This is a genomic window from Marinoscillum sp. 108, assembly GCF_902506655.1.
Lineage (GTDB): Bacteria > Bacteroidota > Bacteroidia > Cytophagales > Cyclobacteriaceae > Marinoscillum > Marinoscillum luteum.
The window spans coordinates 1,499,458-1,557,128 of sequence record NZ_LR734808.1 but is presented as its reverse complement, the minus strand read 5'-3'; the positions used below and the strand labels follow the sequence as shown (position 1 = coordinate 1,557,128).

At 45.0% G+C, this 57,671-nt stretch carries 46 protein-coding genes and 1 tRNA gene (2 of these 47 only partly in view); 21 read left to right on the top strand and 26 right to left on the bottom strand.

The window, feature by feature from the left end; translation table 11 throughout:
* Positions 1–523: the 3' portion of a UDP-N-acetylmuramate dehydrogenase gene (gene murB, locus GV030_RS06475; protein ID WP_159580951.1), read on the top strand. Its footprint begins 494 nt before the window's first position; only the last 523 of its 1,017 coding nucleotides appear in the window; its start codon lies beyond the left edge, outside the window; the stop codon is at positions 521–523.
* 20 nt (positions 524–543) lie between these two features.
* Here the strand turns inward: murB and GV030_RS06470 are convergent, their stop codons facing one another.
* From GV030_RS06470 to GV030_RS06440, 7 genes are all read right to left on the bottom strand, one after another.
* Positions 544–987, bottom strand: a complete 444-nt coding sequence (locus GV030_RS06470) for a response regulator (protein WP_159580949.1) — start codon at positions 985–987, stop codon at positions 544–546.
* Entirely contained in the window at positions 974–2,566 is a 1,593-nt protein-coding gene (locus GV030_RS06465) for an ATP-binding protein (RefSeq protein WP_159580947.1), read from the bottom strand. The genes GV030_RS06470 and GV030_RS06465 overlap by 14 nt, the downstream gene beginning before the upstream one ends.
* A 177-nt stretch (positions 2,567–2,743) precedes the next feature.
* Complete coding sequence (locus GV030_RS06460; protein WP_159580945.1) at positions 2,744–3,541, bottom strand: NIPSNAP family protein; 798 nt, start codon at positions 3,539–3,541, stop codon at positions 2,744–2,746.
* 18 nt (positions 3,542–3,559) lie between these two features.
* Positions 3,560–3,805 carry a hypothetical protein gene (locus GV030_RS06455; RefSeq protein WP_159580943.1) on the bottom strand — a complete coding sequence of 82 codons (246 nt, stop codon included), beginning with the start codon at positions 3,803–3,805 and terminating at the stop codon, positions 3,560–3,562.
* Positions 3,806–3,898: 93 nt separating this feature from the next.
* Positions 3,899–4,774: a sugar phosphate isomerase/epimerase gene (locus GV030_RS06450; protein WP_159580941.1), complete on the bottom strand. Its 876-nt coding sequence runs from the start codon at positions 4,772–4,774 to the stop codon at positions 3,899–3,901.
* A gap of 18 nt (positions 4,775–4,792) precedes the next feature.
* A complete protein-coding gene (locus GV030_RS06445; RefSeq protein ID WP_159580939.1) occupies positions 4,793–6,490 on the bottom strand; it encodes a GMC oxidoreductase in 1,698 nt (565 codons plus the stop codon).
* A 7-nt stretch (positions 6,491–6,497) separates the two neighbouring features.
* The gene (locus GV030_RS06440) at positions 6,498–7,031 is read right to left on the bottom strand and encodes a gluconate 2-dehydrogenase subunit 3 family protein (protein ID WP_159580937.1); all 534 of its coding nucleotides are present in this window, start codon (positions 7,029–7,031) and stop codon (positions 6,498–6,500) included.
* A 171-nt stretch (positions 7,032–7,202) separates the two neighbouring features.
* Here GV030_RS06440 and GV030_RS06435 point away from each other — a divergent pair, with 171 nt between their 5' ends.
* Positions 7,203–7,577 (top strand): transmembrane 220 family protein, encoded by a 375-nt coding sequence (locus tag GV030_RS06435; protein ID WP_159580935.1) that lies wholly within the window; start codon positions 7,203–7,205, stop codon positions 7,575–7,577.
* Between the two features lie 63 nt (positions 7,578–7,640).
* On the opposite strand, the gene GV030_RS06430 is transcribed toward GV030_RS06435, so the two are convergent.
* The 5 genes from GV030_RS06430 to GV030_RS06410 form a co-directional block, all read right to left on the bottom strand.
* Positions 7,641–8,750 carry a Gfo/Idh/MocA family protein gene (locus tag GV030_RS06430; RefSeq protein WP_370519056.1) on the bottom strand — a complete coding sequence of 370 codons (1,110 nt, stop codon included), beginning with the start codon at positions 8,748–8,750 and terminating at the stop codon, positions 7,641–7,643.
* A gap of 89 nt (positions 8,751–8,839) precedes the next feature.
* Positions 8,840–9,736, bottom strand: coding sequence for a DUF2279 domain-containing protein (locus tag GV030_RS06425; RefSeq protein ID WP_159580933.1), 897 nt, complete (start codon positions 9,734–9,736; stop codon positions 8,840–8,842).
* A gap of 212 nt (positions 9,737–9,948) precedes the next feature.
* A complete protein-coding gene (locus GV030_RS06420; RefSeq protein ID WP_159580931.1) occupies positions 9,949–10,833 on the bottom strand; it encodes an AraC family transcriptional regulator in 885 nt (294 codons plus the stop codon).
* A gap of 10 nt (positions 10,834–10,843) precedes the next feature.
* Positions 10,844–11,263, bottom strand: a complete 420-nt coding sequence (locus tag GV030_RS06415) for a nuclear transport factor 2 family protein (RefSeq protein WP_159580929.1) — start codon at positions 11,261–11,263, stop codon at positions 10,844–10,846.
* Positions 11,264–11,335: 72 nt separating this feature from the next.
* Positions 11,336–11,881, bottom strand: coding sequence for a carboxymuconolactone decarboxylase family protein (locus tag GV030_RS06410; protein ID WP_159580927.1), 546 nt, complete (start codon positions 11,879–11,881; stop codon positions 11,336–11,338).
* A 232-nt stretch (positions 11,882–12,113) separates the two neighbouring features.
* Between GV030_RS06410 and GV030_RS06405 the strand changes: the two genes are divergently transcribed.
* From GV030_RS06405 to GV030_RS06395, 3 genes are all read left to right on the top strand, one after another.
* A complete protein-coding gene (locus GV030_RS06405) occupies positions 12,114–12,500 on the top strand; it encodes a nuclear transport factor 2 family protein (protein ID WP_159580925.1) in 387 nt (128 codons plus the stop codon).
* A gap of 67 nt (positions 12,501–12,567) precedes the next feature.
* Positions 12,568–14,055 carry an alpha/beta hydrolase gene (locus GV030_RS06400; RefSeq protein WP_159580923.1) on the top strand — a complete coding sequence of 496 codons (1,488 nt, stop codon included), beginning with the start codon at positions 12,568–12,570 and terminating at the stop codon, positions 14,053–14,055.
* Positions 14,056–14,152: 97 nt separating this feature from the next.
* Positions 14,153–14,629, top strand: coding sequence for a DUF3291 domain-containing protein (locus GV030_RS06395; protein WP_159580921.1), 477 nt, complete (start codon positions 14,153–14,155; stop codon positions 14,627–14,629).
* 96 nt (positions 14,630–14,725) lie between these two features.
* Here the strand turns inward: GV030_RS06395 and GV030_RS06390 are convergent, their stop codons facing one another.
* The 3 genes from GV030_RS06390 to GV030_RS06380 all read right to left on the bottom strand — a co-directional run bounded on the left by GV030_RS06390 (position 14,726) and on the right by GV030_RS06380 (position 16,915).
* The gene (locus GV030_RS06390; protein ID WP_159580919.1) at positions 14,726–15,151 is read right to left on the bottom strand and encodes a two-component system response regulator; all 426 of its coding nucleotides are present in this window, start codon (positions 15,149–15,151) and stop codon (positions 14,726–14,728) included.
* Complete coding sequence (locus GV030_RS06385; protein WP_159580917.1) at positions 15,151–16,623, bottom strand: ATP-binding protein; 1,473 nt, start codon at positions 16,621–16,623, stop codon at positions 15,151–15,153. Before GV030_RS06385 ends, GV030_RS06390 begins: the two co-directional genes overlap by 1 nt.
* Positions 16,624–16,842: 219 nt before the next feature.
* Positions 16,843–16,915, bottom strand: a tRNA-Met gene (locus tag GV030_RS06380).
* A gap of 119 nt (positions 16,916–17,034) precedes the next feature.
* Between GV030_RS06380 and GV030_RS21585 the strand changes: the two genes are divergently transcribed.
* Entirely contained in the window at positions 17,035–17,163 is a 129-nt protein-coding gene (locus GV030_RS21585; protein ID WP_255465170.1) for a hypothetical protein, read from the top strand.
* 2 nt (positions 17,164–17,165) lie between these two features.
* Here GV030_RS21585 and GV030_RS06375 read toward each other — a convergent pair whose 3' ends face one another.
* From GV030_RS06375 to GV030_RS06360, 4 genes are read right to left on the bottom strand one after another with little or no spacing between them, the layout of a single operon-like run.
* Positions 17,166–17,699, bottom strand: a complete 534-nt coding sequence (locus GV030_RS06375; RefSeq protein WP_159580915.1) for a hypothetical protein — start codon at positions 17,697–17,699, stop codon at positions 17,166–17,168.
* Between the two features lie 2 nt (positions 17,700–17,701).
* Positions 17,702–19,000, bottom strand: a complete 1,299-nt coding sequence (locus GV030_RS06370) for a TolC family protein (protein WP_159580913.1) — start codon at positions 18,998–19,000, stop codon at positions 17,702–17,704.
* Positions 18,997–22,056, bottom strand: a complete 3,060-nt coding sequence (locus GV030_RS06365) for an efflux RND transporter permease subunit (protein ID WP_159580911.1) — start codon at positions 22,054–22,056, stop codon at positions 18,997–18,999. The genes GV030_RS06370 and GV030_RS06365 overlap by 4 nt, the downstream gene beginning before the upstream one ends.
* Positions 22,057–22,058: 2 nt before the next feature.
* Complete coding sequence (locus tag GV030_RS06360) at positions 22,059–23,123, bottom strand: efflux RND transporter periplasmic adaptor subunit (RefSeq protein WP_159580909.1); 1,065 nt, start codon at positions 23,121–23,123, stop codon at positions 22,059–22,061.
* A gap of 383 nt (positions 23,124–23,506) precedes the next feature.
* On the opposite strand from GV030_RS06360, the gene GV030_RS06355 reads away from it, so the two are divergent.
* The 12 genes from GV030_RS06355 (at position 23,507) to GV030_RS06300 (ending at position 43,304) form a co-directional block, all read left to right on the top strand.
* Positions 23,507–24,229 carry a GntR family transcriptional regulator gene (locus GV030_RS06355; protein ID WP_159580907.1) on the top strand — a complete coding sequence of 241 codons (723 nt, stop codon included), beginning with the start codon at positions 23,507–23,509 and terminating at the stop codon, positions 24,227–24,229.
* On the top strand, positions 24,229–25,146 hold the full coding sequence (locus tag GV030_RS06350; RefSeq protein ID WP_370519055.1) for an ROK family protein: 918 nt from the start codon (positions 24,229–24,231) through the stop codon (positions 25,144–25,146). Before GV030_RS06355 ends, GV030_RS06350 begins: the two co-directional genes overlap by 1 nt.
* On the top strand, positions 25,146–26,288 hold the full coding sequence (locus GV030_RS06345) for a sugar MFS transporter (RefSeq protein WP_159580903.1): 1,143 nt from the start codon (positions 25,146–25,148) through the stop codon (positions 26,286–26,288). The genes GV030_RS06350 and GV030_RS06345 overlap by 1 nt, the downstream gene beginning before the upstream one ends.
* A 5-nt stretch (positions 26,289–26,293) precedes the next feature.
* Positions 26,294–28,642: a GH92 family glycosyl hydrolase gene (locus GV030_RS06340; RefSeq protein WP_159580901.1), complete on the top strand. Its 2,349-nt coding sequence runs from the start codon at positions 26,294–26,296 to the stop codon at positions 28,640–28,642.
* A gap of 159 nt (positions 28,643–28,801) precedes the next feature.
* The gene (locus GV030_RS06335; RefSeq protein WP_159580899.1) at positions 28,802–30,925 is read left to right on the top strand and encodes a LamG-like jellyroll fold domain-containing protein; all 2,124 of its coding nucleotides are present in this window, start codon (positions 28,802–28,804) and stop codon (positions 30,923–30,925) included.
* 12 nt (positions 30,926–30,937) lie between these two features.
* Positions 30,938–33,973 (top strand): TonB-dependent receptor, encoded by a 3,036-nt coding sequence (locus GV030_RS06330; RefSeq protein ID WP_221413291.1) that lies wholly within the window; start codon positions 30,938–30,940, stop codon positions 33,971–33,973.
* Positions 33,974–33,985: 12 nt separating this feature from the next.
* Positions 33,986–35,557 (top strand): RagB/SusD family nutrient uptake outer membrane protein, encoded by a 1,572-nt coding sequence (locus GV030_RS06325; protein WP_159580897.1) that lies wholly within the window; start codon positions 33,986–33,988, stop codon positions 35,555–35,557.
* A complete protein-coding gene (locus tag GV030_RS06320; protein ID WP_159580895.1) occupies positions 35,557–36,786 on the top strand; it encodes a SusE domain-containing protein in 1,230 nt (409 codons plus the stop codon). The genes GV030_RS06325 and GV030_RS06320 overlap by 1 nt, the downstream gene beginning before the upstream one ends.
* Before the next feature lie 15 nt (positions 36,787–36,801).
* A complete protein-coding gene (locus GV030_RS06315; protein WP_159580893.1) occupies positions 36,802–37,986 on the top strand; it encodes a glycoside hydrolase family 76 protein in 1,185 nt (394 codons plus the stop codon).
* Positions 37,987–38,010: 24 nt separating this feature from the next.
* On the top strand, positions 38,011–39,783 hold the full coding sequence (locus GV030_RS06310) for a class I mannose-6-phosphate isomerase (protein ID WP_159580891.1): 1,773 nt from the start codon (positions 38,011–38,013) through the stop codon (positions 39,781–39,783).
* A gap of 112 nt (positions 39,784–39,895) precedes the next feature.
* Positions 39,896–41,119, top strand: a complete 1,224-nt coding sequence (locus tag GV030_RS06305; protein ID WP_159580889.1) for a glycoside hydrolase family 76 protein — start codon at positions 39,896–39,898, stop codon at positions 41,117–41,119.
* Positions 41,120–41,525: 406 nt separating this feature from the next.
* Positions 41,526–43,304 (top strand): hypothetical protein, encoded by a 1,779-nt coding sequence (locus tag GV030_RS06300; RefSeq protein WP_159580887.1) that lies wholly within the window; start codon positions 41,526–41,528, stop codon positions 43,302–43,304.
* Between the two features lie 91 nt (positions 43,305–43,395).
* Here the strand turns inward: GV030_RS06300 and GV030_RS06295 are convergent, their stop codons facing one another.
* Positions 43,396–43,842: a hypothetical protein gene (locus GV030_RS06295; RefSeq protein ID WP_159580885.1), complete on the bottom strand. Its 447-nt coding sequence runs from the start codon at positions 43,840–43,842 to the stop codon at positions 43,396–43,398.
* A 5-nt stretch (positions 43,843–43,847) separates the two neighbouring features.
* Positions 43,848–45,134, bottom strand: coding sequence for an APC family permease (locus tag GV030_RS06290; RefSeq protein ID WP_159580883.1), 1,287 nt, complete (start codon positions 45,132–45,134; stop codon positions 43,848–43,850).
* Positions 45,135–45,276: 142 nt separating this feature from the next.
* Between GV030_RS06290 and GV030_RS06285 the strand changes: the two genes are divergently transcribed.
* Entirely contained in the window at positions 45,277–47,229 is a 1,953-nt protein-coding gene (locus GV030_RS06285; protein WP_159580881.1) for a tetratricopeptide repeat protein, read from the top strand.
* 27 nt (positions 47,230–47,256) lie between these two features.
* Here GV030_RS06285 and GV030_RS06280 read toward each other — a convergent pair whose 3' ends face one another.
* The 5 genes from GV030_RS06280 to fbaA form a co-directional block, all read right to left on the bottom strand.
* Positions 47,257–49,083 carry an alpha-amylase family glycosyl hydrolase gene (locus GV030_RS06280; protein WP_159580879.1) on the bottom strand — a complete coding sequence of 609 codons (1,827 nt, stop codon included), beginning with the start codon at positions 49,081–49,083 and terminating at the stop codon, positions 47,257–47,259.
* Positions 49,084–49,231: 148 nt separating this feature from the next.
* Positions 49,232–50,119 (bottom strand): 3-hydroxybutyryl-CoA dehydrogenase, encoded by an 888-nt coding sequence (locus GV030_RS06275; protein WP_159580877.1) that lies wholly within the window; start codon positions 50,117–50,119, stop codon positions 49,232–49,234.
* Between the two features lie 8 nt (positions 50,120–50,127).
* Positions 50,128–51,729, bottom strand: a complete 1,602-nt coding sequence (locus tag GV030_RS06270) for an alpha-amylase family glycosyl hydrolase (RefSeq protein WP_159580875.1) — start codon at positions 51,727–51,729, stop codon at positions 50,128–50,130.
* Between the two features lies 1 nt (position 51,730).
* Positions 51,731–53,554, bottom strand: coding sequence for an alpha-amylase family protein (locus GV030_RS06265; protein WP_159580873.1), 1,824 nt, complete (start codon positions 53,552–53,554; stop codon positions 51,731–51,733).
* Between the two features lie 126 nt (positions 53,555–53,680).
* On the bottom strand, positions 53,681–54,745 hold the full coding sequence (gene fbaA / locus GV030_RS06260) for a class II fructose-bisphosphate aldolase (protein WP_159580871.1): 1,065 nt from the start codon (positions 54,743–54,745) through the stop codon (positions 53,681–53,683).
* Positions 54,746–55,058: 313 nt separating this feature from the next.
* Between fbaA and GV030_RS06255 the strand changes: the two genes are divergently transcribed.
* Together GV030_RS06255 and GV030_RS06250 are read left to right on the top strand one after the other, a co-directional pair.
* Positions 55,059–56,390 carry an MFS transporter gene (locus tag GV030_RS06255; protein WP_255465165.1) on the top strand — a complete coding sequence of 444 codons (1,332 nt, stop codon included), beginning with the start codon at positions 55,059–55,061 and terminating at the stop codon, positions 56,388–56,390.
* A protein-coding gene (locus GV030_RS06250) for a 4-alpha-glucanotransferase (RefSeq protein WP_159580869.1) crosses the window boundary here: on the top strand, positions 56,387–57,671 show its 5' portion. 1,439 nt of this gene lie beyond the right edge of the window; 1,285 of the gene's 2,724 nt are visible here — the first part of the coding sequence; the start codon lies at positions 56,387–56,389; its stop codon lies beyond the right edge, outside the window. Before GV030_RS06255 ends, GV030_RS06250 begins: the two co-directional genes overlap by 4 nt.

Below are 57,671 nucleotides of genomic sequence, written 5' to 3'. Positions count from 1 at the left end.
TTCTGTATTTAAAGGTCCGAGAAAGGATAAATACATCATCACCCGGGTTTATCTAAGGCTTTCCAAAAAACCCAAGTTCAACATTACCTATGGCAACCTGAAGGAGACCTTGGAGCAGATGGGCGTGGAAGAACTCACCCTTAAGAATGTGAGTCAGGCGGTGATCAACATTCGCCAATCCAAACTGCCTGATCCGCTGGAGATTGGGAATGCGGGGAGCTTTTTCAAAAATCCGGTAGTGGAGAAGGTGTATTTTGACTCGCTGAAGGCCGCTTTTGAGGAAATTCCGGGCTACGAAGTAGACGAGGGGTCAGTGAAGCTTCCGGCGGCCTGGCTCATCGATCAGTGTGGATGGAAGGGTACACGCATCGGAGATATTGGCGTGCATGACAAACAGGCGCTGGTGCTGGTCAATCATGGGAACGGCAAAGGAAAAGACATTCTCAAACTCTCCATGGAAATACAGAAGTCCGTTTTTTCTACCTTTGGGGTGGAGCTGGAGCGAGAAGTCAATGTGGTCTAGTACCGCACTCCTTTTGGGGTTTAATGAGAAGATGGCTGGTTGAGTAGCATCCAATACATACCAAGCTCAGATACGGCTTTCATAAATGATTCAAAGCCTACGGGCTTTACCACATAGCTATTGGCGCCCAGGTCATAGCATTTGTCTATATCCGGATCTTCCTTGGAGGAGGTGAGCATGATCACCGGAATCTTCCGTGTGCGCTCGTCACCTTTTATCTGTTTGAGTACTTCTATACCACCTACTTTTGGCATATTGATGTCCAGTAAAATAAGCTTTGGAACATTTTTGACTTCTCTTTCGGAATATGCGCCATTGGCAAAGAGATAGTCTAATGCTTCGGCACCATTTTCCAGGTGCACCAGTTTATTGGCCATATTGTGCTTCTTCAATGCCCTGATCGTCAGTTCTGCATCACTTACACTGTCTTCTACGAGTAAAATTTCAATTTCATGTACGTTCATATTGATTGTGATTTAATGGAAGTGAAAAATAGAAAGTAGCTCCCTGATCCACCTGACCTTTGGCCCAGATTTCCCCATTATGCCGGGTAATGATTCGGTGAACGATGGCCAGGCCCACACCGGTTCCTTCAAATTCGTGTGGCATGTGTAATCGCTGAAATACACCGAAGAGCTTGTCGGCATACTTCATATCAAATCCTGCACCATTGTCTTTAATCTTAAATATCAGGCTTTTATCCTTGGTTTTGGTGGAAATATTTATCTGTGGGGTTTCTCGCTTTGAGGAATATTTTACCGCGTTGGCAACCAGGTTGTAGACCACCTGATGTAATAACGTGTAGTCTCCATAGACTGAATGTAATTTTTTCACGACAACTTTTGCCTGATGTGGCGTGGATTTTTGAACCTGGGAAAGTACGTTCACTACGAGTTTGTTGAGATCAACTTCCGTCTTTTGAATTTCCTTTCTTCCTAATCGGGAGAAGGCCAGCAGGTCGTCTATCAGCCTGCCCATCTGAACGGAGCTGGTGGTAATCATGCCGATGATCCGTTTACCTTCGTCATCCAGGATGTTTTCATAATCCTCCTTGAGCATTTGGGCGTAACCATTGACTGCACGGAGCGGTGCGCGCATGTCATGAGCCACCGAGTAGGAGAATGCCTCCAATTGCTGATTGACCTTTTGGGTTTCTTCTTCGGCCTCCTTTCTTAGTGCATCCTCGCGATTGAGCATTCTGGTGCTTAACCAGATGAGTACCAGAAAGACTATGATAATACTCAGGATCAATAAAGCAGAGCCTAGTTCGATGGAGATGGACATTTTCCACGCACTGTATAGTCGCAGAAACCCCAGTAGAGCGGGGATGCAGATGGCCGCCGGAATGAGAATTCGCGCCGTTTTAGCGCCCGAATAGTCACTGGTAAACTCCGCCATGAGTCCCTTATGTGGTTTGGCAAACAATATCCCGAGGGACAGCAATAGAAAGCTGACTGCCGTGTTGATGGCCATGGGAAGATGCTTCAGGAAACCGTAAAACACTTTTACCTGGTAGAGGTATCCCAATATGGAGAGGATGCCGACCATGCCGATACTCATGGCAATGAATTGGGCAGGCACATGATTACCTCGTGTGGTATAGTTGAGGATGAAGAGCGCAATGGAGGCGAGCAGAAATGCCAGAGCTGTATTCGGGGCCATTCGGTTGCTGATGTTTCCGACGAGATCATTCTCCAGTCTCTCATAAAAAAGTAGTGTGTCCACATGGCTGTCTACTTCCAGAAGAACGCCCACTATCTTCACTGTGGCAATAATCAACACCAAACCAGTGAGCATAAGGCCATACTTATACTGCTCTGAATGGTTCCTGGCCGAATTAGAGGTCAACAGCCAGAGGGCAAGGCCGGAGAGGATAAAGCAAATCGCTGTGGCCGGGTTCATCGCCACCAGTCCGGGAATAGGCCGTTTGATAAATTCAATATCAAGAATCCAGCTTACTAAAACCAAAAAACCGATCAGAATAACGGGTGAGGCAAAAGCCCTGCTGCTATTCCAGATGGTAGTCGAAAGTATCCTTCTCATCTATCAGGTATGAAATATAGCGTTAGGTTAAGCGTCATATTCACTCTAAATCTAGCCATAAAGAAGGTATTGGGAAAGGTATAGGATATATAATGTATCGTTATGTGATAAAATAAATATGGGGACAAAAAAATAGGGCCAATTGCCCTATTTAATGATTGTTGAGAATGTTACATGTCAGTAATCCGAGTACTCTGTAGGGTATAGAAAGTAAATATCAGAATGAGACACGGTATTGGCATACCTGGGCATCACCTTAAGGGCTTGCCACTCCGGACTCTCACCGAATGCTTTCCAGTGAGCATCACGACTTTGCTGATCGGTAAAGGTGGTCATGTACATCAGGTTGGGCATTTTATCGCCTGAGATGACTTCACCATAGAACACTGCGTTGAATTCTAATTTATTAAAGAGACGGACTTCTCCGCCGGCGTTAAACATATCCACTTTACTCCAGTAATACTTTTCTGTGGCTGATTCATAGCTCCGAAGTTCATATACACGGTCTGCACGTGCTCCTGATAGTTTCGGCGTTTGCATCATAGGCATCTCCGTGAAGGCCCTCAAAAGCACAGATGCTATCCGCTCATACGGTGGGTTATCATGTGGCGCATTGAGGTAGTCAGCACCCGCCGCCTGATAGATACTGTCCTCAACCAGTTGATCTGTGATGGTCAATAGCTGATCCATAGAGGTGAGTGGCAGGAGCACGACGATTTTTTGGCTAGAGTCTGCTTCGCTTGGTCTCGGTTTGAATACGCCAATGTTAGCGACTCCCAATCTTTTCATTGCCGGCAGGTATGTCTCACGGAGGTATTGATCCGTCATGCTCACCTGCTGGTCAGTAGCCATTGTGTAAGTTTTTAGCTCATAATATTGACGTTCAGGAGCGGGTTCGGAGTTCGCTGCTTTTTTGCTCTGACAGCCCAGGGCCATCAGGCAAATCAGAAGAAAGAACGAGTTTGTAGGTTTCATAGGCTATTTGAATTGTGGTTAATGAAGAGGATTTCTCAGGTATCGGACCAATGAAAAACAGGATACCACTGTCCATGCACCTTCCAAGATAATGAAAGGAAGATAATCTAAAAGGATAGAAGCAAGGCAAGCGAGTGCTGCTCCGGTCAGGTTGAGCAGGATAAATGCCAAATCCTTCGTAGTGAGCTTTCCCAAGGTATTGAGCAGGTAGGCAAGCAGGATGAGAAAGACGCCAACGGACCCTAGCCAATCAGTGGTGTTCATAGAGTAATATCTGTTAATTCCAAAGGGTAAATTAAATCAAAAAGGAGCTGCCGATCGGGTGCTCCTTTTTAATTTAATTGGACGTGATGTTCTTTATATTTTCAAGCTCCTCAGGTATTCTATGCTTTTGGGGATTTGAGTAATGATCCGGTCGCTTTCGTCTTCTATGAAGTAATGTTTGATTCCAGCACGTTTGGCCGCTTTGAGTATAGCAGGGATGTCTAGTTCTCCATCACCTACGGTAACGTCATTGTCTGTATCGGTGAGGCCGGTCAGGTCTTTCTGAACTCCTTTTCTGAGGTCTTTCACATGCATGAGTTTCCACCGGCTACCGTATTTGTCCAGCAGGGCAGCAGGGTCACCACCACCAAACTGAATCCAAAAAATATCCATTTCAAATGAGACATATTCCGGATTGGTGTTTTGGATGATATAGTCGAGCAAAGTGCCGTCTTCATAAGGCTGAAACTCGTAGCCATGGGCATGGTAGCAAAAAGTGATGCCACTATCGGCCAGGATCTTACCAAAGGTATTGAAGTCCTCCACGGTTTTCCTGGCATTTTCGAGTGTGAAGTTTCCTTTCTCATGTGGCAGCCAGGCGCACATGACATATTCGGCCCCCAGGATTTTGGCTCTTTCTATCACTGACAAAGGGTCTTCTACTAGCGTGTTGTAGCCTGTACCCATGGAGGGAATGGTGAGCCCTTTTGATTCGCATAGTTTTTTATATTCGTAAGGATCCATGTCGCCACCCCCACCTTCTATGGAGGTAAAGCCTATGCTCACGATGGTGTCCAGGGTTTCGGGGATTCCATTGGGAAAGCTTCTGCGAAAAGTAAAAGGCGCGATGCCTAAAGGTTCGGTAAAGAGCGGCTCATCGGCGATGGTTTCTTTGGCTTGTTCCTTTTTTGCCGGCTGGCAGTTGGTGAGGAAAAGGCCCAGTAGGAGAGCTGGTATTAATATTTTCATGATTTTGTATTTTAATAATTAAAGGTTTCTTTTTTTCATTTCATCCACGGCATAATTGGCTGCACGAGCGGTCAGAGCCATGAAGGTGAGTGTAGGATTTTGCGTGCCGGTAGAGGTCATGCAGGCTCCGTCCGTCACGAAGACGTTTTTACACTGATGGAGCTGATTCCACTCATTGAGGAGGGAAGTCTCCGGATCATGCCCCATGCGCACGCCACCCATCTCATGGATATCTGATCCGGGAGGTGAGTGAGTGTCTTCTGCGGTAATATTGATGAAACCAGCTTTTTCAAACATCTCTTTGGATTGTTCCACATAGTCCGCGACCATTTTGTCGTCGTTTTCTGTCCAATCGCAGGACATCACGATTTGAGGGATGCCATATTTGTCTTTCAGCTCTGGGTGTAACCGGAGGTGATTTTCTTCTACAGGTACACACTCGCCCATCATCCAGCTGCTAATGCTCCAGAGCCCATGTTTGGGGTTGAGCAAGTTTTCGGTCAGGGACAAACCGATCCCCTGTGTATCCGGCCCCATCCATCGGCCACCACCTATCCCAATGGCGTAGCCTCTTAAGAAATCGGTTTCCTGCTTCCTCAGGTTTCTGAACCGGGGAATGTAGGCATTACTGGGGTTGCGGCCACTAGTCACTTTGTCTGCAAACCCTTCGAACTGTGCATTGGCCTTGCCTCTATAGTTATGCCAGGAGATGTACTTACCCATAAGTCCATTGTCGTTGCCCAGGCCGTTTGGAAACCGACCGGAGGTGGAGTTAAGCAAGATGGCGTTGCTGTTGAAGGTAGAGGCGTTGACAAAGACAATGTCTGCGTAGAATTCTATCATCTTCTTGGTATGCGCATCAATAATACGTACACCCGCGGCTCTTTGCTGCTCCTCATCGTAAATAATAGAATGTACCACGGCATCAGGGCGGAGGGTCATGTTTCCGGTTTTCATCGCCCAGGGGAGGGTAGAAGCATTGCTGCTAAAATATCCCCCAAAATTGCAACCTCTGCGGCACATGTTTTGGTTTTGGCATTTGGATCGGCCCTGCTCCATGTGAATGGGCTGCGGATCAGTTAGATGGGCACATCGGGCGTTGATCAGGTGCCTGGTGTCGCCATAGTTTTTCTTCAGGCTTTCCTTGAAATGACTCTCTATACAGCTCATCTCAAAGGCCGGCATCACCTCACTGTCGGGTAATTCCGGAAGGCCATCTTTGTTGCCTGCGATACCGGCAAATTTCTCCACATGGGTGTACCAGGGTTCCAGGTCTTTGTATCGGATGGGCCAGTCCACAGCAAAGCCGTCACGCACCGGCCCTTCGAAATCCATATCACTCCAGCGTTGGGTTTGTCTTGCCCAAAGGAGCGACTTGCCGCCCACATGGTAGCCGCGAAACCACCTAAAGGGCTTTTCCTCCACAAAGGGTTGCTCCTCATCTTTGATGTTCCAATGGAGGGAGTCTGCACTGACTCGCTTTAGGTTCTGATAATCCATTCGTTGGTCGATGGGGACAGTCCCGCGAAATTCAAACTGCCAGGGCGCCTTGGAGGCGGTAGGGTAGTCTTGCACGTGCTTCACATCCCTGCCTCTTTCCAGCACCAGGGTTTTGAGCCCTTTTTCGCAGAGTTCTTTGGCCGCCCATCCACCACTGGCTCCAGAGCCAATGACGATGGCATCGTATGTTCTTTTCTTTTTAGAATCTTGCAGCATGATTGGATTATGATACGAAAGGTTGATGAATGTCTACACAGCCCAGGAAATGGCCGGGTACTACGCGGTAGTGGTAGTGATTGGTCATCACTTCCTCCGTGGTGCGAAATCCTGTGATGGTCTCGGCTTTCATCAGATTGAAAAAATCCTGCTCAGCTTCTACTTTGGATTCGGACCATTCGGTGAGGAGCTGTTCCCTTTGCTCTGTGGTGCAGTCCACAAAGTCATTATTGAATTTTTCATTGGCGGCCATGTTTAGTGCAGCCAGCTGCAATTTCAGCTTATCCTGTTCCTCTTTTTCCTGGCACTTCTCAAAAAAGCCCAACAAATAGACCGGTACGCCCAGGTCTACAGCTCCATAGTAAGCTCCTCTGGGGATGATGGTATCTGCAATGGAGGTGATGAGGTCCTGCTCACTTGGTTTGAAAAATGAGTTACTCATCAGGTCCTTGATGAAAGTAAGGTCTTTGGCCCAGTAGCCAAGTGCCACGGTGCCCACCGAGGCGGCCGCCAGTGCCTTGAGTGTATTGCGTCTGTTCATACGGGTTGGTATGTTGTTTAGGGAATTTAAGATACCAAGCCCAAGCTCAATCCAGAAGGAAATAGACATATGGATACTATGTTTCCATCAAATGATGCTGATCAATAGCACAAGGCTATAGATTTAGTCAGGGGTGAGGCTGTAATTATTTCTCTCATTAACTTTGGCATCATGAGCACAAAGAACATCCACTACCTGATAGCCGTCATTTTTATCGCTTTCGCGGCACTGCAATACAACGATCCTGATCCATTACTCTGGATGCTGATCTATGGTGTGGTGACGCTGGTAGCAGTTCTGAAGGTCTACCTTCGTCAGCTCAATTTCAAGCCACTGGTCACTACTTTTATGGTCATTTTTGGGCTTTATTCACTGATGTATGTGCCGGTTTTTGTGGAGTTTCTGGGCAATCCTGATAAGTCCGAACTTTTCGGAGCCATGAAAGTGACTAAATCATGGATAGAAGGTACCCGGGAATTTCTCGGACTGCTGATAGCCATAGGAGCGCTCGAGTATTTACGCCGCAGTAAGGTGAAAGGGAAGTAGGTTATTAGCTTCCTGGGAGTACTAGTCCGAAAAGGTGATTGTTAGCCACAAAGAAGTGAAAGGCTATTTGTCCAGGGTAATTGTTTTTCCTGTTTCAGCACTTTTACGAGCAGCTTCAAGTATTTCCATCACAATCATGTTATTCTGGAGTGAGGTGGGCTCGTTGGCGCTCAACACGACCTCATTGTGGATGACGGCAGCCAATAGGGCAAAAGGGTCATTCAGGGGTGCTGGTCGCTCTTCCAGTTGATGGGATTCCTCCTGATAGCCATCGTAGCCCTCGGCCATTCTTACCCGAAGTTGGTTGCGATTGTCGGCATAAATAGCTCCGTTTAGCCCATAAATGTCCATGTCCTTTCTCCCAATGGGCCAGTTCCACGATGCCTCAATGATGGCATTGGAATCATCATAAGTCAAAATGATGATCGCTTCGTCACCTACTTTTGGGTTGTTTTCGGGCTGTAGTTGTTGGGTTATGGCAGTTACAGTATTGGGCTTTTGTCCATCTTGCAGCCAGGTCATCAGGTTTGCACCGTAACAACCAAAATCCATAATGGCTCCACCGCCGTTTTGAACGGGGTCTGTAAGCCAATCTAAGAACTCATCATTTACTCCTATTTTCTTGGGTCCTTTATGTCCGTCGCGTATGATCACCTTTCGCAAATCTCCCACTGCACCGGATTTCAGCAACTCATAGGCTTTATGGTTGGATGGGTACCAGGTGGTCTCATAGTTGGTGAGCAGGTGTATGTGATGTGCTTGGGCAAGGGCTTCCATCTTTTTCGCATGCTCCAGGCTTACCGCCAATGGTTTTTCTACCATGACATGAATGCCCAAAGGCGCACACTTCTCCACAACTTCCAGGTGCTCGTATATGGTGCCAAAGGCCGTGACAGCTTCCGGATGGATGCGATCAATCATTTCATCCATGCTATCAAAGACCATACTCATGGGAAATCCGTGCTGCTCTGAGTATCGTTTGGCCAGGTCCCGATTGGGCTCCACAATACCAACCACCTGGATGTCGCCCCGGTCTTCACGTCCGAGAATCCAATGTACATGGGTATGAGTGAGCCCTACCACACCGACTTTCACAGGTTCCTTTTGGGCCAATAACTGAAAGGAAGTCAGTATCATTATGCCTAAAGAAAGCAGAAATTTGTACATCATCATTTTATTCAATTTACATTTTCACAGGAAGATTTGAACCCCAAAAGAACCCCATTCATAGGATCGATAATCCTGCATGTTACCAAAGTTATTCAAAAAGCCAGCCAATGATATTTCCATCCATTTTCCGGGTTATATTCTATTCCCGGTAAGGGAATCTTTATGAAGTTTAAAGCCCCGAGGAGGCCTCTTATCAGATTGGACCGAGTCTCTATTTTAGTCAGGTCCACGTCGAGTGAGAGATAATATTGACCAGAACGAGTGAATTCGGGGAGTGTCTGACCTGCCTCGTTTTCCGATGGGTTACTGTTGCCGCCTGTGTATCCATCAATGCCATAACCGACGGCCAGATTGAGCCATTTAGGTAAGCGCGAAGCGTTTTGAAAAATAGTGCTTCTGAGGTTGGTGGAGAGCCAATAAGTCTGACCATTGTAATCTTTTAACCACCTCTGGCTGCTACTGGAGCCGAGCAGCTCGGGTCGGTACTGCGCATATGGTGAGCCGGAGTATGACCATTTCAGCATGACTTTTTGTTCACTCCAGATGAGCTCCTGACTGATAAACGCCGCGGAACCCAGGGTATTGGCTGTAAAGTCCCCGATAGAGAACCCCCAATCCTCAGATAGTCCATCAAAAACTTCTACGCTTGTCAGAAAGAACAATCCGGTCATTCCGCCATACCAGGTAGCCTGCTGATGGTCTAATCCCGACCATGCCAGGCTTTTTGCACTTAGTCGTCCTATTTGATAGGCGGTGGTTGTATGTCCGAGCTTATCCATATAGCCCCAACTGTTGTTGTCGTTGAAAAAATGGAACCTTCCGAAATCCTGATACCAAACTGAACCCAGACCGATCATGCTGACGGTATATAGTGTACCCCCACCGATCAGCAGTGTATTGAACCTCTTCTTATTTAGATTTTGTTCCTGAGCGAGTAGACCGAAAGGAATTAACAATAGCAGGATGACTTTACTGACTTTTGAAGTCATTCTTTATATGGGAGTTTTGTTGTCAACGTACGTTAAAAGTAGCTTGTCGCACGGGCCTTTGCAAACGAATCAGAACGAACAGAGGATTGCTTCGTCACCATGGATAAGAGTGATTGTCACATAGGCGATTATCACATCTGTGTAGGGGCTCAATTCACTTGCTGAGGAGTATGTGGCGGGATTTCTTTCTTTACTCCTTTCTTCGTTTGCCACTACAAGGAGGAAGCTTTATCAAAACCGATTGTTTCTCTGTATAGTTGAGGAGATACTTCAGTGTTTTTTTTGAAGAACCTGCTAAAGTAGTATTCATCGTTATAGCCTAGTTCGTAGGCGATTTCTTTGATGTTCTTATTGGTTAAATACAATTCTCTTTTGGCTTCAATTATAATGCGCTCGGAGATCAAATCAGTTAAAGTCTTGTGGTAATGTACCTTGGTTAATTTGGTTAACGCTTTCGGTGTAATGGAGAGCATATCTGCATAGTCACTGGCGGTATGCTTTGTTTTATAGTGAGTTTCAATATAATTTTTTAGGTTTTGGAGGATAAAAGGCTCTTCATTTTCTGCAGTCACCTTTTGAGCGTCGGCCTGCTGTTCTGTTTTGAGTCTGGATGCTGTGATTAGGAATATTTTGAGATATGAAACCAATAATTCGTACTGAGCCAAAGCTGGTTTTTGTAATTCTATTTGAATTTGGCTGATGATCATTTCAAGATTTCCCTCTGTTCCTTTATCAATACTGATCAACGGAGGGTCGTAAATGTTATTGAATAATACGCCGTGGCACGCAACTTCCTTGTGATGCTTATGGATGCAGAAAAAATCGGGATGAAAATTGATAACCAAACCGCTTATGGGTTCAGTGGCTTTGAGCATAAAAGGTTCGTATGGTGAAAATGAGAGCAAGGAGTTTTGGCTGAATGGATACTCAGAAAAATTGGCTCTTAGTTTCCCATTTCCTTTTTTCACCCAAATCAATGAATAATAGCCCGGCCTCTGAATATGATCAAATGGATTGTTCCTTTCGAAAGTGTAAAGCTTGAAAGCCAGATTTCCTGTTTGAGGATTGATGAGGGTTAAATTGTTTTGTTTTTCCACGGTATCAATATTATGTCAGCCTTCTGGCACTTTCGTCAATCTTTAAGTCATTGATGCTAGCAAAACGTTTTTGCATGAGTCCATTCTCATCAAACTCCCAGAGCTCATTACCATATGCTCTATACCACTGATTAGTTTCATCCTGATACTCATATTCAAATTGCACTGCGATCCTGTTTTCCCTGAATCCCCAAAGTTCCTTTTTTAGTTTATAACTTCTTTCTTGCTGCCATTTCTTTGTTAAAAATTCGACAATCTCTTCACGACCATTGATAAATTGGGTTCTGTTTCTCCATTCGGAATTTTGTGTATAAGCTTTTGAAACGTTTATCGGGTTTTTGGAATTCCAGGCATCTTCGGCTTTTTGCACCTTTTCGAGTGCAGTTTCCATGGTAAAGGGTGGAAGTGGGTATCTTTTTTCTTGATTCATTTCAGAATAATTTAAGGTAAAATTCAAAAGAGGGAATGCAATCTTGCCACATTCCCTCCTTGAGCTGTTGATTTATATACTTTCGGCTACCGGAAAATCTACAGGAACCTTGGTGAGGTTGTGTAGGTAATTCATTGCCGTCTTGTCACTTATCTGAAGGATCAAATCAACAAGGTTTTCTTTGGTATAGCCTTGGGAGAAAAAGTCCTCGATGTTGCTATTACTTGCATTACCCCTGTTTTGAGTAATGTCTGCGGCCAGTTTCACCAAAGCATTGAGTTTTGGATTTTCATTTTGTCCCTTTCGGATGTCAAGTAATTGATTGTCATCAAACCCATTCATCTTTCCTAGTACAAGGTGAGCACTTTGGCAATAGATACACCCATTTACCTGGCTGACCACAAGGTTTACGGCTTCCTTTTCTTTGTTTGATAAGGATGTTTTGGCATTTTGATAGTCCAAATACCTTTTGAGACCATGATCTGAATAGGCTATGGTCGCGTAGAGGTTCGGGACAAAACCCAATGCGCCATTTAGTTTGTCAAAAATCTCCTGATTGGTTGGAGATACTTCACTTTTGGTAGGGACATTAAAGTCCACAACAGTTACATTTTCCATTTTCTTGGTTTTTTTGTTCTGGTCATTATCGACAAGACAAAATTGGGGAGTGCGTTACTTGGATAAAATGGACAAATCCCGTCAATGGATGGATGATTTTCACCAGGTGGATTAAAGCAATAATCCGTTTAGCGTATTGAGGTTCTAAACCAAGTATAAATGGACCAACCACCGAGGTGAGTTGCGGAAAACCTCTGATTTTACTAAGTTCATTTGAGTAAATCCGGAAGAGATGAAATTGAATATCAGAACCAGTTGTGAAAATGCGCCCAAGAAGGAGCTGATTAAAGACCTCACCGTATTATTTGCGGCCTATGATATTTCACAGGCCATGCAGTACCTGGAGGACGACGTTATTTGGACTTTGGTGGGGGATGAGCCCATCATCGGCAAGGAGCCATTTGCAGCGGCACTTATGGAAATGGCGCACAATAAGGCGACCGAGCTCACCATTCACAGCATTGTCACCCATGGCAAGGAAGCTGCCATCAATGGAGAGATAGTGATGGGTGACGGGAATGTTTTTGGATTTGCGGATTTCTACGAATTCACCAGTGCCAAGGGCTCTAAAGTGCGCTCCATCACGTCTTATGTGGTGCAGAAAGTCAAGTCTGAGTGATGCCTCTGAGCAAGCAAACGTCAAGGTGAAAGGCTATGCCGTATGGCGTAAATCATTATCTTTTCGCATGCAAAAATCATTAGCCCTACTCACCCTGTTTCTGATCCACCAATTTTCCTTTGCGCAGACCAGCGCGGAAGCCATCAAGGATCAGTATTTCGCAGAGCAGCAAGTGTTTGCCCGGCAAATAATCAAGGATATCTATTCCGATTTCGCTTCATTCAATGCTGTCGACCCGATTCGTTTTAGTGCCACCATTGATTCGCTGGAGGGCATCTTTTATGCCCACTTGAATAAATACAGCAATCAGTTGGATGCTGCGGTCATTCGAGATGAAAACGTAGGGATTCAGTATTTTTTCGATAAGTTCTTATTGGAGTATCCTTATCATCATCAGGACTATACAGGGGAGCAGGTTTCTCTTCCCGCCGAGAAGCAATCAAGGATAACCGGGCATGCTGCCGACTTAAATAATCCGGATTTACTCTCCAACAGAGATTTTCGAGCGTATGTGCAGGCGGTACTCACCATAGATGCCAACGAAGCGATAGCCACTGGAGCCTACGACCAAAGCGATAATCAGCAGTTGGAAGCTGTTTGGGCTTGTATTAACAGGCGCTTCTCTGATTCAGCGGTCAGAGATTATTGGCGAGCGGAATATCTAATGAATCACATGGATAACTATGGAGTCAAAAACATCAGCCCCATCTATGATGAGTTTGTAGCCACTTGTAGCCAGGAAGAAGCCATAAGGAAAGTGAAGGCGGCTTACGAGAAATATGAGCACGCAAGGGCAGCGCATCTCATCGAGATTTATAAGAAAGTGGATGGGTATGAGTTGGAAATGCACTTGTTTCTTCCGGATTCACAGAAATTCACCGGTCAGCGGCCAACCATCCTCTACTTTCATGGTGGTAGCTGGTCAGAGGGAAAGCCAGACTGGTTTTTTGGAGAAGGTGAGGAATTCGCCAAACGGGGTTGGGTGGCTGCAGCCATCGAGTATAGGATAAAAGGACGACATGGTACATTGCCTTTTGAGGCCGTGAAAGATGCTAAGTCTGCGGTGCGTTGGCTCCGGGAAAATGCTGTGAAATACAAAATCAATCCGGACGAAATTGTGGCAACGGGAAATTCAGCCGGAGGGCATTTGGCTCTAGCGACCGTCCTGGCAGAAAGCTGGAATGAAGAGTCTGATGACCTTAATTTCAGCGCGAAACCCAATGCATTAATGGTTGTTTCCGGGGTTTTTGATTTGACTGTGGACAATTCAAAATGGATCGTAAAGACCTTGAATGACAAAGAGCTGGTGAAGGAGATTTCTCCGAATCACCTGATCAAAGACGGTTTGCCACCCATGCTGATTATTCATGGCGAGAATGACGGAAATTGTCTTTACTCAACAGCTGAATACTTCGTGACAGCATCCGAGAGGCTGAACAATGAAGTGACGTTCCGCACCATAGAGGGTGCGGGTCATTTTATCTGGTTTGGAAGATATGGAGGCAAGGTTGCGGCCATCCAGAGTGAATACCTGAATGCCTTAGGTTTCGACTGAAAGTACGTTAACTTAACGTGCCAAATACACCCGGGCAATGGCCCGAGTGTCCCTTTTGACGCTGCAATCCTTCTAAAAAACATCTTCTCTACTAAGCATGAGCAATAATCAATATCACCTGGCCCAATTTAATATTATCAAACTCAAGGATCATCTGGCTTCTCCGGTTGTAAAGGAATTCAGTGATTTTCTGGCGCCAGTGAATCAGCTGGCTGAGGAGAGCCCGGGTTTCGTGTGGAGGCTAAAGGATGATCTGGGCGAAAGTGCGGCTAATATAGAAACGCCCTATGAAGATGAATTGATATTTGTGAATATGTCTGTGTGGCAAGATTACGAATACCTGAAGGCGTACACCTATCAGACAGTGCACAGCTATTTTTTGAAAAGCCGAAAAAAATGGTCTCTTGAAATTGAAGGACACAGAGCAGTGATGTGGTATGTCAATGAGGGGCATGTCCCTTCTTTAGCAGAAGCCAAAGGAAAACTGGACTTGCTTAATGAATCTGGTTCTTCCAGGTTAGCATTTAGTATGACTGATGTTTATCATTCCGATGGGGCCAGGCTGAAAAAGTAAGCTGGGTCGGTAGAAAACTCTTCAGAAATGAACCTGAGGCTTGGTGTTAGACACTCATCCACTTCACTGTTTTGGGAAGGAGCTTCTGATGTTAACTTATCGAGAAGCTTTTTGTTGAAAATCGAATCTGGTCGGGAAATGATCTACCAAAATCTGCTTCAGACTAGCTTCATCAAGGTACTTAGATTGAAAGCCCCCAACTATGTCATATGTTTCGGCTAATACACGATCATCCGGATTTAAGGAGGAGGAGAGCATGATCACCACGATCTTTTTCTCAAAAGTGTCTTTTATTTTTTTGAGCTCGTTCAAAAACTCCCAACCATTCATTTTGGGCATATTGATATCAAGAAAAATGAGCTCCGGAGTGAACTTTGCTTTTTTGAGTATTTCCAATGCCATTTCTCCATTTCTGGCTACTTCCACATATTCCACCCATGTTGATCGGAGAATGGTTCTTTTTTGAAGGAAATTGCAATCTTTATCATCGTCAATGAGAAGGACGCACTTCAGTTTTTTCATTAGGTTTTTATTGTAAAATAGAATGAGCTTCCAATTCCAACTTCTGATTGGGCCCATATTTTTCCATGGTGAAGTTCGACAATTTTTTTGCAATTGGCTAGACCCAGACCGTATCCTTCAAATTCCTCATTTTCATGAAGTCTTCTAAAGATAGAAAAAATTTTACCTAAATCTTTTTCAGGGATTCCAATCCCGTTATCATTTATTTCAAAGAGATAGCCCTCTCCGGTTTCCATTTTTTGAGATTTGATATGGATGACCGGCGTGATCTTCTTCTTTCGAAACTTAATGGCGTTGAGGATGATGTTTTGAAAAAGTTGGTGCATTTCCATTTCGTAGCCGTCTATAACAGGTAGCGGATCAGTGATGATTCTTGCATCCTGTTTTTCGATGGTAGCACTTAGGTCCTTGATTACATCTTTTACTACTTCGTTGCAATCTACCGTTTCGCGTTGTTTCTTTTGGCTGAGCCTGGCGTATTCCAGCAGGCCCGTGATGAGTTTGTCCATTCGGTCGGCTGATTGGCTGATGGAGTTAAGGTATTCTTTAGCTTCATCGGTCAGGGAATGACCAAAATCTTCGTCAAATGCTTTGATGTAATTGATGATCGTCAATAAGGGGTGTCTGAGGTCATGAGAAGCGATATAGGCAAATTGCTCCATTTCCGTGCTTTTGGCTTCTAATATCGAAGCATTTCTCAATAGCTCTTCATTCTTCAGGTTTTCGGTCACATCCTGGCATGTTCCTACCATTTCTATGACTTCATCATTGTCATTGGTGAAAATTTGACCCACCAAATGGATGGTTTTCACCCTGCCATCCCTGAGTAAGATCTTGTGAAAAAAATGATGAAATTTTTTGTCTGCGATAGAGGTTTGAACCCGCTCAGTGACATACTCTATGTCATCAGGGTGAACGTAGCTAAAGTAAGTATCATATTTGAGCCCTCCTTCCTCATTTCTGCCAAAGACTTTGTATAGATTATCCGACCATATGACGTCATTGGTTCGAAGATCCCATTGCCAATGACCCATTCCCACGATCTCTTCCGCAAAATTCAGGAGGTGGTTCTTCCTGATCAATTCATTCTCAATGTTCACTTTCCGACTTTCATCACTTATGACCGCAGCCACCAATCCCCCAAATTCAATTGGTAGGGTGGTTAATTTTACTTTCACCGGAAATTCTTGGCCATCAATGTGATTGCCATGAAGAACTGTGTTTTTCAATTGGCTGAGAGGTTGGTCACGGATGTCACTTACCAGATTGTCTATTTGACTCTTACCAAACTTAGGGGGAATAAGGGTCTCAAGCGTCTGTCCTACAAGGCCATTTGGATCATGGCCAAAGAGTTCCCTCACCTGATGGTTGGCGTAGTGAATTTCACCTTTATCATCTATGACGACCGTGGCACAGGGAAAAGATTCCAACATGGAAAGGTGATGATGGCTGACACTTTTGATATTGTTCATAGTAGTTTTTCTGAGCCCTGAGATGAGAGGTAGGACGTTATGCTGTTCCGAAGTTGTTAGGAGTAGTACAAAACTAGCGAATTGGCAATATGATGACAGATGTACTCGGTTATTGGGATAGTGTACCCGTTGACTTGGGGAATACGCGCGTTGAGTCCTCAGGGAATAGAGTCAAAAAGGCACAAAAAAAGCCTCAGAAATGAATCTGAGGCTTTGTAGTAGCGGGAACAGGACTCGAACCTGTGACCTTCGGGTTATGAGCCCGACGAGCTACCAACTGCTCCATCCCGCGATGTGGACTGCAAAAGTAGTACAGTCTTTTAGATTTGCAAAGCCTTCTGCTTAATTATTTGAAAACTTTATCTTTTGTGCTCTTAAAACATCCTGGTGCTGTAAATCGTTTCAATAGGGATGAAAATACAACTTACCCCTGAATACCTTAAGCTGGTTTCGGCTGCCGCCGATAGGGTGGGCCTCACTGTTAATGAATACATCGCCAAAGTAATCATCGAACACTTCGAACGGCGAAAATCGGGCTGATTTCATTCAAATTTTATCAGGTTGGCAGTGGATTTAGCGAACTGGTAGGCATGAAAAAAGGCGTAACCCGACCGGCTATCTGATTTCTCAGCAAGTTGCCACTGTGAGTTCGCTGCGAAGGTGGTGCCCCTGCTGTCTTCGGCATAGGCTTGTCCTTTTACTTCACCACCCTCTTTGTAGAGGGTTCTTATTGTGGCTTTGCCCTTGAAGAGTTCCACCTCGCTTGGCTCCAGCCGTACCTCCATTTTATATTGGGTGTTTTGTCCGATAAAGGTGGGGGATGTGCTAAAAGTAAGCTTGTCCCGGTCAGAGGATTGAAGGTCAATGTTTTGGTCTTTCAACTGCTCCAGCATCCTGTTCATCAGCTGTGAAGCAGGCAGGAACGAATAGGCAATGATAATTTGACTGCTGTCGGGGACATTATCCAGCTCAGAGGCTTGCAATGCGGTCTTGTTGGTGGTGATTTCATACCAACTTTTTGTTGTCTGGCAAGTGCTACATAAACCAATCAGCAGTAGAATGATTAATCTTTTCATGGTTAATTGATGATTTGACCACTCAATCTTTTGAGTTCAATTTCGGCGATTTTGGCCGAGTTAAGTGCTTCCAGGTGTCTGATCTGGGCATTCACAGCATTGTTTTGTGCTTCTCTGATCTCGAGTGGGTTGGATTTACCAATGCGGTATCGCTCCAGGGCGATTTCCACGTTTTCCTTGGCCACTTCCAGGTTCTGCTCTTCCAGCGCCACGAGGGTGAGTGAATTTTTCAAAGTCAGAAATCCTGACCTAATGGCGGTAAGGAGCTGCATTTTGGCTTGTTCAAAAGCAGTCATGGCGTACTCACTTTGGATCCTGGAGTTTTGTATGGCCCTTTGCTGGTTGAGCCCATCAAAGAGGGTCATGGTAGCAGAGAGGCCATAGTTGACACCATTGGTTCTGTTGCTTTGCAGGAAACCCGCTTCGGCCTTCAGGTTGGAATAGTTGTAGCCCAGGTTAAAGTCAAGTGAGGGATACAGCTCCCGCTCTCGCTCCCGCGTGGTGAGCATGGCTACTTCCCGCTGACTTTGGAGGTACTGCAGATCCGGGTTTTGCTGCAAGGCGGTCTCTTCCAGCTCAGGAAGAGCTAGCAGCCCATTCAGCTCATAGTTGTACTGAAGTGACAGACTATCCGATGTATCCAGTCCCAGCAGTTGGAGAAGTGCCAGTTTACTTCGGGCGATGACTTCCTGCTGGCGCACCAGAGCAGACTGGTCAGTATTGTAGTCCACCTGAGCTTGCAGGTATTCCAGTTTGCTGGCCTTGCCCACTTCATATTTCTCCTTACTGATACCCACCCGCTCCTCGGAGAGGGCCAGAGTACTTTGGAGTAGCGCCAGTCGTTCCTGCTCCAACGCCGTGTTGTAAAAGGCCTTCATTACATCGGATAGCACGTTCTGCACCTGTGCCCTGAAGGCGTATTCGTTGGTTTTTTGAATTTCCTCCAGACGTTCTTTTGTGGCAAACATCTTCAGTCCATCAAAAAGGGTCCAGGCCATATTGACACCAGCATTGTAATTGGTGGTTTTGGCCGCTGTGCGGGACTGTGTATCTCCGGAGAAAAACTGTTGCTCAGTGTTCTGAATACTTTGCCGGGCTTCCCCACTCAGGTCGATGGTGGGGAGCATGCCTGCATTCCCCATGGTATTATCGTTTTCCGCTAATACTACCTGATACGATTCCAGGATCAGGTCAAAATTTTTCTCCAGGGCGATAGATACGGCAGTTTCTTCATCCATTACCAGATGCGGATCCTGAATAAATGAAATCATACCGATCAGAATGAAAAGTCCTTTTATCATACTCTGCTTAGTCTTTTTTGCTTGCTGGTAAGGAATGAGTAAATGGCCGGTATCACAAATAAGCTCAGAAAGGTGGCGATAATCATGCCCCCAATCACGGCTATCCCCATGGAAACACGACTTTCCGCTCCGGCACCTAGCGCCAGGGCTATAGGGAGGATACCCAGTATGGTGGATAAGCTGGTCATCAGGATGGGCCTGAATCGCATTTTTGCTGCCCCTTTGATTGACTCCATAATGGAATAGTCCTGTGCTTTACGCTGGTTGGCAAATTCCACTATCAGAATTCCGTTTTTGGTGATGAGTCCGATCAGCATGATCATCCCGATTTGAGAGAAAATATTGAGTGATTCGTTGAAATACCAAAGACTGAGCAGCGCGCCTGACAGAGCCAATGGCACCGTAAACATGATGATCAGCGGATCGCGGAAACTCTCAAACTGGGCTGCCAACACCAGGTATATCAATATCAGCGCCAGAGCAAATGCAAAATAGAGGTTGCTTGCGCTTTGCTGGAACTCCAGAGACGTTCCCGAAAGGGCTGTTTGGAAACGATCATCCAACACCTCCTCGGCAATCAGGTCCATTTCTTTCAATCCCTCACCCAGAGAAACCCCTTCGGCGAGTTTGGCTGATACAGTGGCTGAAGTGAATCGGTTGTAATGAAAGAGCTGAGGAGGAGTGGAGCGTTCCTCCAGGGTGACCAGATTATCCAACTGCACCAGCTCCCCGTTGCTAGCCTTTACATAGATCGATCTTAAGTCCAGAGGTTCATTTCGGTTACTCTTTTCCAGCTGACCGATTACGTAGTATTGCTTTCCATTCATGATGAAATAGCCGAATCGATTCCCACTCAGACTCAGTTGAAGCGTCTGGGCAATGTCTTTCACTGAAACGCCCATCGTCTGAGCCTTTTCACGATCTATCCGTACTCCAATCTCAGGCTTGTTGAATTTCAGGTTCAAATCCACAAAACTGAAATGGGGATTGGCCGAGGCTTTTGCTAAAAAAGCAGGGAGCACCTCTTTGAGCTGATCCAGGTTTCTGGCCTGGATGACAAAGCTCACCGGCATGCCACCAAAGCTCCGTCCAATGGATTCGGGTTCATTGATAAAAGCCCGTGCTTTTGTGTTTTTAGCCACCTCTGGCTGTACGTCCATAACGATCTCATGCTGTGTGCGCTTTCTATTTTTGGCGTCTTCCAGTTTCATGATAATGAAAGCCGAGTTGACCGACCCGGATGATGTGAAACCCGGTGAAGTAATGGTAATGATGGATTTTGCTTCGGGTACCTTCTCTGAAAGTACAGAGGTCATTTCTGTAGCATAGGCATCCATGTATTCGAAAGTGGCTCCTTCCGGACCAGTAGCGAATATTCTAAACTGTCCCCGATCTTCCAGTGGTGAGAGCTCTGAAGGCAGAGTGAGTGCAAAAATGTAGATAAGCACTCCTGATATGATGATGATCAGTCCTGACAACCACCTGTTGTCCATGAAGGAGTCAAGGGCATTGTTGTACCCATTATTCATCCAGATAAAAAAGGGTTCGGTTTTGCGATAAAACCACTGCTTTCGCTCCCTTTTCTTGAGCATTTTACTGGAAAGCATCGGGGTAAGCGTGAGTGCCACAAAAGAAGAAATGACCACTGCCACAGCTACGGTGATGCCAAACTCTCTGAAAAGACGTCCTGTGAGGCCCTGAAGAAACACGATGGGGAAGAATACGGAGGTCAGTGCCACAGTGGTAGATATGACCGCAAAGAAAATCTCTTTGGTCCCTTTCTTACCTGCTTCTTCGGGCTCCATGCCATCCTCTATCTTGCTGTAGATGTTTTCCAGTACCACAATGGCATCATCCACCACCAGCCCGATAGCCAGTACAATACCGAGTAGCGTGAGGACATTGATGGAAAAATCCAGGGCGTACATGGTGAAGAAGGACCCAATCAGGGCAATAGGCACCGTGATCACGGGGATAAACGTGGTACGCCAGTCTCTTAAAAAGGCAAAGATGATCAGCACTACCAGTCCGAAGGCTACAAAAATGGTTTGCTGTACCTCCGCTATGGATTCTTTGATGTACTGCGTATTGTCAAAGGCTATTTCCGTGGAAATGTCCTCTGGCAAGTTTTTCTGAAGGCCTTCAAGACGCTTGTAGAACTCAGCAGCGATTTCCAGGTTGTTGGAGCCGGGCTGTGGTACGATGGCATTGAGCACCAGCGGGATACCATTGTTCCTCAGTGCTGTTCGTTCATTTTCAGGGAAAAACTCGGCTCTGCCAATATCTCTGAATCGCACAATGTCATTGTCAGACTCCTTTAAAATCAGGTCATTGAATTCCTCAGGGGAGGATAATCGTCCGAAAGTCCGCACGGTAAGTTCTGTGGCCGATCCTTCGATTCGTCCGGAGGGGAGTTCGATGTTTTGGTCACCCACAGAGTTCAGAATATCCAGAGGGGTAAGGCGATAGGCAGCCAGCTTATCAGGGTCCATCCAGAGCCGGATGGAATATTTCTTTTCACCCCAGATTCTGACTTCACTTACACCAGGTATGGTCTGAAAAGTTTCTTTGAAAATGTTGTCTGCTATTTCTGTCATTTCCAACAGGTTGCGCTTCTCGCTGAATATCCTGAGGGCAATGATTGGGCTGGAATCGGCATCTGCTTTGGTCACAATAGGCGGATCTGCATCCGGGGGGAGGTTTCTGATGGCCCGGGATACTTTGTCGCGCACGTCGTTGGCGGCTGCTTCCAGGTCTACTTCCAGATTAAACTCGACGGTGATGGTACTGCGACCATCCGCGCTGATCGAGGAGAGGGTTTTGATGCCATCTATTCCATTGATCGATTCTTCCAGAGGCTCTGTGATCTGGGTTTCGATGACATCTGCACTGGCCCCGGTGTAGCTGGTAGAAACCGTGATAACCGGGGGATCCACACTCGGGTATTCCCGTACGCCCAGAAAGTTGAATCCAATGACACCAAACAAAATGATGATCACTGACATCACGATGGCTAATACAGGGCGTTCTATACTGATGTTAGAGATGCTGGCCATGGCTATTTGATGTTGAGGTTTACTTCCATCCCCTGACCGATCTGAAGAATCCCGCTGGAGATTACGGTGTCTCCTTCATTGAGGCCACTTATAATCTGCAACCTGTTTTCCGTACGGATACCAGAGGTCACCTGCTTTGAGTTGACCACACCTTCACGGTACAAATAGACCTTTTTTCCATTGAGTTCAGGAATTACCGCTTCTGAGGGCACCAGCAGGGCATCCTCAATGACCTCCAGCGTCAAGCTGATCCGGGCAAACTGTCCCGGAAAAAGCTTCCCACCCGTGTTATCAGCTTTTGCTCTCAAGCGAATACTCCTGGTCTGTGGGTCTATCTGTGGCTCAATGGCATAGATGGTACCCCCAAAGCTTTGATCATATGCATCCACCGTGAAGTCTATCCGGTCTCCCACATTGACCACTCCAATGTACTTGCTGGGGATGGTGAATTCCAGTTTGATTGGGTTGATTTTGTAAAGTTCAGCTACACGCGTCCCGGGGTTGAGGTAACCGCCTTCGGAGATACTTCGAAGGCCTACCGTCCCATCAAAGGGTGCCCGGATATAATGCTTTTCAAGCCTGGCCTGTAAAACCTTAATCTCTGACCTTACCGTGTTGAGGGTGGTGAGGGCAGTTTCATATTCTTCACTACTGATGGCTTCCTTTTCCAATAGTTGACGCTGACGAAACTCGTTGTCTTCATTCAGTTTTACTGTAAATCGAAGCTTTTCTATCTCTGCGAGAATCTCCTCGTCATTTAGTTTGAGCAGGAGTTCACCCTTTTTCACTTTTTGCCCCTCCGTGAAGGAGATGGCTTCTATTTTGCCCGCTACTTCCGCATTCAAAGTCACTGACTCATCTGCCAGCAGGCTCCCGGTGGTATTTACCTGGTTTTTGAGTTGCTCTTTCTTTAGAATAACGGCATCTACGGTGATCTGGGGGCCACTTGCAGCTTGCACAGCTTTGTTAGCTTTATCACCACCCTTTGGGATTTTCGGATAGGCAATCAAGCCAAGTATGACCAGGGCAATGATGATGTACAGCAGCCTTTTGATGTTTTTGTTCATGGAATTAGTGTTGTCTGCGGGTTCTCTCCCTTTTACTGATCAGAATCTGATTCATAAAGGTAGTGGACAAAGGTCGAAATTCAGCTCATAAGGAGGATGAGAGGTACTCAATTGGCTTAAGCGGTTTCGGTATCGTAGATCGCACCGAGACTGGAAAAGGTAAGCCAGGATATGAAGAAACTGAAGGGAATACTAGGGGATCAGAGATTGTCCAAAGCTTCTAGTCAATAAGTTGAATCAGTATTAATTAATACCTCATTATTTTGTTGGTTTTGTATCTATCTGAATGAATTGTTACGATATGTGTAAATATGAATAGTGAAATTGGTGTATTCTTGAACTATTCATTATGTTTGAACAAATAAACATATTAGATTATTTAATTGGATTTAAAAGTAGATCATAGCAGTCCTGTACCTCTTCACCTACAAGTGGAGAAATTATTGAGAGATCTGATTGATCATCCCAATTATACCAATGGTGCATTCTTGCCAAAGGAGGTTGAGTTATCTAAACTTTTAGGAGTTTCTAGAAATACAGTGCGACAAGCCACCAACAAACTCGAGTATGAAGGTTTAATATTTCGGAAGAAGGGAGTGGGAACAAAAGTCGCTAAAAGAGAAATAAGTACCAACCTGGGGGAGTGGCATAGCTTCACTCAGGAGATGAGTTCAAAGGGAATACCCTTTAGGAACCTTGAACTGGAAGTTGAGTGGGTCGTTGTTTCAGAGAGAATTAGTAATTTTCTGAATGTTGATCCGGGATTTAAGGTTCTGAAACTTTCCAGACTTAAAGGCACAGAAGAACCTCTTGTTTATTTTGAAAGTTATTTCCAGCCCCGTATAGGTCTAACAGGTAATGAAGATTTCAGTAAGCCACTATACGATATTCTTGAGCGGGATTATCATTCCATACCAGCTATTTCGAAAGAGAATATTAAGGCTGGTTTAGCGGGAAGTAAGGCGAAGAAGTTGAAGATAGGGGAAAATGACCCCATCCTCATTAGAGAGCGATATGTGTCAGATCCAGGAAATAGACCATTGGAGTACAATATTGGTTACTATCGGTCAGACATGTTTACCTACACAATAGAAATCAGACGATAATGATGTATAGCATAGGAGTAGATATAGGAGGTAGTCACATAACCTCTGGAATGTTTGAACATATGAACAAACAATTAATGAAAAATACTATTGTTACACTTCCGGTTGACAATGGAGCTTCTAAATCAGAAATATTATCTCAATGGACTGAAGCGATTCAGCGGACCATGTCGATCAGCGGAGTAGCTCATGTAGAAGGTATTGGTTTGGCAGTACCAGGGCCGTTTGACTATTACAATGGAATCTGTTTAATCAAGGGTGTGCAGAAGTTTGACTCACTGTATGAGGTAAACATAAGAGAAGAACTTTCCTCGCGGTTAAATCTACCAGGCGATAAAATTCGGTTTATCAATGACGCAGCTTCGTTTTCAATCGGAGAAGCAAAATTTGGAGAAGCGTCCACTTTTAGGAGATGTGTCGCTATAACGTTGGGGACTGGTTTCGGTTCTTGCTTTTTGATTGATGGACAGCCTATTGTCAATGGGCCTAACGTTCCAGAGCAAGGTGTCTTGTATGATAAATACTTTGACGGACATATGGCCGACGATCTGTTTTCTACCAGGGGTCTGATCAATTCATTTAATCAACTGACAGGCAAGAAAGTTGATTCTGTACTGGATATATATCAAATGGCTAAAGAAAACACAACTGCATATGAGGTGTTCCAAGATTTCGGCTCAGAACTAGGGAAGTTCCTGAAACCTCACCTTTCTCTATTTAATGCCGAAGTGTTGATTCTCGGTGGGAACATCTCTAAGGCCTTTGAATATTTTGGGGATAAACTTCAGGAGCAATTACCTGAAATTAAAATAACTGTATCGAAACTCAATGAAAATGCTGCCCTAATCGGAGGGGTAAGCCTTTTCGAGAAGGGCTATTATTCCGAGTTATCAACTACGCTCAAACTGATGAACTAATGAGAGGTCAATCAATCAAATTAATAGCACCTGTCCTTTTATCCTATATCGTTATGGGTTTTGTAGACATTGTCGGTGTTTCTACAGGTTATGCTCAGCGAGATTTTAGCCTGACACCGGACATGGCTCAGTTGATCCCATCCATGGTATTCGTTTGGTTTTTTGTTCTGTCGATCCCGGTTGGAGTATTGCAGAGCCGATTAGGCAAGAAAAGAATCTTGATAACAGGTGTTTTCCTAACCTCCTTGGGAATGTTTGTGCCATTTATCCATTATTCTTACCCTACGCTTTTGCTATCATTTTTATTTCTCGGTGTTGGAAATACAGTAATTCAAGTTGCTTCTAATCCACTACTAAAAGATGCTGTCCCGGAGAGTAAATTCTCCAGCTTTATGAGTTTATCACAATTCATCAAAGCAATCAGTTCATTGATTGGGCCTCTCATTGTGACCATAATGGTGACGAGGTTTGGTGACTGGAAGCATGTTTTCCTTGTTTATGGTGCAGTCTCCATTATCTCTGGCACATGGTTGATAATGGTGAATATTGAAGAGGCCCAAACCACACAAAAAGCTTCTTTCAGTTCAAGTCTCAAGCTCCTTCGGAACCCATTGGTCCTGTCAATGGTGGTGTCCATCTTTCTAATCGTAGGTCTGGATGTGGGTATGAACACCAACATTCAAAACCTACTGGTTCAAAAGTTTGGTTTGACCCTTGAGAAGGCATCTCTCGGTATAAGTGTTTACTTTTTTGCGCTGATGGTCAGTAGGTTCTTCGGGGCAATTTTACTGGCTAAAGTAAAGAACTTCTCATTCCTAGTTTGGTCAGCTTTGCTTTCGTGCTTATTCATCATTTTATTAATGGTTTCGCCATCATCCAGTCTGGCTATTGTGTCAATTGCATTGATTGGTCTGGTTTCTGGCAATCTCTTTCCACTCGTATTTTCACTAACGATCAACAAGCTTCCAGAGCGGTCAAATGAAATATCAGCCTTAATGATAATGGCTGTGGTTGGTGGAGCTGTAATACCTCCGGTCATGGGGCTCGTCAATAAAATGTTGGGGGCTTCTTTAAGCTTTGTAGTGCTTCTGATCTGTGCGCTATACGTTTTTGGTTCTTCATTTATTTTAAAAAAACACTAGTACTCATGAAAAATATTTTATACTTATTTCTGGTTGTTGTGGCTTTCTCTTGCAATGTTCCGCAATCAGCTCCTACTCAAGAAGCTAAAGCGTCCGTTCTGGATTATGTAGATCCAAATATTGGGACAGCTCACAGTCGATGGTTTTTTTATACGCCAGCAGCCGTTCCTTTTGGGATGGCCAAGCTAGGCCCATCTACTGATGGTAGCTATGGTAATGAACAAGGATGGGAAGCTGTAGGGTATGATTCACGTCATGAGAGTATTGAAGGATTTGCGAACCTTCATGAGTTTCAGGTGGGAGGACTATTGTTTACCGCCATGACCGGTGATCTAAGGACCATCCCAGGTACTTTGGATGATCCTGATGGTGGATATCGTTCCAGGTTTGATAAGAAGGATGAAGAGGCTTCACCTGGTTACTACAGGGTGTTGCTCAAAGACTATGGTGTAACAGCAGAGCTTACCGCCACCAAAAGGGTAGGTTATCAAAAATATACCTTTCCTCAATCCAGGGATTCATATATTCTTCTGGATATTGGTAACCAGCTAGGAGAAAGTGGTAAGGTGAAGGATGCGATGGTGCGCTATGTAGGAGATGGACAAGTAGAAGGCTGGGTGATTACTTACCCTGAGTATGTGAAGAAATATCAGGCTGGAGGTGAAGTCAGAATGTATTTTTCAGGGGTTCTGGATCGAAACCCTGACGCTATTGGTACATTTAGAAACGAAGAGGCTTATGAAGGTGAAGCGAGTATTTCAGGAAAAGGAGCAGGCATATACTTTAAGTATGCTACAGAGGAAGATGAGTCCATTGGAATTAAAGCAGGTTTTTCATTCACATCCATTGAAAATGCCAGGGAAAATTTAGATGCAGAAGCAGCGGATCTGACATTTGAGGATGCGCTGCTTGCTGCTCAGGAAGTTTGGGCAGAAGAACTGAATAAAATAAAGGTTTCTGGTTCGAACGAAGAGGATAAAACCAAATTTTACACTGGTTTGTACCATGCTCTATTAGGTCGAGGACTTGCAAGTGATGTAGATGGTAGCTTTCCACAGAATGATGGATCTATTGGGAGTATCCCATTGAAAGAGTCTGGTGAGCCAGCGTTTAACTTTTATAATACAGATGCGGTCTGGGGTGCATACTGGAACCTGACACAGCTATGGGCTTTGGCATGGCCAGAATACTACAATGACTTTGTGCAAACGCACCTCGCTGTTTATAAAAACTCAGGCTGGTTGGGTGATGGTATCGCCAATTCGAAATTTGTCTCAGGGGTTGGTACCAACTTCGTAAGTCTGATTATCGCATCGGCCTATCAGTGTGGTATTCGGGACTATGATGTGGAACTGGCTTTCGAGGCGGCGTACAAAAACGAAGTGGCCTATCAGAACCGAATAGAGGGTGCTGGTAAGACCGATTTGGAAGGTTTTGTTAAAAATGGGTACGTCGCTTATGTACCTGGCTGGAATACCACCTCAGAAGGTTCAGGTTTTTCCGTTTCGCATTCACTGGAGTATGCTTACAGTGCATATTCAGTTGCGCAGTTTGCTAAAGCACTCGGTAAGGATGACGAATATGAAGAGTTAATGGCTCTGGCAGATAAATGGAAGAACTTTTATGATGATGAGATTGATTTTGTGCGGCCTATCATGCCTTCCGGTGAGTTCATTGAGGATTTTGACACCTTCGCGCCATGGATAGGTTTCCAGGAAGGAAACGCCTGGCAGTATACCTTCTATGTGCCGCATGATCCCGAAGCACTCATTTCCAGAATGGGTGAAAGGAAATTCGTAGATCGGCTGGATTCCATCTTTACCGTTTCAGAAAAGACAAAGTTCGGAGGAGAAGAAATAGATGCTTTTGCAGGCCTGACGTACCTCTACAATCAGGGTAACCAACCGAATCTACATATCCCGTGGTTGTTTAATTACACTGATCATCCGTGGTTGACGCAAAAATGGGTCCGACGGATCTGTGATGAGTTTTATGGAACAGGGCCTGTGCATGGTTATGGCTATGGTCAGGATGAAGATCAGGGTCAGTTAGGTGCCTGGTATGTCATGGCTGCCATGGGACTGTTTGATGTGAAAGGTTTGATTGAGACAGAACCAACATTCCAGTTTGGAAGCCCAATTTTTGACAAAATCGAAATTCAGACAGGTGCTTCCAACGAACTAACTATAGAAGCAAGTAATAACAGCAAGGACAATATGTACATCCAGTCCATTAACATTGACGGATCACTATTTACGGAAAGCCAAATTCCTTATGAACGATTGAAAAATGGAGCTCATATTATCATTGAGATGGGAAGTAGTCCTCAGAAGGAGCTTTATGATGGGAATTAGAATAAGGCAATACGGAGATCTCTATGGGGCTACGTATTGCAATAATCGCAATTCAGGATATTGATTTGTAAAAAATATTTATTACATTTGATATGTCTGAACATTTGGACTTAATAACTAAAATGGAGAATAATTAGCATCAATTAAACTAAAACCTATATGAGACATACCTACTTACTTTTACTCTTTTGCACCATAGCTATTTCGGCTTTAGGCCAGAATGGAGCAGTCAAATTGAATGCAAGCAACACTGATAGTTATGTTGATGCAGGTTATAATGACGATTATCTCACTGAAGGAAGTTACACCTATCAGGCATGGATTTATCTGGAAGCTGCCAATACTAATGGCTACATTATGGCTACTGAGGATGATCAAAAAGGATTTTCGTTTCGGATGTCAACAAATGACGCTGTAGAGTTTGTTCACGGTATTCCTGGATGGCATACCATTAACAGTGGAGAAGTTACAGTTCCTTTGAAAACATGGACACACGTGGCGGCTACCTATGATGGTACCGACCTGGTACTTTTGATGAATGGAGATTCGGTCACATCCAATCAACCAGCTGAGCCAATGATTACCTCAACCCAGAATCTGATTATAGGAGAGGGTGCTACATGGAAGGAAAGACGATTTACAGGTATTATTGACAATGTGCAGATATGGTCTGAAGCTCGCTCAGAGACGGCCATCAAAGAAAGTTTGTTTGAAGAACCAGCCGGTACAGAGACGGGTTTAATCGCTGCGTGGTTGTTTAATGAAGTATCTGGAAGCACAGCTTCAAGTGCTGGTGGTGCCTATGCAGCAACTTTAGGCAACTCAGTTACCCGAGTATCTTTAAAGGAGGACTTTTCATTAGTTTTTGATAAAAGCCAGACGCCAAGTTTGGTGGACTTTGGTGTGAATGCATCTTTATCTCCTGCTGCTCCTTTCACTATTGAAGCGATGGTGTGCCCATTTGAAAATAACAACGGATATATCGTTTCAGGTGAAAATGGAACAGATGGGCCAAATGGTATCACTTTAAGAATGGCCGGTACATACGGTGTTGACTTTTATTTTGGAGGGAGTGGAAACTGGAATCTGATCAACTCAGGAGACAATGCCCTGGATTCTGGAAAGTGGTCTCATGTGGTGGGTACTTATGCCGAGGATACGCTGAGACTATACATTAATGGTTCTGAAATGGCCAAAGCATATAACACCAATGCAGTAGGAGTCTCTACAACTGCTTTTACAGTTGGTGAAGGTTCTGAATACAGAGATCGTGGGTTTACTGGAAAAATTGACAATGTAAGGTTATGGAATACCGCAATTAAGTCGGGTGAAGTCTTGCTGCTTAAGGATACGATTATCGAAGAAGCATCTGATGATTTAATCGCTGCATGGGCTTTCAATGAGGGGGCTGGAAATACAACAACTGACGTAGCACAGGTATACACCGGTACTTTGAGCAACGTAACCTGGGTTCAGAATGGTTATTATGTTACACAATCGACCGATACCGAAAACCAGGCTCCTCAGGCCAGTGCGACTGTTGATATTGAGGATGGGGTTATTGGTCAGACATTTACTTTTGATGCGTCAGGTTCTTCTGACAGAGATGGAGATCCTCTGACTTACACTTGGGATTTTGGTGACGGCAATAGTGAATCTGGTGAGTCAGTTAGTCATGCTTATGATACCGAAGGTGAGTATGAGGTAGTATTGATGGTTTCAGATGGAGAGGCCAGTAGTACGGCTAGTTTGTCTGTTTCTGTTTCTGTTAACCAGAATCCAATAGCCGCTTTTACCTCTTCAGCCACGTCTGGATTTTTGGTACTCACAGTTGATTTTGACGCTTCAACTACTGTTGATCCTGAAGGACACGAACTTTCATATGACTGGGATTTTGGCGATGGAAATACGGGAGAAGGTGTGCAGGTCACTCATAGTTTTGAGCAAGTTGGGACATTTGACGTAGTACTTACGGTATCTGATAGCTATGGAGGTTCAGCAACGGAAAGTACCACTGTGGGGGTGTTGGAAGAGCAGGTAACCTTATCTACTGATTCTCAAGTAGGTCTTCAGGTCTATCCCAATCCGGTAAATAATTTTGTGAAAATAGAAGGACTGGAAGGAGCCTTTACATACAGTATCATCGGAATGGACGGTAGGGTATATCTCAGTCAAGATACACAACAAACATCCCTAAATATATCACACCTTCCAAAAGGGATGTACTTGATTGAGATCTCTAATGATAAGGTCAATATTTCACAAAAAGTCCTAAAACAATAAACTCAAATACAGATGATGAAGAATTATACAAAATTTTTATCACTATGCCTTTTGGCTTTGTTGAGCACTGGATTGTTTGCTCAAGAGCGGGTGATCAAAGGTACAGTCACAAGTGAAGATGGGCCATTAATTGGGGCCTCTGTAGTTGAGAAAGGCACGTCTAATGGTACAATCACCGATATAGACGGTAATTTCCAACTTTTACTAGCCGGTGAAAACACCAAGACAATCGTGGCGTCGTTTGTTGGTTTTCAATCGCGAGAGGTTACACTGTCCAGCGCTCAAACACAGATAGAAGTCATGCTGGAAGTTGATTACGCTTCACTTGAAGAAGTTGTAGTTGTTGGCTATGGAACCAAGAAAAAAGTAAACTTAACTGGCTCCATAAGTCAGGTTGATGAGCAGGCATTTAAAGGGAAATCTGTAACTAATTCTTACCAGGCCTTGCAGGGTGAAGCTCCCGGGCTGATCATACAGCAAGGAACTTCAGAGCCGGGCTCAGTACCTCAAATCAATATCAGAGGGTTGAGTACGATCAATGGAAACACACCACTGATAGTGGTAGACGGAGTAATCAGTTCGCTAAATAATGTTAACCCGAATAATATTGAAAGTGTAAGTGTACTAAAAGATGCAGCTTCAGCAGCAATCTATGGGTCAAGGGCTGCTAATGGAGTGATTTTAGTTACCACAAAATCAGGAGAACCGGGGAAACCTAAGTTCACTTACAGCACAATGATGGGGATCCAGCAGCCGACTAATTTTCCTAAGGCTGCTGATTCATGGGAGTACGCCACGCTCCGGAATGAAGCTTTGGTCAACTCTGGGCTATCACCAGCTTTCACACCTGAGCAGATTTTAGGATTTAAGGAAAATGGCCCGAACACATTTCATTACAGAGAGATTTTTAAAGACCAGGCAGCGCAAAGCAGCCATAATTTATCCATGAGTGGAGCTGATAATGGCCTTAACTATTTTATGTCTTTGGGTTACCTGGACCAGAATAGTTTGTTCAAGGGTCCAGATTATGGCTATAAGAGATACAACTTTCGAATTAACCTATCAAAGGAGATCAGTGATAAGTTGAAGGTGTCAGGTCGCATGTCTTTTGCCAGAAACGACATTAAGGATCATGCATGGTGGACCGAGTGGTTGATAGAGCCGACAGTTCGAATACCAACTATTTATGACATAGTAGACGAGAATGGAGATTATACCCTGGTAAGTGGTAGTAATGGTAACAGTTTAGCCAGACTGGAACAAGGTGGTTCCAGGACTAGTCAAAATGATGAAGCATTGGGAAATGTTAGCCTGGAATATAAACCAATAGATGGGTTGACATTGCGAGGTGTATTAGGTGGTAATATTACGAGCAACCAAACCCACCAGTTCCGAAAGGCGATAACGTACGCTTACCCTGGAGGTGGTGATAATCAAAACTCCGTAACGGATCAGTACAGTAGATCACTCTATTTGAATCCGTATGTTACTGCCAATTATCAACTGGAGTTATTTGATAATCACGAGTTTGAGGTTTTGATTGGTGCTTCATCTGAAAGTTTCAAGACGCAATTTTTTGGAGTGACGGGCTTAGATGTACCTGGGAATGAATTTGGAGTCATCGGAAATACATCGGAGATTCTTCAGAGCGAAACATACGGATCGGCAAATGACTGGGCTATTAATTCATTCTTTGGGCGGGTAGGGTATACCATTTCAGACAAGTACTTGTTTGAAGCCAATCTGAGATATGATGGGGCGTCCAGGTTCTCTGATGAGAATAGGTGGGGTACGTTTCCTTCCTTTTCCTTAGGTTGGGTGGCTAGCAATGAGGCTTTCTTCCAACCACTCACGTCAGTTATATCATTTGCCAAGATACGTGCCTCATGGGGCAAGTTGGGTAACCAGGACATCAACGACCTTTATGGCTACCAAAGTCTAGTAAGTGCTTCTCCAAATATTTATGCTTTTGGAAATGTGGGGGTACCCGGATCTTTTTATTCCGTATCCAATGCTTCCAGAACCTGGGAGACATCTACCATGAAAAATATTGGATTGGATCTTTCCTTTATGAAAGATCAGTTGAATTTGTCCGTGGATGTGTTTGACAACCTTACAGAAGATATCCTATTGCAACTGCCTGTACCAGATATTTATGGATTGGGGCAACCCTTTCAAAATGCAGGTTCAGTAAGAAATCGTGGATGGGAAGTTGCTCTTGATTACCGTTTCAGAAGTGGCTCATTCAATCACTCATTTAATGTGAACGTATCTGATAACCTGAATGAAGTCGTTGACCTAAAAGGAAGAGAGTTTATTTCTGGTGGTGATGTTCAGACCATCCTCAGAGAAGGGTATCCGATGTATTCTTACTATGCCCTAATGTCTGATGGCTTTTTTAACTCCACAGAGGAGATCGATGCAAGTGCTACACCCATCTTTGCCACAAGTGTGAAGCCTGGAGATATTAAGTATGTAGACAGAAATGGTGATGATGAAATCAACTATGAAGATGACCGGTTCATTGTGGGTAACCCATTTCCGCGATACAATTTTGGTTTCACATATAGAGCTGAGTGGAATGGACTTGATTTCAGCCTGTTTCTACAGGGGTTAGGTAAGAGATCTCAGTGGGTAAGGGGTGAAATTGTAGAGGCTTTTCACAATAGCAACGAAGGTCCTGTTTTTAAGCAACATCTGGATAGGTGGACACCTGTGAATACGGATGCTTCTTATCCAAGATTAACCATTGGTTCTGAATCAGTCAACAATGCAGCCCGGTCAGATTTTTGGATTTTTGATGCTAAGTATCTACGCATCAAAAATGTACAGATTGGATATACGCTACCGGAAACGTGGACCGGTAAAATTGGAATGTCGAATGCCAGATTTTATGTGTCAGGGTTCAACTTATTGACATTCAGTCCATTTGATATTGGCCTAGATCCAGAGGTCAATGGCAGCCTTAGCGGAGCAGGAGCACCTTATAGTGGTCGAGTGTATCCGGTAAGCCGAGTCATCTCAGCAGGGTTAGATATTAATTTTTAAACAAACAGATCAATGAAACGAATTATAACATATTTAGTGGTGATAGCTGTGATCAGTAGCTGTGCCGATTTGGATCTGGTGCCTAAGGATGCACAAAGTGAACTTAATTATTGGCAGACCGAGGAGGATGCAAGAATCTTTCTGAACTCCATGTATGCTGACTTAATGAGTGCAGACTCTTATTTACTATTGAGTGCACTCAGTGATGATGCTTATACCAGGGCACAGGAAGGCTATCGAAACATTGCCAATGGAAACTATGACGCCTCAAATGGAGTGGTGCGTGGCATGTGGTCTGGTCGTTACGCCAGTATTCGCCGATCCAATATTTTCTTAAATAACATTAATAATGTTGTCGAGATAAGTGAAGAGAAAAGAGCTGCCTACATCGCAGAAGCGAGGTTCATCAGGGCTTGGCATTACTTCTATTTGATCGAACTGTTTGGAGACGTACCTTTCATTACCGATGAAATCAGCATTGAGGAGTCGCTGGAGGTCACACGTACTGATGAAGCTGAGATTCTTGGTTTTATCTATGATGAACTTGATCTGGCCATTTCGGACTTACCTTCAGATGTTGCGGGAGATCAGCAAGGAAGAATTACTTCAGGAGCAGCTATTGCTTTCAAATCCAGGGTACACCTGTATAATGGTCAGCATTCTGAAGCCGCTGCTTTGGCAGGACAATTGATTGATGAATACGCTCTGTTTCCTGACTATGGTGGGCTGTTTAACATGGCCAATGAAAATAATGAAGAAGTGATACTGAGTTTGCAGTATGTGCCGGTGGATCGGGAGCATGGCATTCAGTACTTCTTGATTCCTCCAAGTTTGGGTGGTTATGCCAACTTTTCTCCTTTGCAGGAGCTGGTTGATAGCTACCCAATGGCCAATGGCCTTGCTATAGATGATCCATTATCAGGGTACGATGAATCAAACCCTTACCAAAATAGAGATCCCCGGCTTTCAGCGACAATTATTCATGATGAATATAGCTTGACTGATTTTAGTGGAAATGAAGTGACTATCGATACTTCACCTGGTGCCGAACCAAATGGGTTGAACTTCTCGTCCAATTCCACACCTACCGGATATTATGTGTCTAAATTTTATGACCAGCAAGCAAGAAATGTATCAAATTCTGGTTTGAATCTCATAGTGATCAGGTATGCAGAAGTCTTGCTCAACTACGCTGAAGCAAAGATTGAATCAGGAACTTTTACTTCTGCTGATTGGAATAATACCGTTCGGCAGATTCGTGAAAGGGCTGGTTTATCTGGTGCTGCAGCATTGAATTACCCTGGGAATGACCAGGAAGCATTGCGAACTATAGTACGCAATGAAAGAAGGTTAGAACTGGCTTTTGAAGCAGGGCACAGATTTTTTGATATCAGGAGGTGGCAAATCGCAGATGAAGTACTTGACGGCTGGGCACATGGTATACAAACCAATGTGTCACCACAGGATGATGGTTATGAAAGAGTGGATTTAAGAACTTTTGATACTGACAAGCACTATCTCTGGCCTATTCCGCAAAGTGAAAGAGATATCAATGACAAATTATCACAAAACCCAAATTGGTAATGAAAAAGATTAGAAAATATTCGGTTTTGGCAATGGTTTTTGCCTTGATGTTTTTCTCCTGTAATAAGGAGGAATTTGAACTTAATAGTGAAATAGCGCAGGTGGGTTCATTGGAAGGTCCTGTGAATGACACAAGAATTCAAATAGATCCTGAAAATGGAGAAAGCGTGACTTTTAACTGGACTCCGGCACAGGCCGCTGATGGGGGATTGATACTCTACACAGTTTTATTTGATGTGGAAAGCGGCTCATTCGAAGAACCAATTTATTCCATTTCATCTGACAACAAAGGAGGAGGAACTACGCTTACTTTGAGCCAAGTGTTTCTGAATATAATAGCTGCCAAGGCAGGTATTGAACAGTTAACAACGGGTAAGGTGAAATGGACTGTAAAAGCCTCCAGTGGATATCAGTCAAAGGTCTTTGATCAAAGTCTTGAGCTTTCGCTGACAAGGCCTGAAGGTTTGGCGATTTTCCCGAAATACATGTACATCCATGGATCAGCGACAGAAGGCGAGGAGTTGTCAGATGCGGTTGCCTTCAAAGAGATTGTCAACGAACTACCTACAGATAACTTCAACCCTGGTGTTTTCGAATCAATTTCTAAACTAACACCGGGTGAATTCTATATTGTTGATTCGAATAATCCGGACTCTACGGTAAACAACTATTACCTGAACAGTGAAGGTAAAATCAGAAGTGGGGATCAGGCTACTTCATTTACCGGAGAAGAGGGAGTTTACAGGATAAGGATGAATTTGTCTGCTGCCACCATTTCCTATGAGAAAATATCGGATTTGGAGCTCTACATATTTGCGAGTCAGGTCACCAAGGCGGAATTATCTTATGTCGGTAATCACACCTTTGAATCAACCAATGGATTTTTTGATTTTCTAAATCCCGGCGATCCGGAAGCCCCAGACTGGTTAGGTTGGGAGGAAGAGCGATATCGCTTCAAATTTATGATAGATGGGACGCAAACTTACCTTGGCAGCTTTCACAACGAAGCTATGAATGCATCGCTGGTAGAGGGTCAGAGTGCTTATAATGTCAGGCCAACAGGAGAAGAGCCAGTCAGCTACTACAATGTTTATTTTCTTGGAGCTGATGCAGGTTACTGGCAAGGAGCCTGGAAGTTTGCTGATGAGTACAATGGAGCACCATTTACCGTAAGGGTAATATTTGATCCCAAAGCGGATCACTATTACCATGAGTTTGAATTGAATTAGTACTATTAAATACACATGAAATATACAGTTGTGAATATTCTAATTATATCAATTATCAGCTTAATCGCCTGCAAAGAACCCGTGGATGATCAGCTTGTTGACCCTACGGACAAAGACACTACAAGTGTTGAGATATCTTATAAGGAGAAGGCAAAGTCTGTTTATGATTTCATCCAAAACAATTATAAAGCTGGTGACTTATATCGGGAGAATAATCCTACTCAAGGTGGAGATAACAAGTACTGCTATCTCTGGCCTTATGTAGGAATGCTCACTGCCGGTAATGTGCTCTATGAGCTGGGTTATGACCAATCCATCCATGACAAGGAATTTGATGGTTTGGAGTTTTTTTATGAAGCCAGGGAAGAGCTTCCCGGGTATCAGGCATATCCCATAATTGAGGTCAAATCTGACCACTATTATGATGACAATTGTATTGTGGCGATGGAGTTGATAGACGCTTACAGGTTGCTCGGAGATCAGCAGTTTCTGGATCGGGCCATTGCAATTACGGAATTTATCATGTCCGGTGAAGATTCACGAATGGGCGGTGGCCTCTACTGGCTGGAAGCAGTAGCCGGAGATTGTACCTCCGGCCCCAATTGCATAAAAGCAGCCAATACTACCGCATATGCAGCTTTTGTCACCAGTGAGCTGTATAAAGAGACTCAGGAAGAAAGATATCTTGACTTTGCGAAAAGGACTTATAAGTGGAATTACAACACTTTACGGGATACTTCTGATGATTTGTATTGGAACGATATAAACATAGGTACCAATCAAATCAACCCTGTAAAGTGGACTTACAATGCCGCCATGATGATCATGTCAGGGGTGAACCTCTATGAGATCACCGGAGAGCAATCCTATTTAGATGAGTCCATTGCCACGGCCAGATCATCTTTTTCAAAGTTTACATCTGTGCGTGACGATCAACTTTTCTTTCCGGCGAATGATCCATGGTTTAATACTGAGCTGATGACCTCATTTATCAAGTTGTCAACGTATGACGACAAATCGAAAGAATACATTGAGGTTTTTATCAAAAACGCAGATCATGCATGGGAAAATGCGCGCACTCAGGAGGGCCACTTTTATGAAGACTGGTCCGGCAACAGCCAGGGAAGGTACTTCTGGCTTTTGCATCAGGCGTGTATGATCGAAGTATTTGGCAGGGCTGCAATTTATAGAGGTGAATAAAGTATTAGAATAAAGCAAGAGCAAATGTCTGTAACACAGCAAGAGGAAATTAGAAATACACAACAGTACGAATTACCCGTAAAGAAAGAGAATAGATCAAACGGATATGATATCTACCCGACTCATAATATAGGTGCAGGGTTAATATTTGAAGGTTATGAGTCACTGGCCAGGGAGTTGGCTAATAGTTCTCATGTAAAGATCGATGGCTATGTGGGAGTCTTGTTTGAAGACCTCAAGCAGCAGTTGGATAGCGCGTTTGAGAAAATTGATATTCGCCCGAAATGGGTGAATGTAAAGGATGCTATGTTTCCAGAGGAGGAGATCAACGATAAGGTTGGGCCGTTTTTAGGAGGTGATGATCCGGTTTTCGGAAAGCTAACATGTCTAGAGCTTATTGATTTTTTCAATTCAGATCAGCTAAAAACGTTGGCTTCCGAAAACACCGTCGAACCGATAATTTTTTATGGAGTGGGTGCTTCTCTGATCCCAGTTGACGGGGTGAATGTCTACTTTGAAATAAGTAAAAGCGAAATTCAATTTCGATCAAGGGCGGGATCGGTTCTCAATTTGGGCAGCTCTAAGCCTGCAGACCCGAAGGTCATGTACAAACGGTTCTATTTCGTTGATTGGGTTGTACTCAATAAGCATAAGGAGCGAGTGAAAAATGAGATTGATCTTTTGGTGGATGGGCAGCGTTCGCAGAATATAACATGGATTAAAGGGAATGAATGGAGGAAAACCTTGGCTAAAATTGTAGAAGAGCCTATTCGTGTACGCCCGTGGTTTGAGCCAGGTGCCTGGGGCGGAACCTGGATCAAAGACAAAATCGAAGGCCTTGAACAGGATGTGGTCAATTATGCATGGTCTTTTGAATTGATTGTTCCTGAAAATGGGGTCATTATCGAGAGCTCAGGATTGATGCTTGAGTATTCTTTTGATTTTCTTATGTTCATGGCCGGCCAAAAGATACTCGGAACCGACTATGAGGAGTATGGTTTTGAGTTCCCAATTCGTTTTGATTTTCTAGACACGTTTGATGGTGGTAACCTCTCTATCCAGTGCCATCCTCAGCTGGATTACATGAAAAAGAACTTTGGTGAGAATATCACACAGGAAGAAACCTACTATATACTTGATTGTCAAAATGATGCGAAAGTTTATCTTGGATTTCAAGAAGGAGTAACCCCTGCAGCATTTCAGGAGGCTCTGGAGAATAGTCAGAAAAATAAAGAAACAATTAAGATTGAAGAGTACGTTCAGGTTTTCGATGCACAAAAGCATGGCCTGTATCTCATTCCTCCTGGCACTATTCACGGGTCAGGAACGGATAATCTGGTACTAGAGATTAGCTCCACACCGTACATCTATACTTTTAAGATGTATGACTGGTTGAGGCTGGATCTGGATGGTAATCCAAGGCCCTTGAATATCGAAAGAGGCATGGATAATCTCGATTTCGAACGATCCGGAGCAAGTGTAAAGGACGAACTCATCTCGAAACCCTACCTACTTGATCAGACAGAAAACTGGGAATTGTATCATTTGCCCACCCACGAAAAGCATTTATATGATGTGCACAGATATGTGGTCAACTCAGAGGTGACAATAAATACAGAAGGTAAAGCGCATGTGTTGAGCCTAGTAGAAGGAGGTCAAATACGGGTTACGACCAAAAACAATTCCATGATATTCAAGTATGCTGAAACATTCGTTATTCCTGCCGCCGCGAATCAATATGTTATTGAGAATTTATCTCAAACCCCCGTTTTAGTGGTAAAGGCATTTATCAAATAGGGCTATTAGGACACTAAGGCGGACTTTCCATGTCATGTGGGAATCCAATTCCGGCCCCTAGGGGGCCGGAATACTCTCTGAAAATTTTTAATAAACATAAATCAATAACACAATGAAAAAAGAAAACCCAAAAAGTCTGTCCTTAGTAATTTTGATGATTCTTTTCTCATGCCATCAAGAGGTGGATGTAACCAAGATCTCTCCACCCATGGAGCCAGGGGTAGTTCCCTCATCCACTGCAAATTCTGCATATTGGACAAAGGCTCAAGAAACCCATAATTTTATTTATGGAAATACATTGACTTCCTATGATAGTTATCATGCTAATCTTACGACCAATTATAACAACTGTTGGGAATGGTACAATGTCAGCCACATCTATGCGGATGCGGAAATGGTAAGGCAAGGTGATACACAATACCTTCCGTATATGAATGATACTTATACATTTATGGGAAATATGTGGGACTATGCATCCAGTGGACTTGGAGGGTATTTTTCCTCAGTTAACCTGGATGGTACAGGTGCAGGAGGCGACAAGTATGTAGATGACAATTCAGTAACCGGAATTACATACCTTGATTGCTACAATGTTACATCAGGTACTCAACAAACCCAGTACTTGAATTCGGCCATTGCGGTAGCTAACTGGCTTATGAATGCTGGTGTCTGGGATTATACCTTTAACGGTGGGTTCTGGTGGAATGATGGCACAAAGAATGTGGCGCCAAACGTCAAGCCAACTCAAACCAATGGTCTAGCCATGCATTTGTTTATCAGGCTCTATGATCTTACCGGACAATCGTATTATCTCTCCTGGGCCAATTCAATTAAGGCGTGGTTAGAAAGTGAAATGTATGATAGCAGTGATGGACTATTTATCTGGCAAATCGAACCGGGCGGAACAAAGCGGTATGAGAAGTTTACCTATGACAATGCCATCATGATAGAAGCATACCTGGCCTACTATGACGTAACTGGTAATAACAGTTATCTCACTAAAGCTCAAAACCTCGGTATTGCGCTAAATACAGTTCTTTGGGACTATACTTCCAACGTTTACGAATTCAATACTTCAGACCCTAGAGTAAATCCAGCTTGGTGCGGTTGGGGGTCTCAGGCGATGATCAAGCTTTATGAGGCCGATGGCAATTCTGCCTGGTTGGACTATGCTCAGGATAATATTGATTTCATCAATTCCCACAATAGAAATACAACCAATCATGGCTATTATCATTTTACCAATTTGAATGGAACACTCAGTGATGGTAAATATGAGTCTGTTGATCAGGCGTGGATGCAGAGAATTCAAGGAATGCTTGCCGAGTACAGGTAGACTTGCACTTGCTATGAAAGGATGCTCTTATAAGGAGCATCTTTTCTTGTACAGTTGCAGATAGATCAGGATATTTAATTACTTCAGTTGTTGGATGCTATAAAGGATATTATTCCCAGACTCCTGTCCCGATCAGGTACCTGTTGTTCTCAAACAAGTAAAGAGCCTTACACCACAGGAGCAGCAACACTTGGCCAAATTAACTCTAAACTACCATGCAGCTACCAGGGCTTTACTGGGTGCAATTTTTCAGAAGGTTGGTACGCCGAATTTCAGCTCGAAAGGAGGATGAGAGGCACTCAATTGGCTTAAGCGGTTTCGGTATCCACGTACTACAATATACCGAGAGCAGGGTATGTTTTCGGCTCATAGGCAAGCATAACTTTATCCAAAAAACATCACGCACATGAACCGAATCAAACTATTCGCCATCTACTTGACCCTGGGTGGTCTTCTTGCATTCAATGCGGAAGCACAAAAATTACCTTTTGGAAAGAAGGACGACGCAAACGATGATCCAAAAGAGGAAGCCACGGAAGAAGAATCCGGGGGTTTCGGCGGCAAGCTGAAAGCAAAAGCCAAAAATTTCAATGTTATGAAATCCCTCGGCAAGCTGGCGGGAAATCTACTTACATCTACTACCGATGATTTGTCTACCCTTTCCATGCAGGTGATCTACATGCAAAACCTCTATCCCAGCGAGACGGAGACGATCGAAACCGAATATTTCGGTTTCTGGGAGCCCGGTATGGACATGGCTGGTGTGTTATTTCTGAAAAAAGAAGGCGTTGGGATGAGTAAGATTGATGGTACGGTAAATATTGATGGAAACCTTACAGAGCATGTGGCCAATGGGTTTTATGGAGGTATTGTGTCGCAAAACAGCGGAGCACATACCGTCAACGTGTCTACTGTGCGCGGGGATCAGGCTGAGTTGAAGGCAGATCCTATCGAGCCGATTGAAATCATTTCGGTCAATGGGAAACCCAAAGGCGAAGTGGTAGATGTGAACATGGATGAGGACCTGGTGCTGGAGCTCAACCATCCCGAGGGTGGCACCGCGGATTTTTATGTAGCCGTGTTGGGAAAAGTGATGGGTATCAGGGGCTTTAACGAAATTGGTTTTTTCAAAAGCACCACCAAAATCATCATTCCGAAAGAAGCCTTCAGGCATACAGCCACCACAGCTTACAAGTTTGAGCAGGGAAGCAATTACCTGCTGGTGCAGCGCACAAAGGAAAAAGTAGTGAACCTGCCTGCTTTGGGTGCTGCTCAGGTGATATCCGGAGCCATGGACTGGTCACCCATTAATTTGGTGGGGGATCAAAAAACCTTTCTGGGTATCGGTACTGATGAGTTCAACGCTGGCTATAAGGCCAAAACCAAGGATGGTTTTGAAGTCAATGCCAATAAGCCAAATGCCTTCTGGGGGCCGCCACTCTCTGAACCAAAGAAACTGGCCATGGCTTCCTTCGTAGTTCGGGCCACGCAACTCAAGCAGCAGCAGGTAAATACCTCCACTTCCACCTCTGGCAATGTGACCACTACTACCACTACCACCACCACCAAAACTTTCCCGGAGGTGCCAGAGGCTTATTGGGATCAACTTGTGAATGAGTTTTACAAGAAGTTTGAAACGGCCTTACTTGAGCAAATGAATGTGCAGCTGGTGCCAATAGAAACCACCATGAAAGCCAGTCAATACCAGAATTTGTTTGCTACGATGGATACCGTATCGGAGGAAATAGTAGTGAAGCCATATAAGGGTTGTAAGCTGCTTTTGCCAACCACGTTTAGTGAAACATGGGCCAGCCGAACAAGTACCTTTCCCTCAGATAAGCCGGAAATCAAACTTCTGGAAGAGCTTGGCGTGGACGGGATCATCTCAGTGACAGTAGACTGTGCCATGTCCTGGGAGGATGGCTCTCTGAGCCCACGGATGTCCTTCAGGATCAACGGACCTACCAATGGATGGAAAGTAGGCCCTACTACCTATGCCAATGGCCTTATAGCAGGTCCTGGACAAGGGGTCAGTGAGACCGCAAAGAATGCTGCCGACATCACCGATCAGCTCAATCAAATCATGAATGTAGACAGGGTCATTGCATTGTTTACGGAAGCTATGGAAGGTTTGAAGGCAGATGAAGCCAATAAGGGTTATGAGAAAATATGGGCTTTGAAATAGACTCACGCCATCATTCATCGGTCATCGGTTGGCCGGTGCATATTGGCAGTTAATGAAGGGGCGGACCATGTTCGCCCCTTTTTTGTTGCGACTAGTTTTCCGAAGATTCCTGTATGGTTGCAAAACCAAACTTCCGTACGGTGAAATAGGCCAGATTTAGTCCTATGACAGAGGCGATCAGGTCATTGGGATCATAAGTGTTGTTATTGCCAAGCCCATGCACCCTCAATTCGCCCGAGATGACGTAGATCGCCGCCAGGACAGCTGCTGTCAGAAATACATGGCCAGGTCTGAGGAAAGTTACTTTATGTAGGGTGATGTGCTTGACTCTGAAAAGTATACCTGTGAGTACCATGGTGCCCATGATCGCTTCAGCAAAATTGGGGAAGGACAGCACTATGACCTGAAGTGCATTGGGGAGATCGTTTTGGAGGACATATGGCCTGAGCAACACTTTGTTGAGGGCAAACATCACGAACATGCCCACAAACAAGTAAATGACATAAGGCCTGATCTTTATTTTTCTATTGTCAGTCATGGTAATTAATCTTTTTCCTCCGATCTCCGGATAAATAGCTTGTACAAAGCAAATAGCATCAGCCCAACGGCGGTGGTGATAAGTACATCGACCAACTCCGCTGTTTTTGAGCTAAAGAGCAACCATAAGGAGGCGAATATACCGCCTACTGCAAAAAGATGACCCCATGGAAGTTTGAAATAGCTGGTAGGCTGGCGTTTGTTGCGACGAAGCTTGATCAGTGCTCCACATACCGTAAGAAAAATGAGGATTTTACTGATCACACTGATGGAAAGGGCGTACAGAAAAGAACCCGACAAGGAACCCAGGAGGGCAACACCAGAAAACCACAACAAAGAGAGCGTTGGTGTTTGATATTTCCGGTGCAGACGTCCGAAGATACCCGGAAACTGATTCTCTTCACTGAGTGCATAGGGTACCCTGGAGCCCACCAGCATCACACTGTTGAGCGTGCCACTGATAGAAATCACTGCCCCAACGGTGATTAACCAGCCACCGCCAGACCCCATAAACAACTGAGCTGCGTCAGCGATGGGGGTATTGGAAGTAGCCAGCCCGGGCAGTGTGCCCATACTCACCACCTGAATGAGATCATAGAAGACCGCTACGCACAGGATGGAGAGAATCAGCGCAAAGGGAATGTTCTTAGCAGGGTTTTGGATTTCCCCGGTATTGACCAGTACCGATTCAAAGCCGGTGAAAGCAAAAATGAGTACCAGTACGGACGTGGCAAATTCACCAGAGGATGGGTAGGACTGAGATGTCTGAATGAGGCTGGTGTCGATGAAGAAGAAACCTACGATCACAAAAATGAACAGCGGAAGCACCTTAGCAATGGCCAATCCATTACTCACCCTGGTGGAGCTCTTCACCCCAATGAAATTGATAAGCGTGAGGAGGAGTGTGACCCCAGAGATGATGGCCGCACGCCATATTTGACCTTGAAACGGGGGATAACAATACACCAGATAGGTCGCCAGGAGATTGATGAGTGCCGCATAGGTGGAAATGCGTGTGATCAGGAGAATCCAACCAATGACAAAGGCAGGAATTTTGCCAAAGGCAGCAAGGGTATAGAGATATGGTCCGCCGGTTTTGTCAAACCGACTGGCCACTTCCGCAAAATTGAAGACGATGATCAGAACGATCACAGCACAGACCAGCAAAGCAGCGATGCTGTAAATACCAGAGAGTGCATAAATCTTGGAAGGTAATCCAAATATGCCGGCACCTATGATGCTATTGATGAGCAGAAGTACAAGATCCCATCTTCTGATTTCTCTTTTAAGCATCTGGTATGGTCGGTAGCTTGATTCGCACATTCTAAATTAGACAATAGAACCCAAATGCAGATGTGATACTAGACCTCAGGTCCTTTTTCAGTTTTGTCATTGACTGAGATTGGGGCTAATTTGCTAGTCTAACCACTACAGATTGAAAGCGACCTACATCATAGTGCTCCTGTGCTTGTTCTTTAGTATATCGTGTCCTATACGGGTTTTTGCTGGGGCTACCACTGATCAGCCCGGTACGCTGATCACCCGGGCAGATTCATGTGCCAAAGTACCCGATTTCCAGTGTGCCTTAGAGCTTTATGAGTTGGCGTTGACCACAGGTATTGATTCATCAGACTCCCTTACGATCCGATTGGCACTGGGAGACATCAGGTATCAGCTGGGGCAGTTTGATCTTGCTTTTGTTCAATTTGATAGCGCCCTCTTGATGGCCGAAAAGATGGGCCTGGACTATGAAAAGGCATTGGCTTTGAAAGGCCTTGCACATATTTTGTGGCGAACAGGTGAAAACGTGAGGGCCACGACCCTCATCATCGAAAGCATTGAGCTTTCCAGAAAACAGCAGGATACAGCAGCTATGATCACCTCCTCCAATATACTGGCGGGCATCTACATGAGTGTTGGCAATCTGGATGATGCTGGCAAACTTTATCAGGAGGCACTGGGTATGGCGCTGGGTATGCAGGACTCCCTGAATATTGCACAGGCATATGAGTACCTGGGGGTGTTGGAGTTTTTTAGGGAGGATTATTATCGAGCCATCGACCTCTATGAACAGGCACTGCAGATCAATTTGGGTATGGATAGGGGCCTTGAGTCTGGCATCAATTACAGCAACATCGCAGAGTCGCTGAATAAACTAGGAGAGTACAGAGAGGCCTTGAAATATCTGAAAAAGGGTGAAAAGGTGATGAAGCGGTATGACTTTCTCTCAGGTCTCATTTTTGTTTATTACACCATGGGGGATACTTATACGCAACTAAAGCAATATGATCTTGGAATCGCATTTTATCAGAAGAGCCTGGAGCTGATGGAGCTCTCTGGAGAAACCCGTGAAAAGCAGATGGTGTATGGTTTGATGGCCGAAAACTACGCTGCACAGAACAAATTTGAGGAAGCTTTTATCTATCACAAGCGGCATGCGGCAGCCAAAGACTCTCTGTTCAACATTACGAAGAACAATCAGTTGGAGGAGATCAGGGCTAAGTATGATTTGGAGAAGAAAGAGCAGGAAAACTTTTTTCTGGCAAAGGAAAATGAAGCCAAGGAAGAACAACTCGCCATTAAGCAGTCCACCATCAGAAAACAGTATATCATGGGTGGACTATTGGTCTTGTTGTTACTGATCGCCATTTACCTGTCGGTTAAACTTTACCGGAACAAACTGTTACTATCCAGAGCCAATAAAACAAAGGATAAAATGTTTGGATTCATCGCCCATGATCTGATCAGTCCAATGGGCATTATTAAGTCACTTGCCGATTTGCTTTCACCTGACTCTGGTTTTGATCTGACCAAGCAGGAACGGGACAATATGATGCGTGATATGCACAATTCGGCCAGTTCGGTGTTGATTTTATTAAAAGATGTGCTATTATGGTCCATCGCTCAGCAGCACGGTTATGATTTTAAGCCGAAAGAGGTGAACCTTCGGGAAGTGTCGCAGAAAAATGCTGATCTCTATCATCTTCATGCAAAGAGCAAGGAGATAGCCATCAGAAATGAGGTGCCCGAGGGTATCAGGGCATTTGCCGATGTAAAGGCCGTGTCCACCATTATTAGAAATCTGATTTCCAATGCCATCAAATTCACCGAAAAGGGCGGAACCATCACCCTCAGTGCCGCCCTGGATGATCCATCGATGGTCGTCTTGTATGTGTCAGATACGGGTATTGGTATGACATCATCCCAGCTGGAGTTGATCTTGTCTCGAAACGAACTCAATACTCAAAAAGGTACCGAAGATGAGCATGGATCCGGTCTGGGTTTAAACCTTGTCAAGGATTTTCTAAAGGAGTGCAAGGGGAGGCTGAACATCAAAAGTGAACCCAACCAGGGCACAACCATAGAGATCTACCTCCCAAAAGCTTAAGGAGTTTAATGCCTGAGTGGCACATACCTAGTGCTTGATGATGATTTTTTGCTGATGGGTGATGTTGCCCATTGTGATTTTCAGCAGATAAAGCCCGTTATCCACCTTCTCTACCGGGATTTCATTTTTAAAAACTCCTGATTGTACGACCGCACCATTCAGAGCCAACAATTGATAGTGTTGTACAAGGTTTTTAGTCCCAGTGTTGATCCTGATGAGATCATGAGCCGGATTGGGGACAACCTCAAACTGCCCGTAGGAGGAGGCGTTGAGCACGGTGGCCTCCCGATCAAACGTAAGTATCATGGTCTGATAGGGAGATAAAAAGAGGCCTTTAAGATCGCCCTCAGAGGATACCGAGAGGAGGGATTCACCACCTATATGGTCAAAAGGCGGTAGGTCAGAGGCGCTTGCATAGGACGAAAAGTCAATATCGAAGCGCTTGTTACTGGAAGTAGTGTTGATGGCAATGACTACCCTTTCATCATCTAATTGGCGCAGGTAGGTGAGCACGCCACCCAGAGAAGCATCAAGGGTAATGAAATCTCCGGTACGCAGTGCTGCATACTCGTTGCGGGTATGAATGAGTTTTTTGTAATGGTTGAGTAGGGAAGAGGGGTCATCTTCCATTTTATCTACGTTGTTGTCGGCATAATTGGAAGAGGGGGCATTCCAGGCTGATCCGGCGGTGGTAAACCCGGCGTTTCTCCCTCCCGTCCATTGCATAGGGCGACGTATGTTTTCATCTGGCTTGGCTCCCAGCATGCCCACTTCCTCGCCATAATAGAGGAAAGGTACACCGGGCAGTGTCAGGTATATAGACGCTGCAATTTTGGATTTGCCAATGTCAGAACTTAACTCATTCATGATGCGGTTTTGATCATGGTTGGTGAGAAAAGTAGAAAACTGATACCACGGGTAAGCGTTGATCACATTGGTGACCTGGTCAGTCAGATTGCTAATACTTCCCGATCTGGCCGCATTGATGATGCTCGTGGCCAGGTCAAACTCAAAACAGAAGTCAATGCGCTCATCGGTCACGTAAGGAACCACTTTGCTCGTGCTGGTCCAGGCTTCCCCTACGGTGATGGCATCAGGATTGAAGGATTTGATATGGCTGCTCAGGTCTTTGAAAAACGTATGGGTGGCTTCCAGGTCTTCCAGCTGACTACCATTTTCATAGATGTATTTGACGGCATCCAGCCGAAATCCATCGATCCCTATTTCATCGATCCAGTAGGCGGCATGGTCAAACATGGCGGCTTTCAGGTCTGCATTTTCATAGTTGAGATCGGGCATTTGATCCCAGAATATACCGTAGTAGTATCCGGTGCCGGAGCTGTGCCAAACGTTTTGTCCCCAGGGCCCGCTGTATCCGGGCTTCGTGTCGCTCCACCTGTACCAGTCCCGTTTTTCAGCAGATGCGGAGCTTTTTGAGTCCACAAACCACTGATGCTGCGCAGAAGAGTGGTTCATTACATAGTCTATGATTACCTTAATGCCGCGGGCATGTGCAGCAGCCAGAAAGGCCTTGAAGTCTTCCATGGTGCCATAGTCAGGGTTGATGCCACTATAGTCGGTGACGTCATAGCCATGATAGCTGGGAGATGGGTTGATGGGCATCAACCAGATGCCTGTGATTCCCAAGTCAGTGTCCGTGTTGGGGTCACCGTCGTTGAGGTAATCCAGCTTTTCGGTGAGTCCTTTGAAGTCTCCCACACCATCCCCATCACTGTCATAAAAGCTCCTTAGAAATACTTCATAGAAGACCGCATCATTCCACCAGTCAAGTTCGGATTGTGCCTGGGTGAGGTGACCGAGGAAAAGAATGGAGACAAGGAGGTAGTTTTTCATACAATGAGGTTCAAGGGAAGGGGCAAGGTAATGAAATCGGTAAAAAGGAGGGTAGCGTTTTGATACCAGCCTTTATCCCTAATACCTAACGTATGGCAAAAGTACAGGCTGCTCTGTGATTTAATTGAGCAGCCTGTATTGCTGAGTTTTATTTGAACATTCCGCTCACTACCAGGTCTTTGGAACCCGGAGTGTATTGGTAAAAACCCTCGCCGGTTTTTACGCCCTTGTAGCCGGCAGTGACCATATTGACCAGCAGCGGGCAGGGTGCATATTTTGGATTGCCAAAGCCTTCGTGCAGCACCTTCATGATAGAGAGACACACATCAAGCCCGATGAAATCGGCCAGCTGAAGTGGGCCCATTGGGTGAGCCATGCCCAATTTCATCACCGTGTCTATTTCCTCTACACCAGCTACTCCTTCAAAAAGGGTGTAAATAGCTTCATTGATCATCGGCATGAGTATTCTATTGGCCACAAAACCAGGATAGTCGTTGACTTCTACGGGTGATTTCTGGAGTTTGGCTGAAGCTTCCATCACGGCCTGGGTGGTTTCATCACTGGTAGCGTAGCCACGGATCACTTCTACCAGTTTCATTACCGGTACAGGATTCATGAAGTGCATACCGATCACCTGTGCTGGTCTTTTGGTTTCTGCCGCTATTTTAGTGATGGAGATGGAGGAGGTGTTGGTAGCCAGAATGGCCTTGGCCGGTGAGTGTGCGTCCATCGTCTGGAAAATTTGCTTTTTGATCTCAAAATTTTCCGTGGCGGCTTCTATCACCAGATCTGCATTTTTTACGCCTTGTGCTACCTCCCTAAAAGTGGTGATATTGGCAAGGGTGGCCGTTTTATCGGCTTCCGTAATCTTCTCTTTGGCGACCTGTCGATCCAGATTTTTGCTGATGGTAGCCAATGCTTTTTTTAGGGCTTCTTCCGAAATGTCAATCAGGGCCACCTGATAGCCGTGCTGCGCAAACACGTGTGCGATTCCGTTGCCCATGGTACCAGAGCCTATTACTGAGATGTTGTTCATTTGAAAATTTATTTTTGGGGTTTTGATAAAATGATTGTTTGGTACGGTGGCAAAGCTAAAACATCCGCGGTTTGTCTTACCTTTTTGGAAGAGGTAAAAAGGATAAGGGAGTAGGGTTCAAGCTGGCGAATACGCTTCACTCGGCTGCTGAGGTTGTGAACTACCAGCACAGTGTCACCAGCATGGGATCGGGTAAATGCCAGCAATTCATCATTGGCCAGGTCTATCTGCTCTACCCCTCCGTAGGTCATTACGGCTGACTTTCTCCTGAAATGAATCAGTGATTTATAGTGATTGAAGATAGATCCAGAGTCTTTCCGCTGCACACTTAGCGGAGCCACTACATTCGTGGTGTTATAGGTGGGTTCCATCCATTGTGTTCGCATAGAGTCGTTTTTGGTTTCCCAAAGGAAGGGCTCTCTGATCAGTTCATCGGGCTTCAATCCGCGCATGCCAATCTCCTCACCATAGTAGATGTAGGGCGCTCCCGGCAAAGTCAGCAGAATGGAGGTAGCGAGTTTTGCTTTCTTCTCGTGATTCTCAAAGAATGACATCACCCGATTCTGATCATGATTGGTGAGAAAGGTGGTGTTGATAAAACCGGGGTTGTATTGCTTAAATGCTTTCTCACTTTCATTGAAAAGTGTGACCGGAGAACCCTCATCCAGGACTTTCCAGGCGTGTTCATGGATGGTGGCACTGACGATCTGGCCATTTTTCACTGTTTCCATAATGGAAAAAGCCAGGTCAAAGTTGAAAAGGGCACTAAATCCCTGAGCAAAGGGTGCCTGAGTAGGCAGGTCTGCCCAAACTTCTCCTACCAGATAGACCTCTGGTTTGTAAGTCTCCATTTTGGTTTTGAATTCTTTCCAGAAGGCGTGATTATCGGCTGCCCGATGGTCCGGATAGATGTGTTTGGCAGCATCCAGGCGAAACCCATCCACGCCTATTTTGGTCAGCCAGAAATTTCCAATCTCATAGATTTCTTCTCGCAGTTTGGGGTTATCATAGTTAAGATCGGGCATGCCACTCCAGAAAAAGGAAAAATAAAGCTCATCCTGCCCGCTTACTTCATTCCATTGGTGGATGTTGTCACTATCTCCGGTTTTGGCTTTCAGGAGATTTCCCTCAGCCTCAATTCCCGCTTTGTCGGCCCATACAAAATAGTCTCTGTATTCTCCATCTTCTTTCAGGGCATTGAGAAACCACGGATGTAGCCTGGAGCAATGGTTGATGACCAGATCCATGATCACCTTGATATGTCGCTGGTGTGCTTCCTTCAGGAATTCCTGAAAATCCTCCATTGTACCATAGTCGCTATGAATGCCATAGTAATCAGAAACGTCATATTTATGATAGGAGGGAGAGGGGTTAATGGGCATCAGCCAGACTGCCTCTACTCCGAGCTCCTGTAGATAGTCAAGTTTGGAGGTCATCCCTTTGATGTCTCCAATCCCATCTCCATCACTGTCGGCAAAGGACTGCACAAAGATTTCGTAAGTCACTGCATTCGGCCAGCGATCGGGTAGAGATTCTTTCAACTCTTTCTCCATAGGACTACAGGCAAGGGTGATAAGTGCCATTGAAAACAACCATAGATTCGCTCTCATGTTATTGTTTTTCCTGCATCTGATAAATCGCATAGTTCATGGGGGATACCTTAATCACCAGATCAGTGTCGTCCGTGTAATCCAGTGTGGAAGCCACTTCGATGCTAATTTGTACCGGTCCACTGATTTGTGCCACAGGAGTGTTGATCCCAAAAGTTTCCCACGCAGGGGCCGGAATCTTTATTTTGGCGGTTTGTGGGTTCTCATCAAAGTTGATCACGATCAGTAATACTTCGCTCGGGGTATGTCTGACAAACGTGTAGACTTTATCGCTATAGCCTGTGTAATCATCGTTGCGGTTGTAGTAGTGAAGGTCATAAAACTGGCCCTCACGAATGGCTTCCATGTTATTGCAGGCCTTGAGGATTTCGATGTATTCCTCCCGCAAAGCTTTCTGATCTTCTGATAGTTGGCCACCATCATACGCTCCGTTATTTACCCATTTTACATGCTCTGGCACCCCCCAGTAGTCGAAAATGGTGGTCCTTCCATCATCGCCACCAAAACCTGACACCCCCTGGCCGGGTTCGCCAACTTCCTGTCCAAAATAAAGCATCACAGGACCTGTATGCATGAAGGTGGATGCCGCCATCATAGGGATGCCTTTCCACATATCTCCCGCAAAATCAGGAGACGCAATACGCTGTTCGTCGTGATTTTCAAGAAACCTGAGCATGTTGGCTCCGATCCCATCCTGGCGCTGCCAGATGCCAGTGATGGCATCTGTGGTCATTTTGTTTTGTATGATATATTTCAGGGTATCATACATTTCCACTTTATCATACAGGTAGTCAAATCCACCTGTTTGGATGTATTCCCTGTAGGCATGGGGATTGTAAATCTCCGCCAGGAATACCACTTCGGGATACTGCTCCTTTACTTCTTTGGTCACCCATTGCCAAAATTGCACGGGTACCATCTCAGCCATATCGCAGCGGAAGCCATCTACATCTTTGGCGGCCCAATAGAGAAGGATGTCACGCATCTTACTCCAGGTGTCAGGGATTGTGTCAAAATATGTGGTGCGGTTGTTTTGGTAATCCACACCATAGTTGAGCTTTACGGTTTCAAACCAGTCGTACACTGAAGGGGATGCTGAGAATACATCGTTTCCGGTGGCTTTGGCCGGGAACTCTGCGAATTGTCCATCCTTGGTGGGGAAGTCGTTGTCCCCCAGCGACTGGTAACCTTCTGGTACTTTAAAAGGCTCACCGGGCAGGTAATAGAAGTTGTTGTTGGGATCAAAGGCCCTGGTGGTATCGTCATCCTCCCCAAAGTCAATGATGCCTTCGGGTCTTGCGTCTGAGTGGTAGGCCCTGGCCACATGATTGGGCACAAAATCGATCATCACTTTCAGGTTGGCAGCATGCGTCCTCCTGATAAGTGCTTCAAACTCCTGCATTCTGTCCGGTACTGACTCGGCCAGATCCGGATTGACATCATAATAGTCCTTAATGGCATAGGGTGAGCCGGCGCGGCCTTTTACCACATCTGCATCATCCAGCGGGATGCCAAAGGAGGTGTAATCTGTGAGGACACCATGTTCGATCACGCCGGTATACCACATGTGGGTAAATCCCATTTTTCGAATTTCCCCAAGCGCCTTTGCATTGATGTCTTTGAACTTACCCACCCCATTTTCCTCTAAAGTGCCCCAGGGCTTGTTGGTGGTGTTGGTGTTGCCGAACAGACGGGTAAACATCTGATACAGAACCATTCTTTCGTTGCTTTTTTTCATCGGATGCACGCCTTTGTAGTTGTATTCTTTGGTACTGCATGCCAACATGCAGACGGTCATTATAAAGATTAACAGGGGTGTTTTCATGGGCCTAAAATAGGGGTTTTCGATCGATTTCTTAAGCGGAGTTGGAAGTAACCGGTTGGATTCGTTGGTGACTTTAAAACAGAAAAGCCATCACAAGGATGGCTTTTCATTAGATTTTATGAATGATTATGCGTTTTGATTGATATTGTTTAGATCTTCAAACGACACTTTCAATCTGGAGATAAAGCTTTTTTCAGCTTCTCTCAGCCATACCCTTGGGTCATAGTGCTTCTTGTTTGGCACATCATCTCCATCAGGGTTACCGATTTGCTCCTGTAGATAACCTTCTTTGGCCTGGTAATAATTTTTGATACCGTCCCAGAATGCCCACTGCAAGTCAGTGTCAAGGTTCATTTTGATGGCACCATAAGAGATCGCTTCTCTGATTTCTTCGCGGGTGGATCCTGATCCACCGTGGAATACAAAGTTTACAGGGTTCTTGCCTGTGCCAAATTTCTCCTGAATGTAATCCTGAGAGTTTTTAAGAATCTTAGGTGTAAGCTTCACATTACCTGGCTTGTAGACACCATGTACGTTGCCAAATGCAGCCGCAATGGTGAAATTAGGGCTGATTTCCATCAACTGCTCGTAGCAATAGGCCACTTCTTCAGGTTGTGTATAGAGTCGGCTGTTGTCAATGTCTGTATTGTCTACACCATCTTCTTCACCACCGGTAACTCCCAGTTCTATTTCCAAAATCATGTCCATTTTGGCCATGCGCTCGAAGTATTTCTTACAGGTGCCGATGTTTTCTTCTAAAGGCTCCTCAGAAAGGTCAATCATGTGAGAGCTGAAAAGTGGAGAACCTGTTTCGGCAAAGTGCTTTTCGTTGGCATCAAGCATTCCGTCTATCCAGGGAAGGAGTTTGCGGGCTGCATGGTCGGTGTGGAGGATCACAGAAACACCATATTTTTCTGCCATTTGATGTACGTGCTTTGCGCCAGCTACTGCCCCGGCCACTGCTGCTGCCTGGTTGTCATTGCTCAAGCCTTTACCGGCAATGAATGCTGCTCCACCATTAGAAAACTGAACAATCACTGGAGAATTCACTTCCCGTGCCGCTTCCAGTACTGCGTTGATCGTGTTGGTGCCGATGGTATTTACAGCAGGCAGTGCAAATCCATTTTCGTTAGCATAGTTAAGAAGGTCTGTTGCCTCTTTTCCAGTAAGTACACCAGGTCTGAATTTCATAAGTAAGTATTTAGGTTGCTTTTAATAAGTGGCAAATATAAGTCGTTCGTCGGATACCTATGGCTACCTTTTAAATTCTTGTATCGGAGCCTGTTAATTATTGGGAATTTTCTATTTTAAAGCTGTGAAAAGGCCGTTTTTTGAGGATTATGCAAGATAATCATGGAATCGAGAGCTTGCAATCGTTTGTATCTCGCCAACCCATGATGGAGAGTTTTGAGAAGTTTTTGACATTTTTCAAGAGATATTCTCGGTGGCAGTCTTCAGATTAGAAAAATTCCGGTTTTTGGGAAAAAATAAAAGAGAGAAAAATATGAAGAAGCCAGGCCTTAGTACAGCTCAAATTTGGAACATGAGCATGGGCTTTTTGGGGATTCAGTTTGGGTTTGCACTACAGAATGCCAACGCCAGCAGAATACTCCAAAATTTTGGAGCGGATGTAGAGCACTTGTCATGGTTTTGGCTGGCAGCACCGGTCACCGGTCTAATTGTCCAACCCATTATTGGTCACTACAGTGATCGTACCTGGAACAGGATGGGGCGAAGAAAGCCTTATTTCCTCACAGGGGCCATCCTGGCATCTATCGCCTTATGTTTGATGCCCAACTCAGGAGCACTGGCTTCATTTATCCCACCGATGTTTGTGGGAGCTGGTATGTTGATGATCATGGATGCCTCCATCAATATCTCTATGGAGCCATTCAGGGCCCTGGTGGGGGATATGCTGCCCACCGAGCAGCGCACGCAGGGATTTTCGGTTCAGGCCTCCCTCATTGGGTTGGGCGCAGTGGTTGGCTCATTTCTTCCGTACATGCTGGCAGAATGGGTGGGTGTGTCCAAAGTAGCTCCGGCTGGTGTGGTTCCAGATAATGTGATTTTCAGCTTCTATTTTGGAGCAGTAGTTTTTATAGCTACTATCTTATGGACTCTGGCTAAGACCAAAGAATATCCCCCTGAGGAGTATGCCGCCTTCAATGGGCAGGAAGAATCGAAGGAGAAGGGCAGCATTATGGATATTTTCAGAGACTTTGCCAAAATGCCCAAAACCATGAAGCAATTGGGGTTGGTGCAGTTTTTTAGCTGGTTTGGGCTGTTTTCCATGTGGGTCTTTTGTACACCTGCCATTGCGCAGCACGTATATGGCGCTGGCGCTGAGGATTCGTCCTCGGTGGCTTATAATGACGCTGGCAACTGGGTGGGGGTGATGTTCACCGTTTACAATGCTGTGTCCGCGGTGGTAGCCTTGTTACTTCCGGCCATTGCGGCCAGGGTCGGCCGAAAGAGAACACATGCCATCGCATTGGGCCTGGGTGGCCTCGGATTACTCTCTATTTATTTCTTCCCTTCTCAGCCAGTCACTTTGGTGGCTATGGTCTTTGTAGGGTTGGCCTGGGCCAGCATTCTCTCTATGCCTTATGCCATTCTGGCGGGAGCCATTCCCGGCGGGAAAATGGGGATTTATATGGGGATTTTTAATTTTTTCATTGTGATGCCGCAGATTGTCAATGGCGTAATCGGCGGCCCAATTATCAAGAGATTGTTTGATTCTCAGGCGATTTTCGCGCTCATCATAGCGGGAGGATGTCTGCTTATAGCAGCCCTGACGGTAAATTTTGTAGAAGATAAAGACGAGGTAGTAGCATGAAGCTGAAATTTGTAGTGGGTTATAGGACACAGTGGGGTCAGAATGTATATGTGACAGGATCAGCGAAAGAGCTGGGAAAAGGAGATGCAAGACAGGCAGTCAAGATGCAGCCCTCCTCCGGAGATTTGTGGACAGCAGAGGTAGCGTTCGAATCTACCGGTGATTTCACCTATCACTATTTCTTGAGAGATGAGAGCGGCCAGGAGCATCATGAGTTTGGTGAGGAACGCAAGTTGCAAGTCAACAAGCACTTTGATAAGATTCACTTGCGGGATTACTGGAGACCTCAGCATGCCTTTGAGAACTCACTTTACACGGCGCCCTTCACCAAAGCATTCTTTGCGCGTGGTAAGGCTGTCAAACACAAAGTAGACCTCAAGTCTTCTTCGCATTTTGTGCGCTTGCAATTGCGGGCTCCGCGCATCGGGCGAGATTATCAGATGGCTGTGGTGGGAAGTACCAAATCCCTGGGAGCCTGGGACGAGTCCAAGGCTGTTTTGATGAGTGATGAGGACTTTCCGGTATGGAAGGTTGATATTCCAACCTCTGCCAAGGAAGTGCCTTTTGAATACAAATTTGTCATTTACAGCCACAAAGAGGGTCGGGTGGTCACCTGGGAGGGTGGTGAAAATAGGTATTTCCCGCTTTATACCTTCTCGTTGGAGTCCAAGCTCATTGTGCATTCTGAGGAGTTTTTTCATTACCCGGTGGGTAACTGGAAAACTGCCGGAGTGGCCATTCCCGTTTTTTCGCTCAGGTCCAAAGAGGGGTCGGGAGTGGGTGAGTTCACAGATATCAAAAAACTGGTGGACTGGTCCGTTAAGACAGGATTGAAAGTGGTGCAGATACTGCCCGTGAATGATACGGTAGCTACTCATACCTGGGTGGACTCTTACCCGTATGCAGCGATCTCGGTAGAGGCCCTTCATCCGATTTATGCCAACCTCCAGTCCATGGGAAAGCTCAAGGACAAAAAGGTACAGTTGGAGATTGATAAGGAGGCCGCGAGGTTGAATGCTCTGCCTGAGGTAGACTATGAGGGTGTGATGAAATTAAAAACCCGATTTTTCAAACTGAGTTTTGAAGAGAAGGGAGCTGCATTTTTGAAGAGTAAGGAGTTCAAGGACTTTTTCCAAAACAATGAAAACTGGCTGCCGGATTATGCTGCATTTAGCTACCTACGGGATAAACATGGTACCCCGGATTTCACCCAATGGGGGAGCTGTGCCGAGATGAGCAGCGATGCGCTGGAAACTTTCGTGGCCCCCAAGCAGAAGCACT

What these genes read in the sequence shown, in the direction of transcription:
- GV030_RS06470 (WP_159580949.1), bottom strand. Translation starts at nt 987, where the DNA reads ATGAACGTACATGAAATTGAAATTTTACTCGTAGAAGACAGTGTAAGT.
- GV030_RS06465 (WP_159580947.1), bottom strand. Translation starts at nt 2,566, where the DNA reads ATGAGAAGGATACTTTCGACTACCATCTGGAATAGCAGCAGGGCTTTT.
- GV030_RS06460 (WP_159580945.1), bottom strand. Translation starts at nt 3,541, where the DNA reads ATGAAACCTACAAACTCGTTCTTTCTTCTGATTTGCCTGATGGCCCTG.
- GV030_RS06455 (WP_159580943.1), bottom strand. Translation starts at nt 3,805, where the DNA reads ATGAACACCACTGATTGGCTAGGGTCCGTTGGCGTCTTTCTCATCCTG.
- GV030_RS06450 (WP_159580941.1), bottom strand. Translation starts at nt 4,774, where the DNA reads ATGAAAATATTAATACCAGCTCTCCTACTGGGCCTTTTCCTCACCAAC.
- GV030_RS06445 (WP_159580939.1), bottom strand. Translation starts at nt 6,490, where the DNA reads ATGCTGCAAGATTCTAAAAAGAAAAGAACATACGATGCCATCGTCATT.
- GV030_RS06440 (WP_159580937.1), bottom strand. Translation starts at nt 7,031, where the DNA reads ATGAACAGACGCAATACACTCAAGGCACTGGCGGCCGCCTCGGTGGGC.
- GV030_RS06435 (WP_159580935.1), top strand. Translation starts at nt 7,203, where the DNA reads ATGAGCACAAAGAACATCCACTACCTGATAGCCGTCATTTTTATCGCT.
- GV030_RS06430 (WP_370519056.1), bottom strand. Translation starts at nt 8,750, where the DNA reads ATGATGATGTACAAATTTCTGCTTTCTTTAGGCATAATGATACTGACT.
- GV030_RS06425 (WP_159580933.1), bottom strand. Translation starts at nt 9,736, where the DNA reads ATGACTTCAAAAGTCAGTAAAGTCATCCTGCTATTGTTAATTCCTTTC.
- GV030_RS06415 (WP_159580929.1), bottom strand. Translation starts at nt 11,263, where the DNA reads ATGAATCAAGAAAAAAGATACCCACTTCCACCCTTTACCATGGAAACT.
- GV030_RS06410 (WP_159580927.1), bottom strand. Translation starts at nt 11,881, where the DNA reads ATGGAAAATGTAACTGTTGTGGACTTTAATGTCCCTACCAAAAGTGAA.
- GV030_RS06405 (WP_159580925.1), top strand. Translation starts at nt 12,114, where the DNA reads ATGAAATTGAATATCAGAACCAGTTGTGAAAATGCGCCCAAGAAGGAG.
- GV030_RS06400 (WP_159580923.1), top strand. Translation starts at nt 12,568, where the DNA reads ATGCAAAAATCATTAGCCCTACTCACCCTGTTTCTGATCCACCAATTT.
- GV030_RS06395 (WP_159580921.1), top strand. Translation starts at nt 14,153, where the DNA reads ATGAGCAATAATCAATATCACCTGGCCCAATTTAATATTATCAAACTC.
- GV030_RS06390 (WP_159580919.1), bottom strand. Translation starts at nt 15,151, where the DNA reads ATGAAAAAACTGAAGTGCGTCCTTCTCATTGACGATGATAAAGATTGC.
- GV030_RS06385 (WP_159580917.1), bottom strand. Translation starts at nt 16,623, where the DNA reads ATGAACAATATCAAAAGTGTCAGCCATCATCACCTTTCCATGTTGGAA.
- GV030_RS21585 (WP_255465170.1), top strand. Translation starts at nt 17,035, where the DNA reads ATGAAAATACAACTTACCCCTGAATACCTTAAGCTGGTTTCGGCTGCC.
- GV030_RS06375 (WP_159580915.1), bottom strand. Translation starts at nt 17,699, where the DNA reads ATGAAAAGATTAATCATTCTACTGCTGATTGGTTTATGTAGCACTTGC.
- GV030_RS06370 (WP_159580913.1), bottom strand. Translation starts at nt 19,000, where the DNA reads ATGATAAAAGGACTTTTCATTCTGATCGGTATGATTTCATTTATTCAG.
- GV030_RS06365 (WP_159580911.1), bottom strand. Translation starts at nt 22,056, where the DNA reads ATGGCCAGCATCTCTAACATCAGTATAGAACGCCCTGTATTAGCCATC.
- GV030_RS06360 (WP_159580909.1), bottom strand. Translation starts at nt 23,123, where the DNA reads ATGAACAAAAACATCAAAAGGCTGCTGTACATCATCATTGCCCTGGTC.
- GV030_RS06350 (WP_370519055.1), top strand. Translation starts at nt 24,229, where the DNA reads ATGATGTATAGCATAGGAGTAGATATAGGAGGTAGTCACATAACCTCT.
- GV030_RS06345 (WP_159580903.1), top strand. Translation starts at nt 25,146, where the DNA reads ATGAGAGGTCAATCAATCAAATTAATAGCACCTGTCCTTTTATCCTAT.
- GV030_RS06340 (WP_159580901.1), top strand. Translation starts at nt 26,294, where the DNA reads ATGAAAAATATTTTATACTTATTTCTGGTTGTTGTGGCTTTCTCTTGC.
- GV030_RS06335 (WP_159580899.1), top strand. Translation starts at nt 28,802, where the DNA reads ATGAGACATACCTACTTACTTTTACTCTTTTGCACCATAGCTATTTCG.
- GV030_RS06330 (WP_221413291.1), top strand. Translation starts at nt 30,938, where the DNA reads ATGATGAAGAATTATACAAAATTTTTATCACTATGCCTTTTGGCTTTG.
- GV030_RS06325 (WP_159580897.1), top strand. Translation starts at nt 33,986, where the DNA reads ATGAAACGAATTATAACATATTTAGTGGTGATAGCTGTGATCAGTAGC.
- GV030_RS06320 (WP_159580895.1), top strand. Translation starts at nt 35,557, where the DNA reads ATGAAAAAGATTAGAAAATATTCGGTTTTGGCAATGGTTTTTGCCTTG.
- GV030_RS06315 (WP_159580893.1), top strand. Translation starts at nt 36,802, where the DNA reads ATGAAATATACAGTTGTGAATATTCTAATTATATCAATTATCAGCTTA.
- GV030_RS06310 (WP_159580891.1), top strand. Translation starts at nt 38,011, where the DNA reads ATGTCTGTAACACAGCAAGAGGAAATTAGAAATACACAACAGTACGAA.
- GV030_RS06305 (WP_159580889.1), top strand. Translation starts at nt 39,896, where the DNA reads ATGAAAAAAGAAAACCCAAAAAGTCTGTCCTTAGTAATTTTGATGATT.
- GV030_RS06300 (WP_159580887.1), top strand. Translation starts at nt 41,526, where the DNA reads ATGAACCGAATCAAACTATTCGCCATCTACTTGACCCTGGGTGGTCTT.
- GV030_RS06295 (WP_159580885.1), bottom strand. Translation starts at nt 43,842, where the DNA reads ATGACTGACAATAGAAAAATAAAGATCAGGCCTTATGTCATTTACTTG.
- GV030_RS06290 (WP_159580883.1), bottom strand. Translation starts at nt 45,134, where the DNA reads ATGCTTAAAAGAGAAATCAGAAGATGGGATCTTGTACTTCTGCTCATC.
- GV030_RS06280 (WP_159580879.1), bottom strand. Translation starts at nt 49,083, where the DNA reads ATGAAAAACTACCTCCTTGTCTCCATTCTTTTCCTCGGTCACCTCACC.
- GV030_RS06275 (WP_159580877.1), bottom strand. Translation starts at nt 50,119, where the DNA reads ATGAACAACATCTCAGTAATAGGCTCTGGTACCATGGGCAACGGAATC.
- GV030_RS06270 (WP_159580875.1), bottom strand. Translation starts at nt 51,729, where the DNA reads ATGAGAGCGAATCTATGGTTGTTTTCAATGGCACTTATCACCCTTGCC.
- GV030_RS06265 (WP_159580873.1), bottom strand. Translation starts at nt 53,554, where the DNA reads ATGAAAACACCCCTGTTAATCTTTATAATGACCGTCTGCATGTTGGCA.
- fbaA (WP_159580871.1), bottom strand. Translation starts at nt 54,745, where the DNA reads ATGAAATTCAGACCTGGTGTACTTACTGGAAAAGAGGCAACAGACCTT.
- GV030_RS06255 (WP_255465165.1), top strand. Translation starts at nt 55,059, where the DNA reads ATGAAGAAGCCAGGCCTTAGTACAGCTCAAATTTGGAACATGAGCATG.